The organism is Chromobacterium sp. W521 (genome assembly GCF_052805975.1).
Map to the genome: position 1 here is coordinate 169632 of NZ_JBRBAF010000003.1, position 57671 is coordinate 227302.

At 64.2% G+C, this 57671-nt stretch carries 39 protein-coding genes, 1 pseudogene and 1 riboswitch (2 of these 41 cut by a window edge); of the genes and pseudogenes, 28 read left to right on the forward strand and 12 right to left on the reverse strand.

Annotated features, from left to right (window positions below; translation table 11 throughout):
- The 7 genes from ACUXV1_RS05460 to ACUXV1_RS05490 form a co-directional block, all read left to right on the forward strand.
- Window positions 1-170, forward strand: partial view of an amino acid permease gene (locus ACUXV1_RS05460; protein WP_043641628.1) — the 3' portion only. 1357 nt of this gene lie to the left of the window's left edge; the window shows 170 of its 1527 coding nt (coding positions 1358-1527); the start codon falls outside the window, past its left edge; the stop codon is at window positions 168-170.
- A 258-nt stretch (window positions 171-428) separates the two neighbouring features.
- Complete coding sequence (locus ACUXV1_RS05465) at window positions 429-1130, forward strand: MarC family protein (RefSeq protein WP_043641629.1); 702 nt, start codon at window positions 429-431, stop codon at window positions 1128-1130.
- A 99-nt stretch (window positions 1131-1229) separates the two neighbouring features.
- Window positions 1230-2360, forward strand: a complete 1131-nt coding sequence (yiaY, locus tag ACUXV1_RS05470; RefSeq protein ID WP_446015007.1) for an L-threonine dehydrogenase — start codon at window positions 1230-1232, stop codon at window positions 2358-2360.
- A gap of 303 nt (window positions 2361-2663) precedes the next feature.
- Complete coding sequence (locus ACUXV1_RS05475; protein ID WP_052370924.1) at window positions 2664-3083, forward strand: DUF488 domain-containing protein; 420 nt, start codon at window positions 2664-2666, stop codon at window positions 3081-3083.
- Between the two features lie 19 nt (window positions 3084-3102).
- Window positions 3103-3531: a MarR family transcriptional regulator gene (locus ACUXV1_RS05480; protein WP_446015009.1), complete on the forward strand. Its 429-nt coding sequence runs from the start codon at window positions 3103-3105 to the stop codon at window positions 3529-3531.
- Between the two features lie 72 nt (window positions 3532-3603).
- Window positions 3604-4254, forward strand: a complete 651-nt coding sequence (locus ACUXV1_RS05485; protein ID WP_446015010.1) for a response regulator — start codon at window positions 3604-3606, stop codon at window positions 4252-4254.
- The gene (locus ACUXV1_RS05490; protein WP_446015011.1) at window positions 4251-5672 is read left to right on the forward strand and encodes an ATP-binding protein; all 1422 of its coding nucleotides are present in this window, start codon (window positions 4251-4253) and stop codon (window positions 5670-5672) included. The genes ACUXV1_RS05485 and ACUXV1_RS05490 overlap by 4 nt, the downstream gene beginning before the upstream one ends.
- Before the next feature lies 1 nt (window position 5673).
- Here the strand turns inward: ACUXV1_RS05490 and ACUXV1_RS05495 are convergent, their stop codons facing one another.
- From ACUXV1_RS05495 to ACUXV1_RS05510, 4 genes are read right to left on the reverse strand one after another with little or no spacing between them, the layout of a single operon-like run.
- Window positions 5674-7080: an efflux transporter outer membrane subunit gene (locus tag ACUXV1_RS05495; RefSeq protein WP_446015013.1), complete on the reverse strand. Its 1407-nt coding sequence runs from the start codon at window positions 7078-7080 to the stop codon at window positions 5674-5676.
- Entirely contained in the window at window positions 7077-8087 is a 1011-nt protein-coding gene (locus ACUXV1_RS05500) for an HlyD family secretion protein (protein WP_196783760.1), read from the reverse strand. Before ACUXV1_RS05500 ends, ACUXV1_RS05495 begins: the two co-directional genes overlap by 4 nt.
- Window positions 8084-8803 (reverse strand): ABC transporter ATP-binding protein, encoded by a 720-nt coding sequence (locus ACUXV1_RS05505; RefSeq protein ID WP_081554625.1) that lies wholly within the window; start codon window positions 8801-8803, stop codon window positions 8084-8086. The genes ACUXV1_RS05500 and ACUXV1_RS05505 overlap by 4 nt, the downstream gene beginning before the upstream one ends.
- A gap of 10 nt (window positions 8804-8813) precedes the next feature.
- Window positions 8814-9941, reverse strand: a complete 1128-nt coding sequence (locus tag ACUXV1_RS05510) for an ABC transporter permease (protein ID WP_081554626.1) — start codon at window positions 9939-9941, stop codon at window positions 8814-8816.
- A gap of 752 nt (window positions 9942-10693) precedes the next feature.
- Here ACUXV1_RS05510 and ACUXV1_RS05515 point away from each other — a divergent pair.
- From ACUXV1_RS05515 to ACUXV1_RS05565, 11 genes are all read left to right on the forward strand, one after another.
- Window positions 10694-17365 (forward strand): SDR family NAD(P)-dependent oxidoreductase, encoded by a 6672-nt coding sequence (locus tag ACUXV1_RS05515; RefSeq protein WP_446015015.1) that lies wholly within the window; start codon window positions 10694-10696, stop codon window positions 17363-17365.
- Between the two features lie 484 nt (window positions 17366-17849).
- Complete coding sequence (locus tag ACUXV1_RS05520) at window positions 17850-22175, forward strand: hotdog fold thioesterase (protein ID WP_446015016.1); 4326 nt, start codon at window positions 17850-17852, stop codon at window positions 22173-22175.
- Window positions 22176-25268, forward strand: a complete 3093-nt coding sequence (locus ACUXV1_RS05525) for a PfaD family polyunsaturated fatty acid/polyketide biosynthesis protein (protein WP_446015017.1) — start codon at window positions 22176-22178, stop codon at window positions 25266-25268.
- Window positions 25265-26029 (forward strand): SDR family NAD(P)-dependent oxidoreductase, encoded by a 765-nt coding sequence (locus tag ACUXV1_RS05530; protein WP_043641641.1) that lies wholly within the window; start codon window positions 25265-25267, stop codon window positions 26027-26029. The genes ACUXV1_RS05525 and ACUXV1_RS05530 overlap by 4 nt, the downstream gene beginning before the upstream one ends.
- A gap of 250 nt (window positions 26030-26279) precedes the next feature.
- Entirely contained in the window at window positions 26280-27536 is a 1257-nt protein-coding gene (locus ACUXV1_RS05535; RefSeq protein WP_043641643.1) for a thioester reductase domain-containing protein, read from the forward strand.
- Between the two features lie 241 nt (window positions 27537-27777).
- Complete coding sequence (locus ACUXV1_RS05540) at window positions 27778-28410, forward strand: hypothetical protein (protein WP_156039073.1); 633 nt, start codon at window positions 27778-27780, stop codon at window positions 28408-28410.
- Window positions 28392-29171, forward strand: a complete 780-nt coding sequence (locus tag ACUXV1_RS05545) for an amidohydrolase (protein WP_081554632.1) — start codon at window positions 28392-28394, stop codon at window positions 29169-29171. Before ACUXV1_RS05540 ends, ACUXV1_RS05545 begins: the two co-directional genes overlap by 19 nt.
- 94 nt (window positions 29172-29265) lie before the next feature.
- Window positions 29266-30213, forward strand: coding sequence for an ABC transporter ATP-binding protein (locus ACUXV1_RS05550; RefSeq protein WP_043641647.1), 948 nt, complete (start codon window positions 29266-29268; stop codon window positions 30211-30213).
- On the forward strand, window positions 30206-31315 hold the full coding sequence (locus ACUXV1_RS05555) for an ABC transporter permease (protein ID WP_081554634.1): 1110 nt from the start codon (window positions 30206-30208) through the stop codon (window positions 31313-31315). Before ACUXV1_RS05550 ends, ACUXV1_RS05555 begins: the two co-directional genes overlap by 8 nt.
- 395 nt (window positions 31316-31710) lie before the next feature.
- Window positions 31711-33876 carry a penicillin acylase family protein gene (locus tag ACUXV1_RS05560; RefSeq protein WP_446015019.1) on the forward strand — a complete coding sequence of 722 codons (2166 nt, stop codon included), beginning with the start codon at window positions 31711-31713 and terminating at the stop codon, window positions 33874-33876.
- Window positions 33877-33971: 95 nt separating this feature from the next.
- Window positions 33972-34116, forward strand: a riboswitch (yybP-ykoY riboswitch).
- 56 nt (window positions 34117-34172) lie between these two features.
- Window positions 34173-35153, forward strand: a complete 981-nt coding sequence (locus ACUXV1_RS05565; protein WP_446015021.1) for a sodium:calcium antiporter — start codon at window positions 34173-34175, stop codon at window positions 35151-35153.
- 32 nt (window positions 35154-35185) lie between these two features.
- On the opposite strand, the gene ACUXV1_RS05570 is transcribed toward ACUXV1_RS05565, so the two are convergent.
- Window positions 35186-35404 (reverse strand): DUF3761 domain-containing protein, encoded by a 219-nt coding sequence (locus ACUXV1_RS05570; RefSeq protein ID WP_043641652.1) that lies wholly within the window; start codon window positions 35402-35404, stop codon window positions 35186-35188.
- Between the two features lie 236 nt (window positions 35405-35640).
- Between ACUXV1_RS05570 and bla the strand changes: the two genes are divergently transcribed.
- Window positions 35641-36528, forward strand: coding sequence for a class A beta-lactamase (gene bla, locus ACUXV1_RS05575; protein ID WP_043641653.1), 888 nt, complete (start codon window positions 35641-35643; stop codon window positions 36526-36528).
- 222 nt (window positions 36529-36750) lie between these two features.
- Here bla and astE read toward each other — a convergent pair whose 3' ends face one another.
- Window positions 36751-37749 (reverse strand): succinylglutamate desuccinylase, encoded by a 999-nt coding sequence (gene astE / locus ACUXV1_RS05580; RefSeq protein WP_143330167.1) that lies wholly within the window; start codon window positions 37747-37749, stop codon window positions 36751-36753.
- 651 nt (window positions 37750-38400) lie between these two features.
- Between astE and speA the strand changes: the two genes are divergently transcribed.
- Window positions 38401-40281 carry an arginine decarboxylase gene (gene speA / locus ACUXV1_RS05585; RefSeq protein WP_081554640.1) on the forward strand — a complete coding sequence of 627 codons (1881 nt, stop codon included), beginning with the start codon at window positions 38401-38403 and terminating at the stop codon, window positions 40279-40281.
- A gap of 127 nt (window positions 40282-40408) precedes the next feature.
- On the opposite strand, the pseudogene ACUXV1_RS05590 reads toward speA, so the two are convergent.
- A pseudogene (locus ACUXV1_RS05590) lies at window positions 40409-40693 on the reverse strand (DDE-type integrase/transposase/recombinase); the annotation flags it as partial.
- Window positions 40694-41519: 826 nt separating this feature from the next.
- Between ACUXV1_RS05590 and ACUXV1_RS05595 the strand changes: the two are divergent.
- The 4 genes from ACUXV1_RS05595 (at window position 41520) to ACUXV1_RS05610 (ending at window position 46479) form a co-directional block, all read left to right on the forward strand.
- Complete coding sequence (locus ACUXV1_RS05595) at window positions 41520-42038, forward strand: fimbrial protein (protein ID WP_446015022.1); 519 nt, start codon at window positions 41520-41522, stop codon at window positions 42036-42038.
- A 71-nt stretch (window positions 42039-42109) separates the two neighbouring features.
- Complete coding sequence (locus ACUXV1_RS05600) at window positions 42110-42859, forward strand: fimbrial biogenesis chaperone (protein ID WP_043641657.1); 750 nt, start codon at window positions 42110-42112, stop codon at window positions 42857-42859.
- Window positions 42860-42914: 55 nt separating this feature from the next.
- Complete coding sequence (locus ACUXV1_RS05605) at window positions 42915-45482, forward strand: fimbria/pilus outer membrane usher protein (protein WP_446015024.1); 2568 nt, start codon at window positions 42915-42917, stop codon at window positions 45480-45482.
- A 28-nt stretch (window positions 45483-45510) separates the two neighbouring features.
- A complete protein-coding gene (locus ACUXV1_RS05610) occupies window positions 45511-46479 on the forward strand; it encodes a fimbrial protein (RefSeq protein WP_337882831.1) in 969 nt (322 codons plus the stop codon).
- A gap of 221 nt (window positions 46480-46700) precedes the next feature.
- Here ACUXV1_RS05610 and ACUXV1_RS05615 read toward each other — a convergent pair whose 3' ends face one another.
- Together ACUXV1_RS05615 and ACUXV1_RS05620 are read right to left on the reverse strand one after the other, a co-directional pair.
- Window positions 46701-46994 (reverse strand): hypothetical protein, encoded by a 294-nt coding sequence (locus ACUXV1_RS05615; RefSeq protein ID WP_446015025.1) that lies wholly within the window; start codon window positions 46992-46994, stop codon window positions 46701-46703.
- A gap of 659 nt (window positions 46995-47653) precedes the next feature.
- On the reverse strand, window positions 47654-48514 hold the full coding sequence (locus ACUXV1_RS05620) for a LysR family transcriptional regulator (RefSeq protein ID WP_194426204.1): 861 nt from the start codon (window positions 48512-48514) through the stop codon (window positions 47654-47656).
- Window positions 48515-48650: 136 nt separating this feature from the next.
- Between ACUXV1_RS05620 and ACUXV1_RS05625 the strand changes: the two genes are divergently transcribed.
- The 3 genes from ACUXV1_RS05625 to ACUXV1_RS05635 all read left to right on the forward strand — a co-directional run bounded on the left by ACUXV1_RS05625 (window position 48651) and on the right by ACUXV1_RS05635 (window position 49980).
- On the forward strand, window positions 48651-49100 hold the full coding sequence (locus tag ACUXV1_RS05625) for a multidrug/biocide efflux PACE transporter (protein WP_446015026.1): 450 nt from the start codon (window positions 48651-48653) through the stop codon (window positions 49098-49100).
- 94 nt (window positions 49101-49194) lie between these two features.
- Entirely contained in the window at window positions 49195-49647 is a 453-nt protein-coding gene (locus tag ACUXV1_RS05630; protein WP_081554649.1) for a multidrug/biocide efflux PACE transporter, read from the forward strand.
- Window positions 49648-49980 (forward strand): DMT family transporter, encoded by a 333-nt coding sequence (locus ACUXV1_RS05635; protein ID WP_043641665.1) that lies wholly within the window; start codon window positions 49648-49650, stop codon window positions 49978-49980. It abuts the gene before it with no gap.
- 151 nt (window positions 49981-50131) lie between these two features.
- On the opposite strand, the gene ACUXV1_RS05640 is transcribed toward ACUXV1_RS05635, so the two are convergent.
- From ACUXV1_RS05640 to ACUXV1_RS05650, 3 genes are all read right to left on the reverse strand, one after another.
- The gene (locus tag ACUXV1_RS05640; protein ID WP_203391585.1) at window positions 50132-51967 is read right to left on the reverse strand and encodes an amidohydrolase; all 1836 of its coding nucleotides are present in this window, start codon (window positions 51965-51967) and stop codon (window positions 50132-50134) included.
- 285 nt (window positions 51968-52252) lie between these two features.
- The gene (locus ACUXV1_RS05645; RefSeq protein ID WP_446015028.1) at window positions 52253-54139 is read right to left on the reverse strand and encodes an amidohydrolase; all 1887 of its coding nucleotides are present in this window, start codon (window positions 54137-54139) and stop codon (window positions 52253-52255) included.
- 168 nt (window positions 54140-54307) lie between these two features.
- Window positions 54308-55534, reverse strand: a complete 1227-nt coding sequence (locus ACUXV1_RS05650) for a diguanylate cyclase (protein ID WP_043641668.1) — start codon at window positions 55532-55534, stop codon at window positions 54308-54310.
- 117 nt (window positions 55535-55651) lie between these two features.
- Between ACUXV1_RS05650 and ACUXV1_RS05655 the strand changes: the two genes are divergently transcribed.
- Window positions 55652-57671 carry the 5' portion of a valine--tRNA ligase gene (locus ACUXV1_RS05655; protein WP_446015029.1) on the forward strand. It continues 812 nt past the right edge of the window, so only the first 2020 of its 2832 coding nucleotides appear in the window; its start codon is at window positions 55652-55654; its stop codon lies beyond the right edge, outside the window.

A 57671-nucleotide genomic window follows, 5' to 3' on the forward strand; every position in this document is an offset into this window, starting at 1 on the left:
CCACCTACCTGGGCATTCCGCTGTTCCTGGCGCTGTGGCTGGGCTACAAGTTCAAGCACAAAACACGGATGGTGGCGCTGGAAGAGATTGATTTCAGCGAGGCGCTGGTCAAGGCTCGTTCCTTGCGCCAAGAGAACGAGAACGGCAAGCTGGCCGCCGCCACGCGCTGATCCGTTGTGAATTCTGCCAGCCTAGGGGCGGCAGTGAGTCAAACAGCCCGGCATTGCCGGGCTGTTTTTCGTAAGAGACTGATTGTTATGGATTCCGCGCGGGAAAGAGGCGCGCGCTCGATGCGCCGGAACCGGGGAGGGGCGCCGGAGTCCGAGCGAGAGCCGGTTGCAATATTGATGAATTGTGTAATATGGCGGCTGGCGCCGCGCCCGCGGCCGTTCTCGATCTGAATTTGATGGTTTCGGAGTCATTCCACCATGCAGTTGCTGACAATATTCATAACAAAGTTTCTGTTTGTGATGGCGGCCTTGCTGCCGATCATGAATCCTCCGGGGCTGGTGCCCATCTTCATCTCGATGACGGCGCGCAATACGCCGCAGCAGCGCCGTTACCTGGCGCGCCGCATCGCCATGTATTGCGCCTTGCTGCTGCTGGGCAGCATGTTCACTGGCGGCTATGTGCTGTCTTTCTTCGGCGTATCGCTGCCGGTGGTGCAATTGTCCGGCGGCCTGCTGATTACTTTCGCCGCCTGGCGCATGCTCAACGACGCGCCGCCGGAGAGCAGCCCCACCTCCACCGATCAGCCCATACAGGCGGAAAACCACGACGCGCTGAAGCAACGCGCCTTCTACCCGCTGACCTTTCCGCTAACGGTGGGGCCGGGCTCCATCTCGGTGGCCATCACCATGGGCGCTTCGCTGACCGATACCGGCAAGGGCATCGTCAAATACGCGATCTCGCCGCTGGCCGGCGGCTGCGCGGTGCTGGTGTGCAGCGTGCTGGTCTATCTGTGCTACCGCCACGCCGACAAGCTGCTGCGTTATCTGGGGCAGACCGGCTCGGTGGTGTTTCTGCGGCTGTCCGCCTTCATCCTGCTGTGCCTGGGGGTGCAGATCATGTGGGACGGCTTCGGCGCCTTGATTGTCCAATTGGCGCAGGACGTGCTGCCGCACAAGTGAGCGGGATGATTGGACATCTTTTGATGTGAGGCAAATGCCGCATCGGCCAAAATAAGCATACTGCGCTTATGACAAATGTCTTAAGAACAGGAGCTTGCCATGGCGACCAGCGCTTTCTTCATCCCCTGCGTCAATCTGATGGGGGCGGGCTGTCTGCAACAAGCCGTTGAGACCATGCGCGGTTACGGCTACCGCAAAGTATTGATGGTGACGGACACCGGCCTGGTGAAAACCGGCCTGGCCGGCCGCGTTACGGAATTGCTGGGCGACGTCGGCATCGCCACCGTGCTGTTTGACGGCGTGCACCCCAATCCCACCACCGCCAATGTGGGCGCCGGCCTCGCGCTGCTGCGCGAGCACGATTGCGACGCCGTGGTGTCGCTGGGCGGCGGCTCGCCGCACGACTGTGCCAAGGGCATCGCGCTGGTGGCCGCCAACGGCGGCAAGATCCAGGATTACGAGGGCGTGGACAAGTCCGCCAAGCCGCAACTGCCGCTGGTGGCGATCAACACCACGGCCGGCACCGCCTCGGAAATGACCCGCTTCTGCATCATCACCGACGAGTCCCGCCACATCAAAATGGCCATCGTGGACAAGCACACCACGCCGGTGCTGTCGGTCAACGATCCGGAAACCATGGCCGGCATGCCGGCGTCGCTGACCGCGGCCACCGGCATGGACGCGCTGACCCACGCGGTGGAGGCTTACGTTTCCACCATCGCCACGCCCATCACGGACGCCTGCGCCTTGAGGGCGGTAACGCTGATCGCCGGCCACCTGCGCCGCGCGGTGCGCCACGGCCTGGACATGGAAGCGCGGGAGCAAATGGCTTACGCGCAGTTCCTGGCCGGCATGGCCTTCAACAACGCCTCTCTGGGCTATGTGCACGCGATGGCGCACCAGTTGGGCGGCTTCTACGATCTGCCGCACGGAGTATGCAACGCGGTGCTGCTGCCGCATGTGCAGGCTTTCAACGCCAAGGCGGCCGGCCAGCGTCTGGCCGACGTCGGCGCGGCGCTGGGCGTGGCCGCCAACGCGGAAGCGGCGATCGCCGCCATACGCCAATTGGCCGCCGATGTAGGCATTCCGGCAGGATTGACGCAGTTGGGGGTCAAGGAAGAGGATATTCCGGAGCTGGCCGCCAACGCCTTGAAGGACGCTTGCGGTCTGACCAATCCGATCCAGGCCAGCCATGAAGAAATCTGCGCGATCTTCAAGGCCGCGCTGTAATAGCATGGCCGCGGTGCAAAAACACCGCGGCTTAAGACCCGCTAACAAAACCCCTGATCCTGCGTTGCGCCTCCTTGCCGTACTCAAGTACTGCCAGCGTCGGCAGGCCTTGGCTCAGGTTCTCTGCGAGGTTTTGTTAGCGGCTCTAAGAGCCTGTTCAAAGTCTCGCTCTAGCTCGCAAGACTTTAGAACAGCTTCTAATGGCGGCCCAGCCGCCTTTTTTTGACCATTAAATATCGTAATACGATATTTCTGACGACGCCGCACCGCCTCCGCCGCCAGATGAAATTAAGGAGTGACGCAATGGACGCAACAATCCGCCTGTTGCCGGTGAGCGAATACCGGCCGGGCCTTGAAAACGCTTTTCTGATTGAGGAAACCTGGCCAAAGGGCCTGCCGCGGCAGGCGCTGGACGCCGGCCACTGGCTGAAAAGCGTGGCGCCGGCGCCCGGCCTGCTTAACTGGCTGCGTCAGGATGAACGCCATTGGCCCACATTCTGTGAAGTGTATTGGGCCGATTTGGCGGCAAACCCGCAGCGCTGGTGGCCGCTGTGGAAGGCCAGCCGCAGCGGCGGCCTGGTGCTGCTGCACGCCGGCGGCGGCGAGAGGCAGCCGGCGCAGGCCTTGGCGCAGTTTCTGGGCGACAAGTTGGATGAGATAAAACGCATCGAGGCGGGGGAGCTGGCTTCACCGGTGTGCTACCGCGCTTTGCTGGATGGCTGAGCCGGAGGAGGTGCCCCGCGTGTCTGGCTCCCAGAGCTTTTCCAAGCAGGATTTCGAACGTCTGGCGGATTTCCGCTACCGCTTGCGCCGTTTCCAGCGTTTTAGCGAAGAGGCGGCCCAGCGCCATGGCATCACCATGCTGCAATACCTGCTGTTGTTGCAGATCAAGGGCTTTCCAGGGCGGGACTGGGCCACGGTGGCCGAGCTGGCCGAGCGGCTGCAGTCGCACCACCACAGCGTGGTGGGTCTGATCAGCCGCTGCGAGCAGCAGCAACTGGTGGCGCGCAGCCCGGGGCGGGACGACCGCCGCTGCGTGGAAGTGCGGCTGACGCCCAAGGGCGAGGCGCTGGCGGAACGCCTGGCGCGCGAGCACCGCGAGGAGTTGCAGGCCCTGCGGCGGCTGGGCGACGTGCTGTCCTTGGACCACCTGCTGCAAGCTCAGGATTGACGCCGGCGCGGTAGATTTTGCCATGGCGCTCTGGCATGATTTTGACATTGCTTTGGCGTGCGGAGACATCCCGTGAACATATTGTTGGTGGAGGACGACCTGGCATTGGGCGAGGCGCTGGGGCAGGCCTTGCGCCAGGCCGGTTTTCGCACCGTCTGGGTGCGGAGGCTGAAAGAAGCGCGCACCTTTCTAGCCGATGAGCCGCAGGACGCCTTACTGCTGGATCTGGGGCTGCCGGACGGCGAGGGCCTGCATTTGCTGCAGGAGTTGCGCGGCAACGGATCGACGCTGCCGGTGATCATCCTGACCGCGCGAGACGCGCTGGAGAGCCGGCTGACCGGCTTGCACAACGGCGCCGACGACTATCTGGTCAAGCCTTTCGCCATTCCGGAACTGCTGGCCCGGCTGCAGGCGGTGACCCGGCGCAGCAGCGGCTTCGTGTCGGCCAATTGGCAGATCGGCGATTTATGCATCAACGCCGACACCCGCGAGCTGTCGATGAACGGCGGGGCGGTGGCCTTGTCGCCGTCGGAATTCGCGCTGATGTTCGAACTGGTGCGCAAGGCCGGCAAGGTGGTTAGCCGCGAGCACCTGGTGGAGCATCTGTGCTGCGAGTCCGACAACGCGCTGGAGGTGCATGTCCACAATTTGCGGCGCAAGCTGGGTTCGGACTGGATCCGCACCATTCGCGGCGTCGGCTATCTGTTGCCCAAGCCGGCATGATCATTCCCTCGCTGGCGCGGCGTTCGCTCTACCGGCGGCTGTTATGGACCAGCCTGAGTTCCCTGCTGGCGGTATGGCTGGTCCTGTTCGCCTGGTTTTACTGGGAAGTGACCCGAGTGGGGTCCGGCTACCTGGACGGGGATCTGCGCGGACTGGCGCGCACGCTGGCCACTGTGTACAGCGCCGACGTCAAGCCCGGGGAGCGCGTGCGCATCGTCGATCAACTGATAGGCCAGTTTGGCCATGGTTATAGCGAAAAGCCGCCGCTGCGCAGCGAGCTGGCCTACCGCATCGTCGACAAGCGCCAGCATTTGCTGGCGGTGTCCAATACCTGGCCGGAACTGGCGCAGCCTGTCAGCGCCGACGCGCCGGCCAACCAGGGGCGCTGGCGCATCCTGGTGGTCGACGCCGCCGATGCGCCGGTGCAGGTGCAGCTGGCGGTGGCGCGCAGCTTCGTGCAGCGGGTGCAGGCCGAGATCTTGGTCTTCTTTCTGATGCCGCTGATCGCGGCGGTGCCCATCATCATGTTGCTGCTGCGCGTCGGCTACGGCCGCGCCTTGCAGCCCTTGGCGACGCTGGCCACCACCATTACCTCGCGCGATGTGCAATCGACGGCGCCGCTGGCCTGCGCCGATCCCGAATACCAGGAACTGCGGCCGGTGTTCAATTCCGTCAACGAGCTGTTGTCGCGGCTGGCCACCTTTCGCGAAGGAGAACAGCGCTTCTTCGCCGACGCCGCGCACGAACTGCGCACGCCGCTGGCGGCGATTGGCGCGCAAGTGCATTTGCTGGCGCGGGCGGAGTCCGAGCAGGAGAGGGCGTCGCTGGCGGCCTTGCTGGACGCCAGCATAGGCCGCAGCGGCGAACTGGTGGGCAAGCTGCTGACGCTGTCGCGGCTGGACGCGGAGTCGGCGCGGGTGCGGCCGGTGTCCTTCGACCTGGCGGCGTTAGCGCGCGCGGCCTTGGCGCGGCATGTGCCGCGGGCGATGGAGCGCAACATCACCCTGGCTTACGACGGCGCGCAGACGGCGGCTTGCTGCGGCGACGCCAGCGCGATGGACAGCTTGCTGGATAATTTGCTGGACAACGCCATCCGTTACTGCCCGGACGGCGCGTCCATCAATGTGGAAGTCAGCGAGGGGTTCTCCAATCTGCGGCTGGCGGTGCTGGACGACGGTCCGGGCATCGAGCCGCAGTGGCGCGAGCAGGTGTTGAAGCGTTTTGTGCGCCTGCCCGACAACACCGTCACCGGCAGCGGCCTGGGGCTGGCCATTGTCAAGCGGGTGGTGGAGCTGCACGGCGGCAGCCTGCTGTTGACCGATGGCCTGCACGGCAACGGCCTGGGGGTGGAAATCCGCCTGCCGCGCTGCGCCGAGCCGGAGGCCCCGGCCGCGGAGCACGGGGCGCAGCCGGCATAGCTCAAGGCGTGGTCTTGTCCGCGCCCTCCCAGCCGCCGCCCAAGGCGGCGATCAGATTGGCCGCCGCCAGCAGCTGCTGGCGGCGCGCGCCTTGCACGCCCTGTTCCGCCTGAAGCTGCGCCAGCTGTGCGCGCCATTCCGCCTGGCCGTCGCTGAGGCCCACGCCGCGAGCGTCGCGCTCGGCGCGCAAGCGGCGGCTGGCGTCCACGTATTGCCGCTGCTTGGCTTCCTGGTCCGTGCCGGCGAAATGGGCGGCGGCGGCCGCGTCTTCCACCTCGTACACCGCGCGGGTGACCGCGCCGCGCCAGGCCGCGTATTGTTCTGCGGCGGCAAAGTGCGCGCGCTGGGCTTCGGCTTTGCGCTTGCCTGCGTCGAACAGCGGAATGTCCAGCTGGGGCAACAGCGACCAGTTCAGCACCTTGCTGCCGCGCAATGCGGACCAGCTGCCGGCGCTGATGCCCAGGCCGCCGTTCAGCGTCAGCGACGGCCAGCGAGCCGCCTCCGCCTCGTCGATGCGCGCGCGCGCGGCGTCGTAGCGGGCCTGGGCCGCGCTGAGGTCCGGCCTGCGTTGCAGCAGCCGGGCCGGCACTTCGCCGCCCACTTCCGGCAGCCTGAGTTCGCGCAGCGGCCGCGCCGGCGGCAAGCCGCAGGCGTTCGGCATCTGGGCAGCCAGCTGGCACAGGCTGCGTTCTATCCGCTTCAGCGCGTCGCCTTGCTGGGCAAGCAGGCGGGCGGCTTCGCTGGCCTCGCTGTCCGGTTCCAGCAACTGTCTGCCGCTGGCCAGGCCGACGCGGCGTTTGGCGGCAACCCCGGCCAGCAGGCGCTGGCGCAGCCGCGCGGCCTCCCGGAGCAGTTCGATGTCGGCGGCCAGCTCCGCCCGCGTCAGCCACAGTTCCGTGGTCTGCCGCGCCAGGCTCAGGCCCAGCGCGTCGAGGTCGCCGCCGCTGGCCTTGAGATCGGCGCGGCCGGCGCGGACCGCGGCGCTGACCCGGCCGCGCAAGTCCACCTCATAGCCCAGCGCCAGCCGCGTGCTGTAGCGGGTGCTGGGGTTGGCGGTGTCTTCGCCCACTTCGCCCAAATCGAACTTGGACAGCTTGCGCCGCTCCACCGATTGTTCGAAGTCCAGCTTGGGGTAGCGGTCTGCGTTGAGCACGCCCAGTTCGGCGCGCGCGGCGTCCAGCCGCGCCAGGCTGGCGGCGAGGTCGATGTTGCCCTCGCGCACCGTCGCGATCCACCGGCTGAGGCCGGGATCGCCGAAACCGTCCCAGGCTTGGGCGTCCGGCGCATGGCCGGGCAGAGCCTGGCTGTAGCGCTCCGGCAGCGCCGGCGCGGGGCGCGAAGGTTCCATCCCGGCGCAGCCGCCAAGCGCCAGGAGCAGGAGCAGGAGCAGAGCGATGAGCCGCATCATGGTTTGCCCGCCTTGTCTTGTCGGGAGATGCGCACCAGCACCCGCTGGCCAATGCGGATTTCCGGCGCGTCCACCAGCGCCAGCACACATTCAATCACCCGCACATCTTGTTTCTCGTTGGGGTCGTCGTTGTCCGGGCGGTTGCCGAACACCTGGCCCAGCCGCAGAACCTTGGCTTTGTAGACCTTGGTTTCGTCCGCCTCCAGCGTCACTTCCGCCGCCTGTCCGGGCGTTACCACGCTGACGTAACGTTCTTCCAGGTCGGCGCGGACGATGCGCGGCCCGTTGGGGGCGAACATGAACAGCGGCGTCACGTTCAGCGTGGAGGTGCCGTCGCCGGGGCGGGCCTGACGGCGGATGATGCGCCCGGCCAGCGGCGCGCGCACCACGTGCTGGTCCACTTCCAGTTTGCTGGCGGCCACTTGCGCGTCGGCGGTGGCTACCGCCGCCTGCTGACGGGCCAGTTCGGAGGCGCTGAGCCTGACCTGATCGCGGGCGTTGTCTTTTTCCTGTTTGGATACGACCTCGTCGCCGCTTAGCGCGGACACACGTTGCAGCTCGCGCTGAGCGATGGCGTGCTTGACCTGCAGCAGGGCCAGCGCTTGCCGCGCCTCGTCGCGCTCCTGCTCGCGTACCTTCATCGCCAGATTGGCTTCGCGGTCGTCGATCCGGGCCAGCACCGCGCCGGGTTTGACCTCGGCGCCTTCCTCCACGGACACCTCTCGGATAATGCCCGCGCGCGGCGCGGCGATATTGATCACTCCGCCTTCTATGCTGACGCGGCCCTTGGCGATGGCGGCCCAAGGGGATTGCTGAACCGGCGCGGGAGGCGGCGGTTCGGAGCAGCCGGCCAGCAGCAGGCCCAGCGCCGGCAGCAGGGCTAGCCGGCAAGAATTTTTGGAGGGGGCTCGGAAAACCGCCGCGAGCGGTTCGAGAGCGCGGAGCAACGCAGCCATCGGGCCGCGTAGCGGGTTTTGCGAGGTCCCCTTGGACGCGTGGCTGCTCATGCTACCTCCATCGGCGTGTTATGGACGCGCAGATCCTTGACCACCTGGCCGTCTTCCAGGGTGATGACGCGGTCGGCGTGCTTGATCAGGCGGTTGTCGTGGGACACGCCCAGCACCGTGGTGCCTTGTTCCTGGGCGATCTGGTGTAAGAGGTCGATCACCACTTGGCCGTTGTGGCTGTCCAGAGCGCTGGTGGGCTCGTCGGCGAACATCAGCTTGGGCCGCTTGACCAGCGCGCGGGCGATGGCGACTCGTTGTTTTTCGCCGCCGGACAGCTCCATCGGCCGCAGCTTGGCGCGCGGGCCCAGGCCCACCAGCTCCAGGGCTTCTTGCGCGCGTTTCTCGGCTTCGGCCTTGGTGATCTTGGGGCCGTAGTTCAGGGGCAGCAGCACGTTTTCCAGCGCGGTCAGCGAGGCGAACAGGTTGAAGCCCTGAAATACGAAACCGCAATGTTCCAGGCGGAAGCGGCTCAATTCTTCTATGGACCGCTTGGTCAGCTCCAGCCCCAGCGCGGTGACGCGGCCGGAGCTGGGCGGCAGCAGGCCGGAAAGCACGGACAACAAGGTGCTTTTTCCGGATCCGGACGGGCCGATGATCAGGGTCAGTTCGCCGGGCAAGATGGACAGCGAGATATTGGTGAGCACGGTTTGCTCGGTCTTGCCGTTGCTGAACGAACGGTTCAGGTTTTCGCCGACGATGGCGGGAGAGGCGGACATGAGAGTCTCCTTATCGCAATAGGGTAGAAGGCTCGGCCTGGTTCAGCGCGCGCAGCGCGGACAGGCCGGAGAGCAGAGCGATGCCCAGCACCAGGGTGCCGGTGGCCACGCATCCCCACAGCGGCACCTCCAGCGCGATGTGTGCGTGACGAGCGGCGGCCACCAGCAGCGCGCCGACCACGGCGGTGATCACCAGGCCGGCCAGGCCGACCCAGAACGATTGCTCCAGAATCACGGCGCGCAAGGCGGAGGAGGACACCCCCAAAGCCCGCAAGGTGGCGTATTCGCGCAGCGCGGCGACGATGGCGGCCATCAGCGTTTGGCTGGTGATGACGATGCCGACCAGCAGGCCCAGCGCGGAGGAAAACAGGAAACCGGAGCCGGCGCCGGACTCGAACAGCCAGTAGGTTTGCGACTGAGCGGAGAATTCCTCCGCGGTCCAGACCTGGAACGGCTTGAAGCTGCCGCTGGGTTGCAGTTGGTCGCGCACCTGCTCGGCGCGGTTGGGGTCGCGCAGCCGCGCCAGGAAGTAGTCGGTGGCATCGTTGCGCAGATTGGGATCGATGCGGCGGGCGGTGTTCAGCGAGGTCAGGATGTTGGCGCCGCCCATTGCGCGCATGCCGTTGACGGTGCCGCCGATACGCACCCGCTTGCCGCTGAGCTCGGCGTAATCGCCTATCTTGACCCCCAGTTTTTCCAGGTCGCTTTCATCCACCAGCACGGTGCTGGGCACCGTCAGTTCCTGGCGCAGGGCCGGGGTCAGCAGGGTGGCGAAAGTCATCGCCTGCGGCCGCGGGTCAATGCCGATCAATACCGCGCTGAGTTTGCCGCCGCCGGGCCGCTGCCAGTCCGCCATGGTCCAGGTGAAGCGTTCCACCGCGGTGACTTCCGGGTGCGCCCACAGGTTGTTCTCGGTTTTGCCGGGAATGGGGCGGGCCAGGTCCACGCTCTGGGTGGCGGGGTAGCCCACCCAAAGGTCGGCGCTGGAGCGGTCGATGTAGACGCCTATCGAACTGAACATGCCGAGGAGCAGGCTGAGTTGCACCTGAACCAGCAGGCCGGCGAATGCCACCGCCAGCACCGCGGGCAGAAAGCGGCGCCACTCGTAAATCAGCGAGGCGCGAGCGAGGGAGACCATGGTCAGGTCTCCACGCTGAGGCCGGACAGGCGGAGGGGATGAGTAGGCTGGGGCATGACTGTCTCCGGAATGAAATGGAGGCAGTATGCCCATTCCTGCTTAGGGTTTTCTGAGCGTTGCCAATGGTAATTAAGGGAACGGCGGCGAATAGGATTTTGGCCGATTAATACCACTGGTATTGGTTCGGATATTGAATTTAAATGTCGCGCCAATAAGCCCCTGTTCTTATTGCTTGCTCAGACTCTCCTCAGTTTTCTTTTTTATGACCGCAAATTTTATTTTTCATTAAAGGATTTTACAAAAAATAATGACTTTGGCATTGGTGTGTCAATAAAGATACATTATAAAAATCAATAACTTATATCGTTGTTTATATTTTTTCTCCAGATCTGTGGAGGTAAATCAACCAACTGCAAGAAAGCGCTAAGGAAACGCTAAGATTTCAACGTCATAATTTTCCAAAACCGGATTTGGCAGCTTGGTTGGTAAAGATTTTGTCAAGTTTTTATCGCGGTTTTTAATGTGGTTTGGGTAATGGGCAGCAGGCGCGTGCGACGTTTGGTCGGGCGCGAATTCGATCCAGGCTTTGCGTGCGGGACCGGATTTAAAGAAAGGCAGTCGACCCTGGCCGTGCGGCCGGCGATTGCGCTTCCCGGTTGGTGCGCGGCGGCAAGCGAATGATGCGAAACAGCAGGTTCACCGCGGGAGGAGCAATGAGCAAGACCTTATCGAGCAGGATTGGACCAGGGACGTTGGATATCGCGATTGTGGGCATGGCCAGCCACTTTCCCGATGCGGCCACCTTATATGATTTCTGGACCAATATCGTCGACAAGAAGGATTCCCTGACCGACATCGACCAGAAAGACGGCGATGAATACTGGCGCAAGGAAGACTATTACAGTGCGGACCCGAGCGCCGCGGACAAAACTTACGGCCACCGCGCCGGCTTCGTGCCGGCCATCGATTTCGATCCGGTGGAATTCAAACTGCCGCCGCTGATGCTGGAGTCCATCAGCACCGCGCAAATCTTCGCGCTGCACGTGGCCAAGCAGGCAATGCTGGACGCCAGGCTGGTGGGCGAGGACGCGCTGCCGGTGGACAAAGACCGGGTGGGGGTGATTCTGGGCGGCGCCGGCAACGGCAACACCTCGTTCTCGCTGGCTTTCCGGCAGCAGGAGCCGTACCTGCGCAAGGTGCTGAACCACGCGGGCCTGCCGGGCGCGGTGGCCGACGAGGTCATCGATCGCGTCAATCACCTTTACCTGGAGTGGAATGAGGACAGCTTCCCCGGCTTCCTCGGCAATGTCGCCTGCGGCCGCATCGCCAGCTATTTCGATCTGGGCGGCACTTCGTACATGGTGGACGCCGCTTGCGCCAGCAGCCTGGCCGCGATCAAGGCGGCGGTGGGCGAACTGGTGGACGGCAGCTGCGACGTGGTGCTGACCGGCGGCGTCAACCTGGAAAACTCCATCTTCTCCTTCCTGTGCTTCAGCAAGACTCCGGCCTTGTCCAAGAGCAACCTGTCGCGTCCCTTCGACGAATCTTCCGACGGCATGATGCTGGGCGACGGCGTCGGCTTCCTGGTGCTCAAGCGCCTGGAAGACGCCGAGCGCGACGGCGACCGCATCTACGCGGTGATCAAATCGCTGCAGGCTTCCAGCGACGGCCGCGCCAAGAGCATTTTCGCGCCGCGTCACGAAGGTCAGGTCAAGGCGATGCGCCGAGCCTATGAGCGCGCCGGGATCTCGCCGGCGGAAATTCAGTTGGTGGAGGCGCACGGCACCGGCACCCAGTCCGGCGACGAGACCGAGATCAGGAGCCTGCGCGCGGTGTTCGAAGCCGGCGGCGCCCAGCCCGGCTCGGTGGCCATTGGCAGCGTCAAATCGCAGATCGGCCACACCCGTTGCGCCGCCGGCGCGGCGGCGATGATGAAGGCGGCGCTCAGCCTGTACCACAAGGTGCTGCCGCCCACCATCAACGTCAGCCAACCCAGCCGCGAACTGGCGGACAGCGCCAGCCCCTTCTACGTCAACATCGACAGCCGGCCGTGGTTGAGCCCGGTGAGCGGCGCGCCGCGCCGCGCGGCCTTGAGCGCTTACGGCTTCGGCGGCACCAACTACCACGCTATCATGGAGGAGCACCAGGCGCGGCCGCAGGGCGATTTCCGTCTGAACCTGCGCCCGGAAGTGGTGTTGTTGCACGCGGACGGCCCGGAACAACTGCTGGCGCTGGCCGAGCACAAGCTGGAGTCCTTCCGCGCCGCAGACGCCGGCTATCAGTTCCGCCTGCATCAAGGCGCAGCGGCGCGGGCGCCGGCCAATTCCGCGCGCCTGGCCTTCGTCGCAAGCTCGGCCGAACAGGCCGCCGGTTTGCTGGACGAGGCGATCAAGCTGCTGCGGGCGCGTCCGGATCAGGACTGGGAGCATCCGCTGGGCATTTATTACAAGCGCGAGGCGGCTCCGTTGGCCGGCCGCGTGGTGGCCTTGTTCCCCGGCCAGGGCGCGCAGTACGTGAATATGGGCCGCGATATCGCCAACGATTACCCGGCGATGCGCGAAACGCTGGAAGGCCTGGACGCCGCGGCGCACGCCGACGGGCTGCCGTTGCCGTCCGCGTCCATCTTTCCGCCGCCGGCCTTCGACGCGGAAACGGCGGATCGCCAGATGGCGGAACTGACCCAGACCCGCACCGCGCAGCCGGCGATCGGCGCGATCAGCGCCGGCTACTACAAACTGTTGAGCGGCCTGGGCCTGCGTCCGGACTTCATGGCCGGCCACAGTTACGGAGAAGTGACCGCCTTGTGGGCCGCCGGCGTGCTGAGCGACGAGGACTTCTACCGGACGTCGCTGGCGCGCGGTGCGGCGGTGGCCAGCCCGGTGCCGGGCGGCGAGCCGGGCGCGATGCTGGCGGCTTCGCTGCCGGAGAGCGAGGCCAGCGCGGTGCTGGAACGCTTCCCGGAGCTGGTGGTGGCCAATTACAACTCGCAGCAGCAACTGGTGTTCGGCGGTGCCAGCGACATCATCCGCCAGGCCCATGAGCTTCTGAACGAGCGCAAGGTGCGCAGCCAAGTGCTGGCGGTGTCCGCGGCCTTCCACACCGACTTCGTGCGCCACGCTTGCGCGCCGTTTGAAGCCAGCCTGGCCGGGATTCCGTTCCAGAAGCCGCGGGCCGCGGTGTACTCCACCGCCAGCGGCGAGCGCCACGCCGACGACCCGGCCAAGATCAAGCAGTCCTTGATCGGCCAACTGGTCAGCCCGGTGCGCTTCCAGCAAACCATAGAACGCATTCATCAGCAGGGCGGTTACTTGTTCGTCGAGATCGGTCCCAAGGGCATCTTGGGCAAGCTGGTGGCGGACATTCTCAAGGACAAGCCGCACGCGGTGGTGTCGCTGAACCCCAGCGCCAACGGCGAGGAAGCCCTGCAATTCAAACGCGCGCTGGCGCGGCTGGCGGTGGAGGGCGTGGAGCTGAGCTCCACCGATCCGCAGGCGGCCTTGCCCTTGGCCGCGGCGCCGAAGAAAAAGTCGCTGACTTACAAGATGAGCGGCGGTTTCTTCTACTCGGAGAAAGCCAAGCAGCGCCGCGCGCACGCCATGCGCAAGGATACGCGCGTCATCGACGCCTTCATCGACGAGCGGCTTGCCGCCAGCTCGCCGCCGCTGGCGCCGGAGACGGAGCGGGATAGTAGGGTAGTGGTGGAAACTTTGGTCGACAACAGGGACGACATGATGTGGCTGGAGCCCATCCATGTCATAAGCGGAGAGGGAATCATGCAACGCAGTAGCTCGGACAACGAAGTATTGAGCGTATTGGATGCGCAGATCCAGGCGCAGAACATGCTCAGCCAGGTGCATCAGCAGTTCCAGCTGAATCAGAAGGATTACATCCAGTTGCTGGATTCGCTGATGACCAAGCAATACACCTTGCTGGAGAAATTCCAGGGCAGCCAGCAATTGACGGAGGTGGTGGCCAGCCTGGGCCAGAGCCTGCAGCTGCTGGACAAGAATCAGGAGCTCTACCACGTTAATCACGAGCACTATTTCGACAACCAGCAAGCCCTGCTGGGCGCCGATGTCGCCGCGCGCGGCGGCCAGGTGGCCGCGCGTCTGCAACAGCGCGCGCCGCTGGAAGTGAGCTTGCCGACGCCGCGCGCCGCGGTGGAATTGCCGGCGGCCGCTCCCCTTGCGCAGCCTGCCGTCGCCCCTTCCGCGCCGGTGGCCGCCGTGACCGAGGTTCAGGCGCCCAAGCCGAAGCTGCAGGACATCCCGCAAGCCGCCGCCCCGGCCGCGCCGGCTCCGGTGGCCGCGCCCGCTCCCGTAGCCGCCGCGCCGGCCGCCGTCGCGATCAGCGCCGAAGACCAGGCCCTGATTCAGCGCTTCGAGGCCTTGACCGAGGCCGACCTGATCAAGCAACTGATCGACATCGTCAGCGACCGCACCGGCTACCCGGCGGACATGATCAATGAAGAAATGGACCTGGAAGCGGACCTGGGCATCGATTCGATCAAGCGCCTGGAAATCTTCGGCGCCATGTTCGACCAACTGTCCGCCGAAGTGCCGCACTTCCAGGACATGGAAAAACAGAAGGACATGGAAACCTTCGACATCGACGCCTTCAGCAACATTCGCAAGATGGGCGGCTTCTTCAAGCAAACCATTTCCGAACTGCTGACCGAACTGAAGCAGGGTTCCGCCGCCGCGCCGGCCGCGGAAGCCGCTCCGGCTCCGGTGGAAGCGCCGGCCCCGGTTTCCAGCGAACCCGCCTTGCACGAAACCCCGGCGGCGGAAGCCAAGCCCTTGCGTCAGCTGGGCGTGGTGTCGTCCACCAAGAAACTGGTGGCCGACGTTGCCGTGGAGGACTCCGCAGCAAAAAAATCCCTAGCTGAGCCCCGGGAGACGGCATCTGCCCTCGCTCAGCAATCTCCTGTAAGTGATGCCCATACGGTAACCGCGTCCATCCATCGTTTTCAGGCGCGGAAACAGGCTTTGCCCAAGCCGGACCTGCTGGAGCTGGCCGCCGGCCGGCTCTGGCTGCTGACCGACGACGGCAAGGGTTTAAGCGAAGAAGTGGCCAAACAGCTGCTGGCCCACGGCCAACAGGTGGCGCGGCTGGTATTCAAGTGGCAGCAGGCCAAGGGCCAGCGCAAGGCGATCAAGCACGTGAACGACTACGTGTTGGAACGCGCCGACGAGCTGGCGCTGGAGGACGTGCTGTCGCGCATCGCGGTGGCCGAAGGGCAGGTGGGCGGCTTCATCCATCTGCAGGCGCCGGCCGGCAACGTCAAATCGCTGGCCAACGCCTTCCCCGCGGCCGAGTACGACACCGCGCAAGCGCTGTTCCTGCTGGCCAAGCTGCTGCAGCCGGCGTTGGCGCAACCCGGACCGGGACGCGCGTGCTTCTTCGTGGCCAGCCAGCTGGACGGTGAGTTGGGCACTGCCCGGCGCGCCGCCTTCCCGGTGGCCGCGGCCGGCGTCAGCGGCCTGAGCAAGGCGCTGAACATCGAGTGGGAGGACGTGTTCTGCCGCACGGTGGACTTCGATCCCAAGTGCGGCAAGAGTGCCATCGCCGCGATGTTGCTGGAAGAGCTGCGCGACGTGCAGTCCGACGTGGCCGAAGTGGGCCGCGGCGTCAAGGGCGAGCGGATGACGCTGGGCTTCGAGGCGGCGCCTACCGATCCTCAGGCCGTAGCCAATATCGACGCCAAGACCGTGTTCCTGGTCACTGGCGGCGCGCGCGGCATCACCGCCGAGTGCGTGATCGCGCTGGCTAAGCGTTATCCGGCTCGCTTCGCGCTGCTGGGCCGCACCCGCATCGACGCGCCGCTGCCGGAGTGGGCGGAAGGCGGCGGCGAATTGGCCGAGCTCAAGGCGCGCGCCATCCGCCACCTGCAGCAGCAGGGCGAGACGGTGACGCCGGTCAAGGTGGACGCCTTGCTCAAGGACGTACTCCAGCTGGCCGAGGTGCGCGCCACCATCGCCAGTATCGAGCAGGCCGGCGGCCAGGCCATCTATCTGGCTTGCGACATCAGCGACGCCAAGGATGTGGCGCGGGCGGCGGCGGAGGCGCAGCGGCAGCTGGGGCCCATCCGCGGCATCATCCACGGCGCCGGCAACCTGGCGGACAAGCGCATCGAGAAAAAGACCCCGGCGGATTTCCGTTCGGTGTTCCACACCAAGGTGAAAGGGCTGGAGAACCTGTTGGCGGCGGTCAAGCCGGACGGCTTGCGCCACCTGGTACTGTTCTCTTCGGTGTCGGGCTTCTTCGGCAACGCCGGCCAGACCGATTACGCGATGGCCAACGACGCGCTGAACAAGTTCGCCTACCTGTACCAGACCCTATACCCGAAACAGCAGGTGCGCAGCATCAACTGGGGTCCGTGGGACAGCGGCATGGTCAACGACGTGCTGAAGAAGGCCTACGCCGACCGCGGCCTGGCCATCATCCCCACCTCCGTCGGCGCGCAGTTTTTCGTCGACGAGTTCGCCGCCGGCCTGGTGCCGCAGGTGATCGTGGGCGGCGGCAGCTACAAGGTGGGGCGCAAGCAGAAGACCCTGCCGGCGCTGACCCGAGTGGAGCGCGAGCTGGACCCGGCCGTCAACGGCTTCCTGGCCGATCACGTGGTGGGCGGGCAGCCTGTGCTGCCGGCCACCGCCGCGGCCGGCTGGATGGTGCAGCTGTGCGAAGACCTGCTGCCGGGCTACCGGCTGGAGACGCTGACGGACTTCCGCGTGCTCAAGGGCGTGGTGTTCGACGCCGGAGAGCAGCGGCGCTTCATCGCCGAACTGAGGCCGGCGGACGAAGCCGGCGGTAACGGCGACCGCCACACGCTGGACGTGAGCATCTTCAACCAGGTGGACGGCGCCGCGCTGAACCGCTACCAGGCGCGGGTGACCATGACCCGGCTGGCGGCGGAACAGCCGGCAGACGGGCCGAAGGCGCCGACCGGCGCGCCGCTGGAGCATCCGCCGCTATACGGCGACATGCGCGACGGCGCCTGGCTGTTCCACGGCCCGGCCTTCCGCGGCGTGCAGACCTTGTTCCGTCTCGACGGCCAGGGCCTGCAAGCGGGCGGCCGGCTGGCCGCCGCGGCCGGACAGGGGCAGTTCCCGGTGAACTCCTTCAATCCCTACCTGGCGGACGTGGCGTTGCAAACGCCGCTGGTCTGGCTGATGTCGCAGTCGGACAAGGCGGGGCTGCCGCTGCAGATCGCCGAGTGGCGGCAGTACGCGCCGCTGGCTTTCGACCAGGCCTTCTATCTGAGCATGGCGGTCACGGCGCAAACCGCGACCACTCTGCTGGCCGACGTCATCGTCCACAGCGCCGACGGCAAGGTGTACAGCAAGCTTTCCGGCTTGCAGTTCACCGTGTCGAAGAAGCTGCGGCAGTTGATGTGTGACCCGGAGGCCAGCGTGGCGGTGTGACGCGAGCAAGGCCGCGCCCGCGGGCGCGGCCGGTCCTACAGCCGAGGCGCGGCGGCGGAGCGTTCGCCTGACCGCCGCCGCACTCGAAATCGGCCCGCGCCGGTTCAATCCTGATCCCGCGCCGCCGCCCGCCGCTTCAACAGCGGCCGGCGGCGGAGGGGGACGGTTGCGCCCAAGGTTTGGGAATGTTGGCTCTACTTTCAGGATCTGTTGACGTTTGTTTTTCTGTTGCGTTCGCTCCCAGGCGGATGCAGTGCGCGAAGCCCGCCTCGCCGCAGTGTCATTCACTGCCAGAGGCGGGCGACAAAGCGAGGCGCCGGCTGGGAGCGAACCCAGGGGCTGACCGGGAAAAGACCCCTCTACGGCGTTGTCAGGCTTGGCCTTGGTTCACCAAGGCCTGCGCCCTCCGCCTTGTAGAACGCACTTTTCTCGGTCAGCGCAGCGAGAAAAACAAACGTCAACAGATCCAAGACACGGAAGCATTATGGAAGAAATTGCCATTATCGGATTAGGCTGCCTGTTTCCAGGCGCCGAAACGCCAGAACAGTACTGGCGCAACCTGCTGGAGCGGCGGGATTGCACCTCGGAATTGAGCCGGGAAGAGCTGGGCGTGGACCCGGCGCTGTATCGCCATCCGGTGCCGGGCACCGCGGACAAGATCGCCTACAACAAGAACGGCCACGTGCGCGGCTTCAAGCTGGACGCCGGCCGCTACCGTCTGCCCGCCGCGCAGCTGGAGGCGCTGGACCCCTTGTTCCAATGGACGCTCTACGCGGCGGAACAGGCGCTGATCGACGCCGGACAGGGCGCCGCCCACAGCGCCGAGGCGCTGGAGCGCTGCGGCCTGATCATCGGCAATATCGGCATGCCCACGCACGCCGGCAAGAAACTGCTCAACGGCTTCTATCAAGGCATCCTGGAGCCCTACGTCCAGGAGCTGCTGCAACGCGACGATTTCCATTTCCGCCAGCCCTGGCAGGCGGAAGGCTTGTCCGATCTCAATTTGATGACCGGCAGCCACAACGCCACGCTGGCGGCCCAGGCGCTGGGCCTGGCCGGCCCCAGCTTCGCGCTGGACGCGGCCTGCGCCTCGGCGCTGTACGCCATCCGCGTGGCCAGCTATTACCTGCAAAGCGGCAAGGCCGATCTGATGCTGGCCGGCGCGGTTTGCCACGCCGACCACATCTACATCGATCATGGCTTCAATGTGCTGCAGGCCTTCCCGGCGGACGGCCAATCGGTGCCGTTCGACCGCAACTCCCAGGGCCTGAAGGCGGGCGAGGGCGCCAGCGTGATCGCGCTCAAGCGCTACGCCGACGCGGTGCGCGACAAGGACCGCATCTACGGCGTGATCGAATCCATAGGCCTGTCCAACGACGGCGGGGCCAAGCACATTCTGGTGCCGGACCTCAACGGCCAGTTGCTGTCGCTGAAACGCGCCTACGACGGCGTGGACAAGAACATCGATTATCTGGAATGCCACGCCACCGGCACCCCGGTGGGCGACCAGGTGGAGCTGGGCTCGGTGGAGACCTTCTTCGCCGATCAGGCGCAGCGGCCGTTGATCGGCGCCAACAAGGGCAATATCGGGCATATGCTGACCGCCTCCGGCATGGCCAGCATTCTCAAGGTGCTGCTGGCGATGCGCAGCGGCGTGATTCCGCCGACGCTGAACGTGGAAGACATGGTCAGCACCCCGGGCGGCCAGCTGGACATCCGCCACGTGGTGCGCGATACCACGCCGTGGCCGCAACGCGGCCAGGCCAAGCGCGCCGGCATCAACGCCTTCGGCTTCGGCGGCGTCAACGGCCACATGGTGCTGCGCGAACACCGCGCCGACGCGCCGGCGGCCGCCTGGCCGCAGCTGCCGGCGGAGCAACAAAGCCTGGCCATCGTCGGCGTGGGCGTGGCCCTGGCCGACACCGAAACCCCGGACGCCTTGCTGCGGACGGTGGCCGAGGGCCGCAGCCACTTCCGTCCGCTGCCGCGCACCCGCTGGCTGGGTCTGGAGGGGCGCGCCGACGTGCTGGGCGCGCGCGGCTACCGTCAGGCCCCGGCGGGCGCCTATATCGAGCAGTTCGATTTCGACTGCAAACGCTTCAAGCTGCCACCCAAGGTGGTGGGCAGCCATCTGCTGTCGCATTTGTTCCTGATGCCCATCGCCGAGCGCGCCTTCTACGACGCCGGCTATCAGCTGGACGGCCGGAAGCGCAATATCGCCGTCATCGTCGCCGGCGACGTGGACTACAGCTGCTCGCGCTACCAGGCGCGCAACGAAATGGCCTGGCAGGTGCGAGACAGCCTGGCGCACAGCGGCATCTCGCTGAGCGAGGCGCAGACCGCGGCGCTGGAAACCATCGTCAAAGACAGCTTGTTTCCGGAGCCGTATCCGGAGGGCATCACCGGCGGCATCGGCAATGTGGTGGCCAGCCGCATCGCCGCCCACCTGAAGCTGGACGGCCCGGCCTTCTCCTTGTGCGCGCATGAAAACGCCGCCTTCAAGGCGATAGAGCTGGCGCAATTCATGTTGTCCGAGCAATTGGTGGACGCGGTGATCGTCGCCGGCGGCAGCTTCGCCGGCGGCCTGGAAAACGTGTTGTGGGCGCCGCGTCGCGGCGCCGGCCATGTCGACGCGCCGGTGGGCGAGGGCGGCGGCGTGGTGGTGCTCAAGCGCGAGCAGGCGGCGCTGGACGCCAAGGACCGCGTCTACGCTGTGATGCGCGGCCTGGCCATCGGCCACGCCTGCGGCGACAGTACCGAATTCCAACCCGTGGCGGACGCGGTGGCGCGCTCGGCGGCGGCGGCCTTGCGCCAAGCCGGCGCGGATCCGGCGTCGGTGGGTTATCTGGAACTGAGCGGCGGCGCGCTGGCCAGCGACAACCAGGTGGAGATCGACGGACTGTCCCGGGTTTACCGCGACAGCGGCGCCGCCGCCGGTTCGGTGGCCGCCAACTACGGCCAGCTGGCCTCGGCCCAAGGCATCGTGAGCGTGATCAAGGCCGCGCTCTGCCTGTATCGCCGGCAACTGCCCGGCGCGGCGACGTTGGCCGCCTATCCGGAGGACGCGCTGCGCGCCGTGTTCCGCGCCGGAGAAACCGGCGCGGCCTGGCCGGCGCCGGCCGGCGGCCTGAGGCTGGCGGCGGTCAACAGCCTGGGTCTGGACCGAGGCTACGCCCACATGATTCTGCAGGAGCCCGGCGAGGCCAATCGCCGGGAAGCCCGGACGCCGACGCCGCCGCAGACGGGCGGTCCGGCCCTGGTCGCCACCGTGCACACCGGCCGCGAACACACCATCGCCGAGATGATAGTCAACGACGCCAACCGCGCGCTGTTCGGCAACGTCACGCCCTGGCGGCGTCCGCAGCCGGCGGCGCAACAGGCGCAGCCGCTGCCCGCCGCAGCCGTGTCGGCGGACAGCGAGGCGCCGGCCTTGCAACGTCAACAGAGCCGGCAGGCGCAAACCCAGCTCAGCTATCTGCAGGCGGAACAGCGCTTCTACCAGCGCATCGCGCAACTGCTGGGCGCCGGCGCGCCGGCCGGCCGGCCCCGCGCGGCCAAGCCCAAGGCGGCGGCGCCGCGTCCACGCCCCTTGTTCGACGAAGCCCAGTTGGTGGAATTGACCGACGGCTCCATCGCCAAGGTGCTGGGCCCGGATTACGCCGAGGCCGACAGTTATCCGATCCGCACCCGCATGCCGTCGCCGCCGTATATGTTCGCCTCGCGCATCACCGCGCTGTCGGCGCAGCCGGGCAAGCTGGAGCCGTGCTTCATTGAGTGGGAGTACGACCTGCATCCCGACGCCTGGTACGTGTCCGACGGACTGGTGCCGGCCTTCGTGTCGCTGGAAGCCTCGCACGCGATGATTGTGGCCTTCACCTATATCGGCTGCGACCAGCTGTTCAAGGGCCAGCTGCGCTACCGGGCGGTGGATAGTCAGACCACGGTCTACGGTCCCTTGCCCAAGGCCGGCGAAGTGCTGCGCGGCCGCGTCAACATCAAGTCCTTCCTCAAGGTGGGCAAGAACGTGCTGATCGCCTACGAGTACCTGTGCTACGTCGGCGATAGGCTGAGCTTCAAGCTGGAGGCTAATTCCGGTTTCTTCCTGCCCAAGGACATCGAAAAGTCCAAGGGGGTCAACACCGCGCCCTATCTGACGGCCAAACAGCCGGCGGAGCCGTTCCAGCCGCCGCTGCGCTGCGGGCGCGATGCCTTCGACAACAGCCATATCGAAGCCCTGCAGCGCGGCGATTTCGTCGCCTGCTTCGGAGACGCCGCCTATGCCGCGCCGCGCGCGCCGCGTTTGTACGCGCCGGCGGCCAAGATGCTGGACCGAGTGGTGTCGATCTCCGCTTCCGGCGGCGCTTTCGGCCTGGGCGAAGCGGTGGCCGAGCGCGACATCGACCCCAGCCATTGGGTGTTCCGCGCCCACTTCAAGAACGACCCGGTGATGCCCGGCACCTTCCTGGTGGAAGGCTGCGAACAGCTGGTCAAGTTCTACCTGTGCTACCTGGGGCTGTACTCCTTGCCGGGACTGGCGCCGCACGCGCTCAGCCCGCACAGCTACAGCGCCAAGTTCCGCGGCGAAGTGAAGTGCGAGGCGGACACCCTGCGTTACCGGCTCACCTGCAAATCCATCCACTGCGACTACCAGGCCGACGGCCAACTGGAGCGGATGGCGCTGGTCTTCGTCGCCGAGATCATTTACCGCGGCAACGTCATCGGCATTTGCGACAACCTAGGCGCCGGCTTTAGCCGCGCGCCGGCAGCGGCGGGCGCATCCGCGCCGGCCCTGACAGCGATAGAGGCATGAATGAACCAAGACAAGCTTTGCGTGGCGCCGCGCTTTGCGGCCCCGGTGTACAAATGGCAGGGCCATGCCGGCAAATTCCAGCAGACGCCGGAACAGGCCCAGGCCCAGCTGCTGGACCTGGCGCGGCCGCTGCACGTGCTGCGCCAGCAGGACGCGGTGTTGCTGGAACCCGCCGGCGGTCTGGCCGGCAACGGCCAGGTGGATTGCCTGGGCATGGTGCCGGCGATGTTGCCGGAGTACTTCGGCGATCCGTCCTTCCTGCATGACTACGGCGTGCGCTTCGCCTACTACGCCGGCGCCATGGCCGGGGGCATCAACTCCGAGGACATGGTGATCGCGCTGGGTTCGCGCCGCATTCTCAGCGCCTTCGGCGCCGGCGGCCTGACGCTGGATCGCATCGGCAGCGCCATCCGCCGCATCAAGCAGGCGCTGCCCAACGGCCCGTACGCCATCAATCTGCTGCACAACCCCAGCCAGCCGGACTGGGAGATGAACTGCGTCAAGCTCTTCATCGAGCAGGACGTCAAAGTGGTGGAGGCTTCGGCCTACGTCAACCTGTCCGCCGCCATCGTCTACTACCGGGTCAAGGGTCTGGAAGCCGGCGACAAGGGCGCGGTGATCCGCCGCAACCGCGTGATCGCCAAGGTGTCGCGCCGCGAAGTGGCGCAGCACTTCCTCAGCCCGGCGCCGGAAAAAATCGTGCGCAAGCTGCTGGCCGACGGCCTGATCAGCGAGCGCCAGGCGGAGCTGGCCAAGAAAGTGCCGATGGCCGACGACATCACCGTGGAGGCGGATTCCGGCGGCCACACCGACAACGGCCTGCTCAGCTGCATCTTCCGCTCCATCGCGGAACTGCGCGACGAAATCTGCGCCGGCCAAGGCTACCCGTTCACGGTGCGCGTCGGCGCCGCCGGCGGCATCGGCAGCCCGCACGCCACGCTGGCGGCGTTCTCGCTGGGCGCGGCCTACGTGGTCACCGGCTCCATCAACCAGGCTTGCGTTGAAGCCGGCACCTCGGACCCGGTCAAGCAATTGCTGGGCAAGGCCAAGATCGCGGACATGGCGATGGCGCCGTCGGCCGACATGTTCGAACTGGGCGCCAAGGTGCAGGTGCTCAAGGGCGGCAGCATGTACGCGGTGCGCGCGCAGAAGCTGCACGGCTTGTACAAGCAGTACCCCGGCCTGGAGCACATCCCGGCTGCCGAAGTGGCCAGCCTGGAACAACAAGTGTTCCGCCAGCCGCTGGCCCAGGTGTGGGCCGACACCGAGGCTTTCTTCGCCGGCCGCGGCAATCAGGCGCTGATAGACGCCGCCAACGCCAATCCCAAGAAAAAGATGGCGCTGCTGTTCCAGTGGTATCTGGGCCAATCCTCGCGCTGGGCGATCTCCGGCGTGGCCGAGCGCGCGGTCGATTACCAGATCTGGTGCGGCGCGGCGATGGGCGCGGCCAACGAGTGGCTGCAGGGCAGCGAACTGGCGCCGGTGGCCAAGCGCAAGGTGGCCGACATCGCGGTGGAGCTGATGGCCGGCGCGGCGTATCTGAGCCGCGTGGCGGCCTTGCGTCAGCTAGGCGTTTTGACGCCGCCGCGGCTGGACCGTTACCGCCCGCTCAGCGCCCGCATGGCGGCGCTGGACGAAGACGACATCGGACCCGAACCCGAATTGAACGACATTCCTTCATCAACCGTAGCACCAACCGCAGCATCACAGGGCAAGCAAGAGGAGAGCAGGAATATGGAAGGCAATACCAAGCTGTCGCTGATCAAGTCCAAGGATTTTTACAAGCAATGCTGGGAGCTGCTGCCGGGCGGCACCCATTACAACTTCGGCGACCCGGAACGGCCGCTGGTGGTGCCGTTCAACCGCGGCCGCAATTCCCGGGTATGGGACCTGGACGGCAACGAGCACCTGGACCTGTTCTGCAAATTCGGCGCGCTTTTCGTCGGCCACCACAACGAGGCCTATAACGAAGCGCTGATCCGCTACATGCAGAAAGTGACCTCGGTGGACACTTGCGACCTGGAGGTCGAAGTCTGCGAACTGATGGTCAAGCACATCCCTTGCGCCGAGATGATCCGCTTCTGCCTGAGCGGCACCGAGGCGGTGCAGAACGCGCTGCGTCTGGCGCGCGGCTTTACCGGCAAGCAGCGTTTCATCCGCTTCCACGGCCACTACCACGGCAACGCCGACAACATCATGGGCGGCCGCAAGCGCCAGGACCTGAGCTTCCCGGTGCCGGAAACCTTCAAGGGCGACCTGCTGGACACCCTGGGCCGCGCCGACGGCGCGCTGGAAGACCAGTCCTTCATGCTGCCGTGGAACGATATTCAGGTGCTGGAAGCCACCATCGAGCGTTACCACAATGAAATCGCCGCAGTGTTGATGGAGCCGATCTGCGTCAACGGCGGCGGCATCTTCCCGCGCGAAGGCTATCTGGAGCGCGCCAAGGAAATCTGCGAGAAGTACAACATCGTGCTGATCTTCGACGAGATCATCACCGGCGTGCGTCTGGGCCTGTCGGGCGCCCAGGGCATCCTCGGCGTCACCCCGCACTTGTCCACCTTCGGCAAGGCGCTGGGCGGCGGTTCGATGCCGATCTCCGCCATCGCCGGCCGTCGCGACATCATGGATCTTTACACCCGCGGCAAAGTGATTCACGCCGGCACCTTCAACGGCTACCCGTTGGGCCTGGCCGCGATCAAGAGCACTTTCGAACTGATCGAACAAGACCCGGGCTGCTACGAGCGGATGGGCCGCTTCACCGAGCAGATCTCCGACACCTTCATCAAGGCCGCCCACGCCAACGATCTGCCGCTGGTGGTGCAGGGCATGCCCACCGCGCTGGTTTACCACTCGCAGGACACCATGGTGGACCGCTCCGAGGGCTATAGCGACAAGGTCAAGTTCTGCGACATCATCATCCGCGAAATCTCCAAGCGCTACGGCATCCAGTTCTCGCCGCTGTCGCGGATCTACTCCAACTTGCTGATGAATCAGGACGACGTGCGCTTCTTCGAGGAACGCATCTTCGACGCCATGGCCAACGCCCGCAAAGTGATCGACATCGCCTTCAAGGAAGGAGAGGTGGCGTGACCCGGCAAGTCGCCGTCGTCACCGGCGCGGCAGGCGGCTTCGGCAGCGCCATCGTCAAGTCGCTGCTGGAAGTGGGCTACGCGGTAGCCGCCACGGATGTGGACGCGGCGGGGCTGGAGCAGCTGGGCCGGGAGCTGGGCTGCCCGGACAGCCTGCGCGGCTTCGTCATGGATGTGACGGATTCCGCCAGCGTGGACGCGGCCAGCGCCGCCATCGTCGAACGCATGGGGGCCAACATCACGGTGCTGGTCAACAACGCCGGCGTCATCGGCCGCGGCTACTGCACGGCGGAGAAGAGCGGCGAGCTGGCGCGACGGGTGTTCGACGTCAACCTCAACGGCGCTTTCAACGCCACCGCGGTGTTTTCCCGCCACATGGCGCGGCTGAAATACGGCCGCATCATCAACATCGCCTCGGTGGCCGGCATCTGGGGCGCGGCCGGCGGGTCGGCGTACGCGGCGTCCAAGGCCGGCCTGATCAAGGCGTCGGAGTCTTGGGCGCGGGAGCTGGGGCCGCTGAACATCTGCGTCACCGCGATCGCGCCGGGCATCTGCAAGACCAAGATGCTGGGTCAGTTCGTCGACCGTCAGATGGTGGAGCACTCCGACGAGACCATCGTCAAGTCCATCGTGCCGGTGGGGCGCTGGGGGCTGCCGGAGGACATCGCCGAAGTGGTCACCTTCCTGGCCACCTGCAAGACCAACTATCTGAACGCCACCGTTATTCCCCTGGATGGAGGCATGAGGGTAGGCACCCTGTAAGAACCTGTCCAAGGCTTGCCCCGCTTCGCCGATACGGCGTTGAAACCGGTTTCGCCTTGTATCGCTCTAGCTCGCGAGACTTGGATCAGGTTCTACAACATCGCGAGACGCAGAACCGGGGGCCGGCTATGCCGGGCCCCGGCTGGAATCAACCAAAGGGGACCTCGAAAAGCCGTAGCGAGCACGGAGCAACGCAGCTTTCGGGCCACGCGGTAGGTTTTTCGAGGTCCCCCAAATCAGAGGTGAAGTCATGGATTACCGAGCCAAGACCAGCGTCAAGAACATCGTGCTGACCGGCCCCACCGGCGTGCTGGGGGGCCGTTTGCTGCAGGAAATACTGGCCACCACCGACGCCAACGTCTATTGCGTGGTGCGGGCCGAGAACAAGGACGCCGCGCGCGCCCGCATCGAAGACGTGCTGTATTGCTACGATGAAGGCCGCAAGCTGTCCACCGAGGCCTGGCGCATCATTCCGGTGCTGGGCGACATCAGCCAGCCCATGCTGGGCCTGGACGCCAGCGCCTACCGCGACCTGGCCCACCTGGCGGACCTGGTGCTGCATTGCGCCGCCAACGTCAGCCTGGTGGCCTCCTACAACAAGATCGCCCCGGTCAACGTGGGCGGCACCGCCAACCTGATCGAACTGTGCCTGGCCGGCAAGGCTCCGCTGGTGTTCACCTCCAGCTTCAGCATGGTGGGCGACAAGCTGTATCAGCCGGACTTCGTGCTGCGCGAAACCGATCTGGACGTGGGCCAGGGCTTCGTCAACATGGATTACGAGCGCTCCAAGTTCACCGCCGAGCGCATGGTGCACGAAGCCGGCGAGCGGGGCCTGAACTGGGTCATCGTGCGTCCGGGCAATATCTGGGGCGACAGCCGGACCGGCTGCTACCCGCTGAAGCAGACCAAGGTCAAGGGCATTTACTACGAGATGCTCAAATCGCTGGTGGAAACCGGGCTCACCTTCGCCTCCGACGAAGCCTTCGATATCTCGCCGGTGGACTACGTGGCCCAGGCCACGCTGTTCGCGGCGATGAATCTGCAATCCAGCAATCGCCGCACCTACAACCTGACCAATCCGCGCCCGATCAGCTACGACGGTATCGTCGCCCGCCTGCGCGGCTACGGCTACATCCTGCGCGACGTGCCGTCCAAGGAGTACTTCGAAGCGCTGCAGGAAGGCCGCATACACCGCGGCGGCGCCGGCTACCGTTCCACCTTCACCGATCTGATGGCCATCTTCTACGACGGCAGCGATTGCAAGGAACACGCCAAGTACGACACCAGCGAGATCCAGGAACTGCTGGCCAATACCGACATCCGCTGCCCGGACTCGGACCAGGCACTGTTTGGGCGCTATCTGGACTACGCGTGCAAGGTGGGCTTCCTCAACGCCCCGTCGGCGCAAACCCCGCTGGCGGAAATCAAGCGTCACACCAGCATGGCCGGCGGCTATATGGAGAGCCTGTACGATGCCGACCTGAGCGACGCGGCGGCGGTGCGCTGAGATGCTGGCCGACGAGGAAGCGCTGATTGAAGCGCCGGGGGAGCTCGAAAAACCGTCGCGAGCGGTTCGAGAGCAAGACGCACCGCGCGCAGCGACCGAGATAGTACAAGGAGTACAGCGAGGGAGCCTGTGGCTGAACGAGGCTGTCGCCTCGCACGCCAACGGAGCAACGCAGCTATCGGACCGCGCAGCAGGTTTTTCGAGGTCCCCACCGGCCGCGGAACTGCTGCTGGACTACCAGGTGCTAAGCAACGGCGAGCCGATAGGCCGGCTGCGCACCGAGCGCCGCCGCGGCTGGCTGGACGATCTGCCGGTGCTGCAGGTCAGCAACCGCATGGACCTGCGCTGCAGCGGCCTGTGGTTCGACTACTCGCTGCAATCGGACGAGAGCATGGACTTCGGCGCCGACGGCCTGTGCCGTTACGCCGGCGTCTCCGACGAGGACGGCGACAAGACCGTGATCAAGGGCCGGCTGCGTCAGGGCGTGCTGACCCTGCGCCTGCACGACGGTCAGCTGGAAGTGCGCCGCTTCAAGCTGGGCGATTTCGACGCCAGCAGCGAAGACGCCGCCGAGCGCTTTCTCGTCGGCGGTGGGTCCGAGGCCACGCTGCGGGTGCTGGATCTGGAGCACTTCGACATCGACGAAGTCCGCTATCAGCGGCTGCCGGACGAAACGCTGGACCTGCTGGGCCAGCCGCGGCGGACGAGGGTGGTGGCCTATCAATCCAAACGGCGCAAGATCAGCGGCACCGGCTGGTATCTGTCCGACGACGGCGGCGAAGTGCTGGTGCGCCAAAGCAGCCGCGAACGCGGCGACCACAACGAAGTGATATTGACCCATTGGGAAAGCAAACCATGCCAAATCAAGACTTAGCCGTCACCCTGGTGCAAAGCGACATCGCTTGGGAGTCGGTGGATCAGAACCTGCAGCGGATGGAGCGCCACCTGAGCGCGGTGAACGACAGCCAGTTGATCGTGCTGCCGGAAATGTTCACCACCGGCTTTAGCATGCGGCCGGAAAAGATAGCCGAAACCATGGACGGCAAGGCGGTGCAATGGCTGCGCGACACCGCGCGCGCCAAACGCGCCGACCTGGTGGGCAGCGTGGCGATACAAGACCAGGGCCGCTACTACAACCGCCTGTTGTGGGCCAAGGCAGACGGCAGCCTGTTCAGCTACGACAAGAAGCATCTGTTCAGCTTCGCCGGCGAGCACGAGCACTACACCCCCGGCGACGCGCCGCTGATCGTCAAGGTGGACGGCTGGTCCGTGGCCGCCTTCGTCTGCTACGACCTGCGTTTCCCGGTCTGGTCGCGCAACAACAAGAGCCAATACGACCTGGCGCTCTACATCGCCAGCTGGCCGGAACGCCGGGCCAAGCACTGGCAAACGCTGCTGCCGGCGCGGGCGATAGAAAACCAGGCCTTCGTCATTGGCGTCAACCGCGTGGGCGTGGACGGCAACGACATCCGCTACAGCGGCGACTCCATGCTGATAGACCCGCTGGGCGACACCCTCTACCACGGCCGCCAGCTGGAAAGCGTGTATCAGGCCAAGCTGTCGCGCGCGCAGTTGGACGATGTGCGCGCTCAGTTTCCTTTCCTGAAGGATGCGGACCGTTATCAACTCGTTTGACAGGGCTGCGGCAGTGAAAAGAGGCGGATAAGCCCTGCGGCTGCGCGGGGTTTTCCGCTGCTTAGGTTCTCCTTCGGCTCCTACGGAAAGTGAAATGCACCAAGCCACAACAAGAGAAAAAGTCATCGAATTCCAATCGGTGACCAAGCGCTTCAACGACTACACCGCGGTCAACGACGTGTCGCTGGACATCTACCGCGGCGAATTCGTCGCCCTGCTGGGCCCCAACGGCGCCGGCAAGACCACGTTGGTGGAAATGCTGGAGGGGCTGAAGCAACCGGAGGCCGGCTCCATCCGCATCCTGGGCCGCAGCTGGCAGCAGGACGAAAGCTATCTGCGCCACCGGCTGGCCGGGGTGCTGCAGGAATCCTTGTTCATCAACAAGCTGCGGGTGGACGAAACCGTCAACCTGTTCGCCAGCTTCTACGGCCGGCCGCGCAGCCGCGCCTACGAGGTGCTGGAGCTGGTGGAGCTGATCCCCAAGCGCAAGGTCATGGTGGAAGGGCTGTCCGGCGGCCAGCGTCAGCGGCTGGCCCTGGCCATCTCCATTCTCAATCAGCCGGAAATTCTGATTCTGGACGAACCCACCACCGGCCTGGACCCGCAAGTGCGGCGCGGCACCTGGGATATCCTGCGCAAGCTCAACAAGGAGCTGGGCTCCACCATGTTGCTGACCACCCACTACATGGAAGAAGCCGAATACCTGTGCGATCGCATCTGCATCATGCATCAGGGCCGCATCCTGACTCAGGGCACGCTGGATGAACTGCTGGCGGCGCACGAGCCGGGCGAAGTGGTGGAATACCGGGTGAAGAGCGGCGCCGGCGGCGCCGAACCCAAGCACAAGGACAACATCATCAGCTACAGCTACGACCAGGCATCCGCCAAGGCGCGGCTGCTGGTGCGCAACGGCTCCGCCTTCCTGTTCCGCCTGTCCGAGTTCATCCGCGAACAACAAATCGACATCGACGAAATCATCGTGCGCAAAAAAACGCTGGATGATTTATTCCTGTCACTGGCCGGCCGAGGTTTCCATGAATAACGCCTTGCTCAATCTGATCATCACCCAATTCCGCCAATACCTGCGCGAGCCGCAAATCCTGTTCTGGTCCTTTGGCTTCCCGCTGCTGCTGGTGTGGTTGCTGGGCGTGTCCTTCTCCGGCGGCGAAATCAAGGAACGGACCATAGGCGTGGTGCTGCCGGCCAATGTGCAAGAACAGGCCGCGGTGCGCGCCTGGATCAGCAAGGTGGAAGCCCGCAACCAGCCGCTGTCCAGCGTCATCAACGCCGACGAGATCAAGCGCGGTCACCTGATCCGCATGAAATACCGCTTCCAGTACTACCCGGACCGGGAATCGGTGCTGCGCGGCCTCAAGCGCGGCGACGTGCAAGTGTTCATGGAGCCCAGCGCCGACAGCGGCAAACGCATCTACTACCTGGACCCGCAGAACAACGAGGCGCTGCTGACTTACTTCTTCCTCGGCGACGACCCGGACGCGCTAAGCCAGGCGGTGGACAAGAATATGTCGGTGCTGGACAGCCCCGGCCTGCGCTATATCGACTTCCTGGTGCCCGGCCTGGTGGCGATGGCGGTGATGGAAACCTGCCTGATCGCCGTCGGCTGGTCGCTGATCGAAAAGCGCGCCACCCGCGTCACCCGGCAGATGCGCATCACCCCGATGCGCAAGACCGATTTCCTGCTGGCCCATGTGCTGGCCTGCCTGGTGTTCAGCCTGCTGGAGACCCTGGTGCTGTATCTGTTCGCCAGCAGTTATTTCGACGTGCACGCCCAGGGCGGGGCGCTGCCCTTCATCGTGCTGCTGCTGGCCGGCAATGTCTGCTTCGCCGGCATCGCCATCCTGGCCGCCTCGCGCGCCACCAAGGCGCAAACCGCCAACGGCCTGCTGGAGATGACCATTCTGTTCCTGGTGATCTTTTCCGGCATCTTCTTCAGCTACAAGCATTTTCCGGACTGGATGGTGTCGGTGATCGAGGTGCTGCCGCTGACGATACTGGCCGACGGCATGCGCATGATTTTCGTCGAGGGCGCCGGGGTGCTGGAAATCGCCCGTTCCGCGGTGGTGCTTACGCTGATCGGCATTGCCGGCTTCGTCAGCGGCGCGCGGGTGTTTCGCTGGTACTAGGGGCATGAGGCATCCGCTGCGCGGATGATGGTTTTGATTGCCGGGGCTGCCCGGCGAGCAGGGAGAGGATATTTGCTTGGCCAAATATCCTCTCCACTCCTAAAGGCCACCCTGCAAGCCTGGCCTGCGGCTTCCCGCCGGGGCCCGTCAGACCCGAGGCGCGGCTGAACTCGCGATTTGCTAACGTCAAATCGCTCAGACAAAGCAGCCGCTTAAGACCTCGGGCCTGGCACCCGTCGGCAGTCTTGAAGGGACCTGGGGCGCGTCGGATTCGTGTTTGTCTTCGCACCCAACAAGCGACTAAGGGCGCATCACTTGAGTCACTCGCCAGGCTGCAGGAGCAGGGGAGCCGCTGTGGCTGCAGCGCCATGAACGCATTGAAAGGAGGAAGGGTAGTGAAACGCTTGATCCTCGCCCTATTGGGCATCGCCATGCTGTCCTTGCTGACGGCCTGCGAACTGGACGACGACGGCAAGCCGCGCGGCAGCCAGGTGCTGTGGGACCGCAGCGGCGTGCCGCACATCTACGCCGCTCGCGCCGACAGCCTAGCCTACGCCTTCGGCCGCGCCCAGATGCAGGCGCATCCGGAGTTGCTGCTGAGGCTGTACGCCCAGGGCCGCGGCCGCGGCGCTGAGTACTACGGCGCGGTGTTCGAGGCCGGCGAACCCTTTCCCAGCAATATGGCGGAAGTAGACCGCCTAGTGCGCGCCATGGGTTTCCCCGAGCGCTCCAAACAATGGCTGCAACAGCAAAGCCCGCGCATGCGCGCCTACCTGGACGCCTTCGTCGCCGGCGTCAACGACCAGGCCGCGGCTAGCGGCGGCCTGAGCCCGGCGGCGCGCGCGGTGTTGCCGGTGCGCAGCGAGGACGTGCTGGCCCACACCCTGCGCATCTTCTTCAGCTATCTGAGCGGCGCCACCGCCACCGGCGCGGCCAATTGCTCGCTGATCTACCCGGACGCGGTGGCCACGCCCATCAATCTGATCGGCGGCTCCAACGGCTGGGCGCTGGGGCCGGCCAAGAGCCGTTCCGGCAACGCCATGCTGCTGGCCAACCCGCATTTGCTGTGGGGCGGCAGCCACACCTGGTTCGAAGCCCAGTTCAAGAGCCCGGAATACGATATCTACGGCGCCACCCTGGTGGGCCTGCCGGTGATGCGCATCGGCTTCAACCAGCGGCTGGGCTGGGTGCATACCGTCAACACCCAGGACGGCTGCGACCTCTATCAACTCAAGCTCAGCGGCCGGCAATACCTGCTGGACGGCGTGGCGCGCGATTTCGAAACCAAGCGCGAAACCCTGTATATCCGCCAACCGGACGGTAGCCTGCAAGCCGAGCAACTGACCTTGCGCCGCGCCGAGCAGGGCCCGGTGTTCGAAAAGGACGGCCAGAGCTACGCGCTACGCATCGTCGGCGTCGACCAGCTGCAGACCCCCGGCGTGCTGGAACAATGGTGGGACATGGCGCAGGCGCCTGACTTCCTGGCCTTCCGCAAGGTGGTGGCGCGGCTGCAAAATCCTTACCACAACATTATCTACGCCGACGCCCAGCGCAATATCTGGGCGGCCTTCGGCGGCCTGACCCCGCGTCGAGCCGGCGGCGACGCCGCCTTCTGGGCGCAGCCGGTGGACGGCAGCCGCAGCGATCTGATCTGGCGCCAGGCGCTGCGCCTGGACGAATTGCCGCAGGCGACGAATCCGGCCAGCGGCTGGGTGCAAAACTCCAACAGCGCGCCCTGGTATATGAGCAAGCCGGCGCTGGACCCGGCCGCCTACGCTGCTTATCTGTCGCCGCGGATCTCGCCCTTGCTGCGCGAACAGCGCGGCATCGAGCTGATCGAGCAGACTCCAAGCTTCACGCTGGATACGCTGCTGAGCGCCAAGCACGACACCCGGCTGCTGCTGGCGGACCGGGTGCTGGACGATTTGATCGGCTATGCGCGCGCTTCCGGCGACGCCGGCCTGATTGCCGCGGCGCAGGTGCTGGCCCAATGGGACCGGCGCAGCGACGCCGCCAGCAAGGGCGCGGTGCTGTTCGCCGCCTGGGTGGCGGCCTCCGGCGGCGAAGACGCCTTGCCTTACCGGCAGAAGGCGGACCCTGCGCAGCCTTACAGCACGCCGGCCGGCCTGCGCGACGCCGGTTTCGCGCTGAGCAAGCTGGGCGCGGCGGCCCAGGGGTTGCAACAAGCCGGCGTGCCGCTGGACGTCGCCTTTGGCGAGGTGTACCGGCTGCGGCGCGGCCCCGCCGGCGGCGCGGCGCGGCTGGACCAGCCGGCCAGCGGCGGTGCCGAGGGCCTGGGGGCTTTCCGCACCTTCAGCTATATCGGCGATAGCGACGGCCGCCAGCGCGCCATCTTCGGCGACACGTTTACCGCGCTGGTGGAGTTTGGCCGGCCGCTGCGCGCCAAGGTGATCAATACCTACGGCAACAGCAGCCAGCCGCAATCGCCTTACTACGGCGACCAGTTGCCGCTGGCGGCGCAAAACGGCATGCGCAACGCCTTGCTCAAGCGCGAACAGGTGGAGGCGGCGCTGGCCAAGCGCGAGTGGTTCCGCCGCTAGCCGGCCGGCAAACAGGCCGGAGGCGGGCAAGCGCCTCCGGCTCCGCATGACGAGAGACTAGGTTTGCGCCATTGAGTCCGGGCTGGCACAATGGCGCCGTTGTCATTGGGGAGTAGCCATCTTCGGCCCCGCCGAAGAGGCCGCGTCAACAAACTTGAGGAGCTTTCCTCATGGCGCGGTCAGCGGCCGGCATTGCCGGCGCCGCCAAGCGAGACCTTTGGCCACGATGCGTTTGCCGCCGGGCAAGCCGCATCGTTGCGCCATTGTCCATTCGCTTGCCCGGCCCAAGACCATCCATGCTGTTGACCCTGTTGTTTCTGCTCGGCCTAGCCGTCCTGATCTATCTATCCTGTCAATACTTCGTCAACGCCATCGAATGGTGTGGACGCCACCTGAACCTGGGCGCCAGCGCCGTAGGCACCGTGCTCGCCGCTTTCGGCACCGCCTTGCCGGAGAGCGCGGTGACTTTGACCGCAATGGCCTTTGGCGACACGCCGCAACATAAGGACATCGGCGTCGGCGCGGCCTTGGGCGGGCCGCTGGTGCTGGCCACGCTGGCTTACGCGGTGGTGGGCTTTGCCCTGTGGCGCAACCGCAGCCGGCTGGGACGCGGCGATTATTTGCTGCGCGTCGATCATCGTCGGCTGGCCGGCGACCAGTTGGCCTTCATGTTCGTCTTCGCCTTGAAGGTGGCGCTGGGCCTGGTGGCCTTCGCCGTCAAGCCCTGGCTGGGCGTGCTGTTTCTGGCCGCTTACGCCGCCTATGTCTGGCGCGAGATCCGCAGCGCGGACACCGCGCCGGAAGAGGAGGAGTTGGAAGCCTTGAAGCTGCGCGCCGGAGGCGGCCTGGGCTGGGCGGCGACGCAGGCCTTGTTGGCCCTGACGGTGATCGCGGTAGCGGCGCACGGCTTTGTCGCGCAGCTGGAAGCGCTGGCCGGTCATTGGGGCGTGGCGCCGCATTTGGTGGCCTTGCTGCTGAGCCCGGTGGCCACCGAGCTGCCGGAAATCATGAATGCCTTGATCTGGCTGCGTCAGGGCAAGGAGCGTTTGGCCTTGGCCAATATTTCCGGCGCCATGATGATTCAGGCGACGATTCCCAGCGCTTTCGGCCTGTTCTTCACCCCATGGATGTTCGATAGCGTCTTGCTGTGGTCCGGCCTGGCCACGATGGCCGCGATTGCAGGGCTGTGGCTGTTGTTCCGCCGCGGCAGCGTGGACGGCCGCTGGCTGCTGGGCGCGGGCGCGGTGTATCTGGTGTTTGCCGGCTGTCTGGTGTGAGCCGGGTTGAGCGCTTGCTCAACGCCGTATCGTCAAAGCGCGCAGGCGCCGGCCGGCGCTTTGGCGGAACGGGGACGGGCTGGGCTGTGAACCTCTACGCTGTCGGAGTTGGTGTGGCAGTGTTCCAGCCACCGCTCCTGTGCCGGCGCGCTGGCATGGCGATAGCGGTGCGGGGCTTTGGCTTGAACCGGGGAGGCAGACAGGGTCAGGCTGAGGCCCAGAAAGCCGGCGATGCGCCGCCGGATCGGCATGCGGAACTGAGCTGGATTTTTTCTGTCATTCGATTGTTTAATGATTCATTAAAGCTGCTTGAATCTGTCCATGATGCTTTGGCGTGTCGATGCAATGAATTCAAGCCAAAAAAATAGGTACTACATTTTAGTTCATTGTCATTTTGCGGGTAAGGACAATGCGCATCGGGGGAACTAAACCGTGATGGCCGGCCGTGTCATCGGCCGCGTCGTCATACCGATCTGGGGATGGAACTATGGATTATTTCGCGCAGCGGCGCGCCTTGCTGGCGGCCTTGGCCGCCTCGCCTTTGATTTTGGGTTGTGCGCGTCCGCCCTTGCGAGTGCCGGGTGATGCGCCGACGGCGCGGCAGCTGGCGGAGCTGGAACGCAATGCGGGCGGCCGCATCGGCGTGTTCGCGCAAGAGGTGGACAGCGGGCGGAGCCTGGCCTATCGCGCCAATGAGCGCTTTCCGATGTGCAGCACTTTCAAATTGCTGCTGGTGGGGGCCCTGTTGCAACGCAGCGCGACGCAGCCGGACTTGTTGTATCGCCATGTCAGTTACCGGCGGGAGCAGTTGATCGATTATTCGCCTATCGCCGAACAGTATGTGGAGCAGGGCATGTCGGTGAAAGACCTGTGCGACGCGGCGATGCGCTTCAGCGATAACACCGCCGCCAATTTGTTGCTGGAGGAGTTGGGCGGGCCGCAGGAAGTGAACCGTTTCGCCCGCTCGCTGGGCGATGGCCTGACTCGTCTGGATCGGATCGAGCCGGAACTGAACCGCGCCGAGCCGGGCGATCCGCGCGACACCACCACGCCGGCGGCGATGACGGCCAATCTGCATGCCTTGCTGTTTTCCCCGTTATTGCCGGAGCGGCAGCGCGGGCTGTTGAACGACTGGCTGCTGGGCAACACCACCGGCAACCTGCGCATCCGGGCCGGTTTGCCGGCGGAGTGGCGGGTGGGGGACAAGACCGGCAGCGGCGGCCACGGCGCCGCCAACGATGTGGCCGTGGCCTGGCGGCCGGGCAAGTCGCCGTTGTTGCTGTCGGTGTTTTACTGGGGATCGCCGGCGATGATGGATGAGCGCAACGCGGTGATTGCCGCGGTGGCGAGGGTGGCCGCCGCCGAGTTTGCTTGAGCTGCCGCGCGTGGCGGGCAATCCTGCCGGAATGAAAAACGCCGCAACCGAGGTTGCGGCGTTTTTGCGCGCGGATCTACGAGCCTGTTCAAAGTCTCGCGAGCAAGAGCGAGACAAGGCGAAAACGAGCGAAAAAGCGGAATGGTCGAGTGGTACATGAGCATTTTGAGCTGGTACTCACCGTGCAAGGCTTCACGAAGCGCGGCAGACTTTGAACAAGCTCTAAGGCAAGCGCGCCGGCTCCACCACGATACCGGCGCGCAGGCCGGGCTTGACCGTGGGATTGGGAAACAGAATGCGCTCCTCGCCGCCGACGGCCACGTAGCGGTGCTCGCCGTCCTCGGCAATCAGGAAACCATCCGGCAGCGCGGTGAAGTTCTCCACGTCGTCGGCCAGGTGCAGGCGGAAAGCCTCGCTGTGTTTGACGATGTCGTACTTGGCCTGGAACAACGGCAGGTCGCCGTCGCGGTAGCCGGGCAGTTCTTGTTCCGGCTCGGACAGCAGCCGGCGCAGCGCCTGGTCGATGCCGGCGAAGCGGGACAGGTCGTTCTGGCCAAACGGCCGCGCCTTGCCCAGCTCCAGCGTGAAGGCGTCCGCCTGGCAGTGGCGGCTGGTGAAGTAACTGAAGGTGTTGGCCGGCTGGCTGTGCAGCAGCACGGTTTCCACCTGGCAGCTTTTCAGCCAGGCCAGTTGCTCGCGGCTGTGCGGGCGTTCGTGGATATACGGATAGATGGCGAACTTCTCAAACACGGAGCCGCGGATGGCGGTGTGCAGATCGTAATGCCAGCGGCGGCCGCGGGCGGAGGCGAAGAAGCCCGCCGCGGCCTGTTCCAGCCGCGCCGCGCGCGCCGCTTCGCGCGCGTCCGGCTGGCGCGCGTGAGCGCCGTTGAACAGCCGGTTCATGTCGTAATCCAGATAACGCTTGCCCAGCCGCATTGCGTCCAGATTGCCGAAGATCACCAACAGCCGGCAGCGCAGCGTCAGCTTGCCGCCGGCGATATCGGCCAGGATGGCGTTGAGCACCTCTATCGGCGCGGTTTCATTGCCGTGCACGCCGCTGGACAGCAGTAGGGAGTCGTCGGCGGCGTCGACGGGCTCCAGTTCTACGACACCGTAGTCCAGCCAGCGCGCCCGCACGCCGGAGTGGAGCAGCCATTCGGCGGAGGCCGAGGAGGCGGGGTTCATGGTCCAGGACAGAAAATCGTGGTGATGCTCGCGCATGGGCTGGCTCGTGCTTGCGGCTAGTGATGACCGGGGCATTGTAACCAGAGCCGACGCGGCTGGTGGCGGCGCGTGGCGCAGATTTGAAAAAACATGCCGTGTTTGGCTTAAAAGCCTTGTCTGGCGAGGCTTGGCGAGCCAGATCGCGCTGTGGTTTTTTTAGAGGGCGGCTTAGGGGGCTGGGCCACGTTGTTGTTGAATATTTTGGACAAGCCCATTGTCCGAACAACAAGGCCTTCGCCCGGAGAAACGGCCGCTGGCCGGCATGAGGAAAATATAGGGGGCTGTTTTTGCTCAAGCCTTGCCGGACAAGGCTTGCCGGGCTACCCGGCGCGGGCTTGTCGATTAAATTGGACATGCGGATTTTTATACATTTTTTTACTTGTCAAGCAGCGTGATGTTGTTACAATCCGCGCTCGTTTGCAGCTTTGCAAACCTACAATTCAATTGTTTCGCTCCGACATCCCAGGCCCACATAAAAGCTGTTCAGCCCGAAAGCCGCGCACTAAGGAGCGGGGTTATCCATCATAAGGATGCTCCTGCGGCTGGCTCATCGCTTTTCGGCGGCGGCCTGGGCGCGTCCTTTGGAAATCCCTGTCCACCCACCGCGCGGGGTTCAGGGCTTTCCGTCAGTTCTTGAGGGGAAAACTCATGGCTTGGTCTGTGGCTGATAGCCGGGCGTTGTATGGCATCCGGCATTGGGGAGCGGGGTACTTCGACATGGGCGCCAACGGCAATATCGTTGTGCGTCCGAATGTGCGCCAAAACAAGGAAATCGACCTGCATCGCCTGGTGGGCGAGCTGTCCGGCAAGGGCCTGGACCTGCCGCTCTTGGTGCGGTTTCCCGATATTCTGCAAGACCGCGTCACCCGTTTGTGCGCGGCTTTCGACAAGGCCATCGCCGAACAAGGCTACGGCAATCGTTACACCGCCATCTATCCGATCAAGGTCAACCAGCAAGAAGCGGTGGTGAAGAGCATCATCGCCACGCCGGACGTGTCCATCGGCCTGGAGGCCGGCTCCAAGCCGGAACTGATGGCGGTACTGGCGCTGTCGCCCAAGGGCTGCACCATCGTCTGCAACGGCTACAAGGATCGCGACTACATTCGCCTGGCTCTGATGGGCGAGCGCCTGGGCCATCAAGTATTCATCGTTATCGAGAAAGAGTCGGAAGTCGAACTGGTGATCGATGAGTCCCGCAAGCTGGGCATCCGTCCCAATATCGGCATGCGCGTGCGCCTGTCCTCGCTGGCTTCCAGCAAATGGGCGGACACCGGCGGCGAGAAGGGCAAGTTCGGCCTGTCCGCCGGCCAGCTGATTTCCGCCGCGGACAAGCTGACCGCCGCCGGCCTGGCCGATTGCGTGCGCCTGATGCACTTCCACATGGGGTCGCAGATCGCCCATATCGGCGATTACCGCAGCGGCTTCGGCGAGGCCATCCGCTACTTCGCGGAACTGCGCGCGCTGGGCCTGCCCATTGATCACGTGGACGTGGGCGGCGGCCTGGGCGTGGATTACGACGGCACCCATTCCCGCAACGACAGCTCGATCAACTACGACATGGACGAGTACGCGCATGTGATCGTGTCCATGTTGTCCGAGTTCTGCGGCGAGAACGGCATTCCGCATCCGCGCATCCTGTCCGAATCCGGCCGCGCGATGACCGCTCACCACGCGGTGCTGATCATGAACGTGACCGATGTGGAGCGCCTGCCGGACGAAGTGCCGCAGGTGGCCGACCTGGCCGCCTTGTCGCAGCCGGTGCGCAAGCTGTTTGAGCTGGTTCAGCTCAACGACGACGATCTGGTCACTGAAATTTACTACCGCGCCAGCCACTATGCGTCGGAAGTGACCGACCTTTACGCCTCCGGCCGCCTGTCGTTGAAGGAAAAAGCGCTGGCGGAAGACGTGCACGCCGCCCTGTGCCGCCGCTTGCACCGCCAGCTGCAAGCCAGCCAGCGTTCGCAGCGTCAGGTGTACGACGAACTGACCGACCGCCTTGCCGACAAGTACTTCTGCAACTTCTCGGTGTTCCAGAGCCTGCCGGACACCTGGGCCATCGATCAGATTCTGCCGATCACCCCGCTGCACCGTCTGAACGAGCAGCCCACCCGCCGCGCGGTGCTGCAGGACCTGACCTGCGACTCCGACGGCAAGCTCAAGCAGTACGTGGACCAGCAGAGCATTGAATCCAGCCTGTCCGTGCACGAGGTGAAGCAGGGCGACGAGTATCTGATCGCCGTGTTCTTGGTGGGCGCTTATCAGGAAATCCTGGGCGATATGCACAATCTGTTCGGCGACACCGACTCGGTCAACGTCTATGTGCGCGACGGCGGCGAGCTGGAGTTCTCCGGCGTGGAAGAGCATGACACCATCGAAGACATGCTGCGTTACGTGCACCTGTCGCCGGAAGACATCCTCAACCGTTACGAAGCCAAATCGCGCGCGGCGGACCTCAGCAGCGAAGAGCGCAGTCTGTTCTTCGCGGAGTTCTGCCGGGGTCTGAAGCAGTCGTCCTACTTGTCGGTCTGATTTGACGCTCAAGAGCTCGCGCCTGTAAGACTTCATGATTTGGTAATAGTCATGCCTCGGCTTCGGTCGGGGCATTTTTATTTGAGCTGACGCGACAGGCGCTGGGCCTGGGGACTTAATACGCCTAATTGTCGCGGCAGTTCGCGAGCTGGCTCATGCCAGGCGCCAAATGGTGCGCTTTCAGGAAGTCCTGTCAGTCATCACCACTGAACAGACTCTCCTGGTCGGAATGCACCAGCGCCTTCTGCTTTGGCTGGCGTGGCCATACCGCCATCAACAAGGCATTCAGCACCAACTCTCCATCGATGCGTGATGGCATCAACCAGCCAATGGCCTGCCGCCAGAGCCGGTCCAGCACCACGGCCAGGTCTAGCCAGCCCTCATGCGTCCGGGGGTATGTGATGTCAGTCACCCGGGCTTTATCGGCGCACCCTGCGTCTCCAGTTGCTTATCCCACTACCAAAACCGAATTCCTGCTGGAGGCGTTCCCAAGGCACGCTTGTGGTGAGAACAAGCAGGATGTCGTTGAGCGTTCAACATCATCCTGTCGGGGCGCCCGCCTCGGCGGCGGAGGCGGCTGTAATCACTTCCGGAATTTCTGACTGACAATTTTCCGTTTTATCTCCGCTAGATGCGGGCATGTGCACCCAGTGCCAACAGGCTTTGTTCGCGGGTTTCAAGGTTTGAGGCGAGGGAGCAGGGGGCGGCGTGCGGGGAGGATGACGCCGGTTATCCGGTGGAGGAAGCCGTTCATTGCCAGGGCGCGGGATTCATCACAGGAACTTAATAGCGTGGGCGCTCGGCCGTGTTTTTATCGCGATTTGGCCTGTTTTGGGACGGTTTATCGTTCCAGTGAGCACGATGTGACGAATATGCCACAGTAAGCGGGGCTGTGATTACAGTGACGCGCGTCTTGTCTGGTGAGGCCGGGCGTTGGCGCGGTTTTCATTTGTAATAATTTTAAATTAATTGTGATTTGTGTTGTTTTTAATGTTTATTTATATTGCTCGTCATGCATTTGGATGTATTTGTGAAATCTGATTAAAGCATTTGTTTTCAATGTGAGAAAACGGGAGCAGAAGATCAGATGGAGCCGATGCTTTCCCGTCTTGGGCGGGAAAGCTGGATAGCGGGTTTTCGCCGCGCTGGCGCGACGAAGCTATGGGAGCGTCTTTCCACTTGGAAGGACGCGCATTCGGACGCGATAAGCGCCCGGCAATCGCAATGGAGCATGAGCAATGAAGAAGCTTGTTACCGTACTGGCCGCCGGCCTGAGTTTTTACGCCACGGGCGCGTTGGCTGCCGACGGCACCATCACCATCAATGGCAACATTGTCGCCAATACCTGCACGATCAACAGTACCGGGGGGGCCAGCTTTACCGTCACCCTGCCCACCGTCGGCGTATCTTCGCTGGCGACTGCTGGTCAAACCGCGGGCTCTACCCCGTTCAGCATCAATCTGAGCAATTGCCCCGCCACACTGAAAAACGCAGTGACCCACTTCGAAATCGGGCCGACGGTGGATGCCGCTACCGGCAACCTGAAGAACGCCGGCGCGGCCACCAATGTGGAAGTGCAGCTGCTCAACAACACCCTGCAGGCGATCAACCTGGCCAACAACACCAACTCGCAGATAGTGCCGATCAGTTCCGGCACAGCGACGCTGAACTACTACGCGCAGTACATCGCCACCGGCGGCGCCGCCGGCGCAGGCGCGGTGAATACCAGCGTGCAGTACTCGATGACTTATCAGTAAGCGACGTGGGCAGTCGTTGCCAGCCGCGCTGCGCGCGGCTGGCGTTTCAAGTCAGAAAATAGGCAGAAGTCATGACAGCATTCGTAGTCCGCGGCGTTGCGATCTGGGCCGCCCTTACTTTCTTCACCAGCGCGGTCGCCAACGCTGGCGTGGTGATTTCCGGTACCCGGGTGGTGTACAACGCCGCTGACCGCGAAGTGACCGTCAAAATCAACAACCCCGGCAAAGCGCCTTCGCTGGTGGAGGTGTGGGCCGATGCGGGCAACGAGAAGTCGACGCCGGATACCGCGGATGCGCCGTTTCTGATCATGCCGCCGATTTTCCGGGTTGATCCTGCCAAGGGGCAGACCCTGCGAATCACCTTCACAGGCGCCGATCTGCCTCAAGACCGCGAATCGGTGTTCTGGCTGAACGTGCTGGATATTCCGCCTTTGCCCAAGAGCGCCGAGGAGCAGCGCAACTTCATGCAGGTTGCCTTCCGCTCGCGGATCAAGTTGTTTTACCGCCCCAAGGGCCTGCCCGGCAGCGCCGACGACGCGGCCGACAAGCTGAGCTGGTCGCTGCAGGCCGAGCCCAACGGCAAGGGCTATCTGTTGCGCGCCACCAATGCGGAGGCCTACAACGTGTCGCTGAATCGCGCGGTGCTGACGGCAAACGCCCGTTCCTACGAGACCGACAGCGGCATGGTGCCGCCCGGCGGCAGCAAGGATTTCCCCCTGAAGGACTTGAAGTCCAAGCTTGGGGGCAAGTTGCAGTTCAGTTACGAGAGCATCAACGATTTTGGCGCGGCAGTGATGCACGACGCCGCTCTGGCCCCCTGACCATTCGGGCGGCCGCCTGTTGTCCGGTCGCCTGCGCAGCAAAACGGATTGCGCGATGAAACCTTCCTCGACTCGATTACAGGCTGAATGCTGGAGCCTGTCGCTTCTTGCCTCGCTTATTTGCGGGTTGTTCGGCGGCCCTTTGGCCTGGGCCGATGCGCCGGCGGCGCCGACATCACCGCCGGACGATGTACAGTTCAATCCGGCGTTCTTGACCCGGCCGTCAGGCATGCCGCCGTTGGGACTAAGCCGTTTCAACCAGGCAGGAGGGGCGCTGCCCGGCAATTATCGCGCCGACGTGTACGTCAACGATGCCTGGATCGGCCGTCGCGACGTGCTGATGAAGGAGCGTGATGATCACAAGGTGTTTGCCTGTTTCAGCCGAAAGGCGCTGGAAGAGATGGGCGTGGATTTCAAGCGCCTGGAGCAGAAGCCGGAGAGCGCGCCGATGCAGGACGAGCCCTGTCGGGATATTGCCCAACTCGTGCCCGGCGCCTTCTCCGGCTTCAATAGCGGCGATTTGCACCTGGACGTCAGCGTGCCGCAGAAATACCTGCGCGCGCATGCTCGCGGCTATGTCGATCCCCAATACTGGGACGCCGGTGCGCCCTTTGCCGGCTTCCTCAACTACAACGCCAACGTCTACCGTTACGACACCGGGTCCAACGGCGCGTCCACCCAATATTATCTGGGCGCCAACGCCGGCCTGAACCTCGGCATGTGGAGGCTGCGCTATAACGGCACCGTTACTCAGCAGGATGGCGGCAACGGCAGCCAGCGTCATTACCAGGGGACGTCGGCCTACGCCCAGCGCGACATCACCGACTGGCGCTCGGTTCTGACCGTCGGCGACAACTTCACGCCGTCGGACTTGTTCAACAGCGTGCCCTACCGCGGGGTGCAGCTCAATTCCGACGACCGCATGCAGCCGGAATCGATGCAAGGCTATGCGCCGGTGGTGCGCGGCGTGGCGGAGACCAACGCCAAGGTATCGATCCGCCAGAACGGCAACCTGATATATGAAAACACCGTGCCGCCGGGCGAGTTCAGCATCGACGATTTGTACAACACCGGCTTCGCCGGCGACCTGAACGTGACAGTGACCGAGGCCGATGGCCGGGTGCGCACCTTCGTCGTGCCCTACGCCTCGGTGCGGCAGCTATTGCGTCAGGGTCAATCGCGCTATTCGGTGACGGCTGGGCAGTGGCGGGACAGCACGCTGAGCCAGCATCCGGACTTCATGCAAGCCACCTACCAGCGCGGCGTGAATGGCAGCTTGACGCTGTACGGCGGCGGCATCGCCGCCGAACATTACCAGGCCGGCATCTTCGGCGCTGGGCTCAATACCGCCATCGGCGCTCTGGCGCTGGATGTCACCCAGTCCTGGGCCAACCGCCTTCCCAATGTCGCGGGCAGCGAAAACATGAGCGGACAGAGCTATCGCCTGGCTTATAGCAAATTGCTGGAAAGCACCAACACTAACTTCACGGTAGCGGCGTACCGCTACTCCACCACCGGTTATCTGCAGTTCCGGGACTATGTCAATCTGCTGAATCAGAACGGCATGGTGTACCGCACTCGCAACCAGTTTCAATTGAACGCCGACCAGCCGCTGCCGGCGGGCTGGGGCCATGTGTACATCAGCGGCTCGACGCAGGACTACTGGAATCAGCGCGGCCACGACGTGACCTATCAGGTTGGTTACAACAACCGCTTCAAGGGGGTCAACTTTAGCCTGTCCGCTGGCCGGCTGCACGATGCTCTGGGCAACAACGTCAACCAGTACACGCTGAGCGTGTCGATGCCGCTTGGCCGCGCAGCGCACGCCCCGCTGCTGACCGCCAGCGTCAACAGCAATAGCGATCACAGCGGCAGCACTCAGTTAGCAGTCAGCGGCACCAGCGGCGAACTGAGCAACCTGAGCTACAACGTCTACGCCAGCGATACCCGCGCGCCCTCAGGCAGCAGCAGCGGCGGCGGCGGAGCCAGCGTGCAGTACGCCAGCTCGGTGGCCACGGTCAGCGTCGGCGGCAGCAGTGTGGGCCATTCCTCGCAAGTTAATGCCGGGGTCATGGGGGCCCTGGTGTTCCATCCGGGCGGCGTCACTGCGGCGCAATCGGTGGGCGAATCGTTCGCCGTCATCAACGCGCCGGGCGCGGCGGGCGCGGCGGTCAACAATACCAATGGTGTGCGCGTCAATCAGGACGGTTACGCGGTGGTGTCGTCGTTGATGCCGTACCGGCAGAACGAAGTCTCGCTGGACCCGAAAGGGATGAGCGAGAACGTCGAGCTGCAGGAGACCGCGCAACAGGACGCGCCACGCGCCGGAGCCATCGTGATGCTCAAATTCGCCACCGAACAGGGCAAACCCGTCATCGTGACTTTGAGGCGGGCCGACGGCAGCGCCGTGCCGGTGGGGGCGTCGGTGCTGGCCGACAACGGCGACGTGCTGGCGATGGTGGGGCAGGGAAGCCGCGCCTTCCTCCGAGGCATGGAAGGGAAAACCTTGCGGGCCAACTGGGGTAGCGCGCGGGATCAACAGTGCCGCTTCCATTATCCGTCCTCGGCGCGACTGAATGGCGCGGGTTATTCGATAACCGAAGCAGTATGCGATGCCGAGTGAAGGCTAGCGATCAGAAAGCGAAAGAATGATGAGCCAATCGATTATCCGCGTGCTGCGCGCCTGGCTGTGCGCGATCTTGCTGTGCCTGCCGGTGACCAGCCATGCCCTGGCTTGCTGGAATGGCGCCAGTTCCTCAGGCAGCGTGACGTCCACCTTGAGCCTGCCCGGCAATCTGTACGTTTCCGCGGCCGTGCCAACCGGCACGGTCATCTGGCAGTCGCCCTTGCAGACCATCAGCGTCTATTGCCAGCAGAGTCTGGGAGAGAATGTGTATTTTTGGGTCAATCCCAAGAAGGTGGCGCTGGCGGCAGGCCTGCAGGTCGGCATCATCTTCAACGGGCAGACTTACACGCAGTCGAACGGAGCGATCAATACCGGCATCTTTGTGCCGGTTGCGGGCACCATCTCCACGACGCTGCAATACTCCATCGTGCTGCTCAAAACCTCGGGCGCGCCGTCCAGCGGTACCGTGGCGGTTAGCCAGTACTCGGTGTTTCAACTGGACGGGGTTGGGGGCTTGAATGGTTATCCCGGGGTCAACTACAACCAGTTGATCAACGGCTCGGTGACGTTCACGCCTGGCGGCACTTGTAATTTGAGCACGGCGGATGTCAACCGGGTGGTGACCCTGCCAACGATAGGCGTCAGCGCCCTGCCTGCGGTGGGCAGCGCGGCGGGTAGCGTCAGCTTCACGATTACCGCGAACAACTGCTCGACAGCGCTGCATACCGCCACCTTCAGTTTTTCCGGCACGCCGGATGCGAATAACCCCATCCTGTTCGCGAATACAAGCGGCACGGCCAAAGGCGTGGGGGTTTTCATGGGAACGCTGGCGGACGGGCGGAATATAGGAGCGAACAGCACCAACAACACCCGAGTTGTGAATATCCAGTCGCAGACGGCGCAATTGCCTGTGTTCGTCGAATACATGCGGACAACGACGGTGGTGCCTGGCACGCTGCAATCGGTGGTGACGCTCAATATGCTGTATCAGTAATCTGATTTTACGGGCAAAGCAAACGCCGCCGCCGCGGAGTGTCCGCGGCGGCGGCGTTTTTGAGTTCTCACGGCGCTGAGAACGTGTCTACGGTCTAGCGAGCATGAGCGAGACAAGGGGAAAACCGCTGAGAAAGCGGAATGTACAAGTAGTGCATGAGCATTTCGAAGCGGTTTTTTTAACACCGTATCGCCGCAGCGCGGCAGATTGTAAACAGGTTCTTAGTTGTATACGACGGTAACGATCTGGCCTTCGGTGAACTGGCTGGTCTTCACATTGCTGATCGTCACGGACTGGGTGCTGTCCATGCCGGAGCAAGTAGGGCCGGACGAAATCTTGCGAGCGGCCTGATACAGTTGCGGATGCGAAGAGTAGCGGACCAGTGTGCTGGCTTCCTGCGCGCACGGCTCTTTAACGATGGCGCCGGAGAAGCCGATGACACCGCCTTGGGCAGCCAAGGTCAAGCCGGATTGCATGGCCGCCAGCGCAGCCAAGGTGGTGATGAATTTGTTCATATTGAGCCTCTACTGGATTCGTTTTGCTTGTTTCAAGCAGATTGCCGGCCCGCTTGTCGCTGTTTTGATTGCTATCTTGTTTAAACTGAAGGTAATGATCTGTAAAGTTTTATGAATACCGAGTGTAGTTGTCGGGCTTGTTAAATTCAATATTGAAAATTGTTTAATTATTGGTAATCAATTGTTTAATATGAGAATTTGGCGGAGACGGTGGTTGACTGCAGAAGGTTTTGGCCGGATTGGTCTGATGGCTAAGGCGGAGATGCATGCGTATTTTGCATGATTGTTTGGGTGAGAACTGTTGCGCGCAGGATGCAGTCAGTCGTTGAGCGCCGGCTGGGGCGTATCAGTGATGTTCGAGGTGGAAAACCCGGTTCAGTTCGTTAGAGCCTGTTCACGATCTCGCGAGCAAGAGCGAGACAAGGCGAAAACGAGCGGAAAAGCGGAATGGTCGAGGGGTACATGAGCATTTTGAGCTTGTTTTTAACGCCGTATCGCCGTAGCGCAGCGGATCGTGAACAGGTTCTTAGGAGGACGCCGCGTCGAAGACGTAGCCTTCGCTATCGAAATCGGGCAGCGTGGCCGGATTGGTGACGCCGCGTTCGGCGGCCCTGCGCGCCATCCCCCGCGCGGGGCTTGGCCGCGGCGCGGCGGCGTAGTCATGAGCGCAGCAGCTGCTCGCGCACCCAGACGGCGGCCATGCCCAGCGGCCGTCGCCGCGACCACACCAGATCAATGTGGCGCGCCTTGGGCCAGCCCGGCGCGCGCAGCTCGCGCAGCCGCTCCGCGCCGAAGGAATCCGCCAGCCAGCGCGGCAGCTCGGCCCAGCCCGCGCCCAGAATCGCCATCTCCAGCAGCATCAGATAGCTGGGCGCGAACCAGCAGCGCCGGCTCATGGTTTCCGGTTTGCTTTCGGTATAGGTGTTGAGCCGCAGTTCGCGGTGGCGGCTCAGCGCCTGCCGGTCCACCTGTTCCAGCGCCGCCAGCGGATGGCTGCGCGCCACATACAGGGCCACTTCGCTAACCTCGCCCAGCGTGGCGTGGCCGATATCGGCCGGGTACTGCTTCTGCGCCGCCATGCAGCCCAGGTGCGCGCGTCCGGTCTGGATCAAATCCAGCACATCGTCCTGTTCGCCCACCAGGCATTCCAGTTCCAGCGCCTCGAAGTTCTGTTCCAGTTGGCGCGTCACTTCCTGAAAACGCGAAGACTGATACGTGTCCGACAGCACCAGGGTCAGCCGGGGCTCCAGCCCGGCGGTCAGCAACTGCGCCTGCTGATTCAATTCGTCACCAATCGCCAGCATCTGCCGCGCATAGCCCAGCAGGTGGCGGCCGGCCTGGGTCAGCGTGGGCTGGCGGCTGCCGCGGTCGAACAACTGCACCGCCAGGTCTATCTCCAGGTTGGCGATGGCCTCGCTGATGGTGGACTGGCTTTTGCCCAGCCGCCGCGCCGCGGCGGAAAAAGAGCCCAGTTCGGCGGCGTTGGCAAACGCCGCCAGCGCGTCTAGCGACATACTCATATCGGTTTCTCCGATTAAACCTATCTTTATCCTATCCGAAAAACCAATAAAAATCGCGTCATTGTCTTGCTAATCAAGCCGCGGCGCAGCAGATCGCAAACTGCTTCCAAGCGCCGCGGCGGATCAAGGAGAATCGATGCATGTAAAGAAATCCTGGCTGGAACGCGCCTTCTACGCCGTGACTTACGAACTGTGCGCCATCAGCCTGCTGATGTTGTTGGCTACGCTGCTGCTAAAGCAGGACTCCGCGCAGATTGGCGTGCTGGCGCTGATGATGACCAGCGTGGCGATGTCGTGGAACATTGTGTTCAACAGCCTGTTCGAACGCTGGGAGCGCCGCCGCGGCTGGGCGCGCACGCCGGCGCTGCGCGTGGTGCACGCGCTGCTGTTCGAGGGCGGGCTGGTGATCCTGCTGGTGCCGCTGGCGGCGTGGTGGCTGCAGATCAGCTACTGGCAAGCCTTCTTGCTGGACATCGGCTTCTTCCTGTTCTTCCTGCCTTATACCTTTGTCTTCAACTGGCTGTACGACGGGCTGCGCGCCAGCCTGCTGCGTCGCCTGAGCCGCGCGCGCGCCGGTCTGGCTTGATATATCGGTTTTGCCGATGGTTATTATTTTTCAACCATCCGAAAAACCAATCAGAATAGCGGCTGTCTTTATACGGTCATGATTGGGAAATAACATGAACAAACAAAAATCTTGGCTGGAGCGCGGCTTCCACGCCGTGATGTACGAGCTGTGCGCGATGGCCCTGCTGGTGCCGCTGGCCTCCTTGGTGATGGAGCAAAGCCTGCTGCATATGGGCGCGCTGGCCTTCATGATGTCCACCGCCGCCATGATGTGGAACGTGGTGTTCAATATGTTGTTCGACCGCATGGAAGCGGCGATGGGCTGGAGCCGCACCGTGGGCGTGCGCACCTTGCATGCGCTGATGTTCGAAGGCGGGCTGGTGATCATGCTGGTGCCCTTGGCGGCTTGGTGGCTGAACGTCAGTTACTGGCAGGCCTTCCTGCTGGATTTGGGCTTCTTCGCCTTCTTCCTGCCTTACACTTATATATTCAACTGGCTGTACGACTCGCTACGCGCCAAACTGCGCATGCGCGGCGGCAAGCCGTGCGCTGAACTGGAGTCTTGAATGAAAACCTGGTTGTTCCTGGCCGTCGCCATCGTCAGCGAGGTGATCGCCACCTCCTCGCTGAAAGCGTCGGAAGGCTTTACCCGCCTGGGCCCGTCCTTGCTGACCGGCGCCGGCTATCTGCTGGCCTTCTACATGTTGTCGCTGACCCTGCGCCAGATCCCGGTGGGCGTGGCGTACGCGCTGTGGTCCGGCGTCGGCATTGTGCTGGTATCCATCGTGGGCTGGGTTTTATATGGGCAGAAGCTGGATGCGCCGGCGATGATAGGCATGGGCTTGATCGTGGCGGGGGTGTTGGTGATGAATTTGATGTCCAAGTCCGTGGCGCACTGAAAACCTGTTTACGATCGTCAGCCCGTTCTTGGCTTGTGAGACCGTGAACAGGTTCTGTGAAGGCCGTTCGGGATGGGCTCCAATCCAAGTCCGCAACGCAAAAACCGGCCGGGAATCCCGGCCGGTTTTGTTTTTGCGCGGCGGGCGCCGCTCAGTGGGTGTCGGGGTTTTGATAGACCGGCTTGCCGGCCAGCCAGGTTTGATGGATAGGAATGTCGCGCAGCGAGCCGGCCGGCACCGACGGGTCCAGCGGATCCTTTTGCAGAATGACCATGTCCGCCAGCTTGCCTGGTTCCAGCGAGCCGACGATGTGGTCCATATGGCATTGCCATGCGGCGTCCAGCGTCACCGCGCGCAGCGCGGAGATGCGGTCCAGGCATTCCGCCGGATTCAGCGGCTGCCGTTCCGGGTCCGCCTCCATCACCCGCGTCACCGCCTGCTCCATCATCCGCAGCGTGCCCAGCGGCGACACGAAGTGGTCCGAATGCAGGCTGATGCGCAGGCCGGCCTTGAGGGCGGACTGGCAGCGGTCCAGCATCTGGGCGCGCTCGCGGCCCAGAATGGTAGTCTTGAACACCTGGCCCCAGTAGCCTACGTGGCCGATCAGGAAGCTGGGCGACAGCTTCAGCCGCGCCATGGTGGCGATGCTGGCGTCGCTCAGCAGCGAGCAGTGCTCAATGCGCGAGCGCAGCGCCAGTTTGGGATTGGGGGTGCCGTCCTTGGCGTTTTCGTCGAACAGCGCCAGCTCGAAGCTAGCCAGCACATAGTCCACCGCCTGATCGCCGTTGGCGTGCACCAGCACCGGCCAGCCGGCGTTCAGCGCGGTTTGCAGCTGGGTGGCGAATGTGGTCGGCGGCGTGAAGTTGAGCAGGCCGCGCGGTGAAACGCCGGGCACGTGGTGTTGCTTGGCGCAGCAATAATCCTGCGATTGGTAGCCGGTCAGGCCCTGATTGGAACCGTCGGCTATCAGCTTGAGCGCGCGGACGCTGAAGCGGTCGTCGTCGTGCTTGTTATGGTTGAGCTGATAAGTTTGCAGCCACTGCTCTTGCAGCCAGTCCGGGTTGCCGTACAGCGCGGCGCCAATCCGCACCGGTGCCAGCGGGCTTTGCGCGAAGGCCCGCACCAGGGAGATTTCCAGCGGCCCCAGGCCGGCGCCCAGGCCGGCGTCGAATAGCGTGGTGATGCCGTTGGCGGCGGCGTCGTGCAGAATTTCCTGCACCTTGGACAGCACATGCGGCGCGGCCAGGCCGGGGATCACCGCCAGCACCTTGGCGACGTCGGACTCTGTGGTCACGCCCTTGCCCTTGGGGTCCAGCCCGGCCAGTTTCACCGCCGCGGAGTTGGCATAGCCCAGATGGCCGGAGGCGTTGATCAGGAAGATAGGCACTTCCGCGCTGATGCTGTCGAGGAAGTCCAGATCCGGTTCTTCCCAGGTGCTCATCAGCGACGGGTCCACGCCAAAGCCGGTTAGCCAGCGCGGCTCGCCGTTGAGGGTGTGGCCGCTATGGCTGGGCAGTTGGCCGCGCAGTTGTTCGCCGACCCAGGCCAGATTGTAGCCCGGCCGCAGGATCTGGCCCTCGAAGGGGCTCAGGTTGATCCAGTTGCGGTACAGCGCGCTGGGCAAGATGTGCATGTGCGGATCTATCATGCCGGGCAGCAAGGTTTTGCCGCGCAGATTGATAAGCTCGGCGCGCGGCTGCGCGCGCATATCGGCTTCCACCTGCTGCAGGCTGCCTACGGAGATCACCTTGCCGTGGGCGATGCCCAAGGCGTCCACGCGGCTGGGCTGGCCGCCTTGCAGTGTATAGATGGGCCCGCCGTGAAAGATGGCCGCGTCCTGATGCAGCGCCAGCTTGGCGCGTTCTACGGCAGTGCGGACCAAGCTGGCCAGGCTCTCGGTCCAGTTATGGTGTTGCAGTTCATCCAGTTGCGAGGACAAGCTGGGCAGAGTGCAACACGCGCAGCCGGGTTGATGGGGTAGGGACATGGGGCGCTCCTGTGCATGGCGTCGGGACGGCGCGGCGACGCCGCGCACAGGGCGAATTATATGCCAATGGCAAGCTTGCGAGGCTGACAAAAGCTGAGCAAGGCCTCGCCTGCGCTGGGCCCATGCGGCGCCGCGCGCCTCAGAACCTGTTCAAAGTCTGCTGCGCTTCGTGAAGCGTTGCACGGTGAGTACACGCTCAAAATGCTCATGCACCCCTCGATCATTCCGCTTTTTAGCTCGTTTTCGCCTTGTCTCGCCCTTGCTCGCGAGACCATGAACAGGCTCTCAGGCCGGCGGCGCGGATTCCGTCGCGCATCCCAGCTTGGCATGCAGATACACCGGCGCGCCGGAGCGCCAGGTTTGCAGCACCGCGATATCGCGCAGATTGCACACCGCCGGGTCCAGCGGGTCCTGCTCAAGCACTACCAAGTCCGCCAGCTTGCCCGGTTCCAGCGAACCGACGATATGGTCCATATGGCACTGCCAGGCGGCGTCCAGCGTTACCGCGCGCAGCGCGCTGAGCCGGTCCAGCCGCTCCGCCGGGTTCAGCGCCGGCTTGCCGCCTGCCTGTTCCGGCGCGGCCTCCATCACGCGGAATATCGCCTGCTCCATCATGCGCAGGCCGCCCAGCGGGGTGACGAAGTGGTCGGAGTGCAGACTGATGCGCAGGCCGGCGCGCTTGGCGGACAGGCAGCGGTCCAGCAGCTTGGCGCGCGCCTCGCCCAGAATGGTTTGCTGGAAGGCGCGGCCCCAATAGCCGACATGGCCTATCAAAAAACTGGGCGACAGCTGAAGCTGCGCCATCTGGGAGATGTGCTCGTCGGTCAAGAGCGAAGCGTGCTCGATGCGATGACGCAGCCGCGTGCCGGCGCAATCCGGCCGCAGCGGCGCTAAGGGGTGGTTGAGCGCGTGTTCGTAAGCTTGCAGCACCTCGTCGATGGCGCGGTCGCCGTTGGCGTGCACCATGGCCGGCCAGCCGTGCTCCACCGCCTGCCGCAAATGCGGGGCGAAGGCGCTGGGCGGGCGGAAATTGAACAGCCCGGTGGCCGGCACATTGGGCACCTGGTGTTCCGGATAGCATTTGTAGGCCTCGGTCTGAAAACCGGTCAGCCCTTGGTTGGAGCCGTCCGACACCAGTTTCAGCGCCTTGATGCTGAAGCGCTTGTCCTCCATGCCGTCCAGGTCCGGGCGGAACAAGCGGGTCCACTCGTCCATCTGCCGGGTTTCGTTGGAAAACAGCGCGGCGGCGATGCGCACCGGGTTCAACGCGGTCTGGGCCACCAAGTCCAGCAGCAAGACCTCGAACAGCCCTTTGCCGGATCCCAGGCCGGCGTCGAACAGCGTGGTATTGCCCATCTTGGCCGCGCCGTGCAGCACCTGGCTGATGCTAGAAAGCAAGGCGGCCGGGGACGGGGAGGGCAGCGCGGGCATCATCTGCAGCACCTGCTCCTCCACCAGCACCCCCTTGCATTCCGGGCTGATGCCGGCCTTGGCCAGCGCCGGCGCGTTGGCGTAGCCGATGTGGCCGGAAGCGTTCATCAGGAAGATCGGGAGTGAGTCGCCAAACTGGGCAAACCAGTCCAGGTCCGGTTCGGTCCAGACCCGCATCAGCGAAGGATCCAGGCCGAAGCCCAGCACCCAGGCCGTGCCGTCCTTGGCCTTTTGCTGTTTTTTGGGATCGGCCAGCGCCGCGCGCACCGTGTTTTCCACGCCCGCAATGCCGTAATCCGGCGTCAGCGTCTGGCCGGAGAACGCGCCCACGTACTGCCAGGACGAAAACAGCGCGCTGGGGAGGATGTGCATATGGGGATCGACGAAACCGGGTAGCAAGGTAGCGCCTTCCAGCGACATCTCCTCCGGTTTTTTATGCCCGGCGGCGGCCATGGCCTGCCGCACCTCCTCGCATGAACCGGTGGCCGCAATTCGGCCCTTGGCGATGCCGATGGCGTCCACCGTTTGCCGTCCGCTGCTGGCCAGGGTATGGATGGGCCCGCCGTAAATGATCAGCGTCTGAGGCGGCGAGGGCGGCAGCAAATGTTTTTCCTGCTGGCGGATCAGCCGCTTGGCCTCGTCCTGCCAGTCGGGCCGCTCGGACAGCTCATCGTGCAACTGAGCCAACAAAGGAAGAGTGCAGCAGGCGCAGCCTGGACCGTGCGGGTGATGATGGCTCATGGCGGATATCCGGTTGAAACGCCGGCTCCGGGGGAAGCGCGGGGCCGCGCGGAAGGAACGGAAAAAGCGATGTCATTATAGGCGGCGTCCCGGCGCAAACAAACGGCGAACTGGCCATTTGGGCGGGGGGCGGCCAAGAGCGGGGCAAAGCGCCGGCTATGACGCTCTTCAGCCGCCGCACACCTGATTGCGGCCATGCTGTTTAGCGTGATACAGCCGTTCGTCCGCCAGCTTCAGCAGCCGGCTGACCTCCGGCATGTCCGACGCGGCCACGCCAATGCTCACTGTATAGCGCAGCCCGCCCTTGGCGGTGGTCAGGATGCAGCTCTCTATCGCCAGGCGCAGGCTCTCCAGCCGGCACACCATGTCCAGCTCGATGGGGCTGGGGCTGAGAATCACAAACTCCTCGCCGCCAAAGCGCGCCACAATGCCGTCCGGAAAAAACTGCTCCATCAGCCGCGCGGTGTTGCAGATCACCTGATCGCCCACATCGTGGCCGTACTGATCGTTCACCCGCTTGAAGTGGTCGATATCCAGCACCGCCACCCCGTAGCCGTTCTTCAACTGCATCACCTGCTCAAAAAAGTGCCGGCGGTTGGACAAATTGGTCAGCGGGTCGCGGTCCGCGGTTTCCTTCAGGGATTCCAGGTTCTCCACAAACTCCACATTGCGGGTGACGCGGCAGAAAAACTCCTCAAAATTAAACGGCTTTTGCAGAAAGTCGTCCGCCCCCGCCTTGATGAAGCGCGTGGTCATGGTGGGGTCCTGATTGCCGGAAATGCCGATGATGGCCAGGCGGTCGTGATCCAGAAAGCGGCGTATCGTGCTGGTCATCCGCACCCCGTCCATGCCCGGCATGTCGTTGTCGCTCAGCACCAGCTTGATGTGCTTGTCGCGGTGCAAAATCTCCAGCGCCTGCTTGGCGTCCTCCGCTTCCAGCACCTGATAGCGGTGGCGCTCCAGATTCTCGCGCAGAAACTGGCGGTAAGAGGCGGAGTCGTCCACCACCAGCACCTTGATGCCCGGGTTCTTGCGAATGCGGGTCAGCATCCGCATCACGTAATCGAAGGCGGCCGGGCTTTCCTTGCTCACGTAATCCACCACCGGCAGCTGCAAGATGCGGTCGCGCACCTCGCCGTCGGTGCGCGAAGTCAGCACGATGGTGGGAATCGCCTGCTGGAACAACAGCGGCAAATGCTCGCCGGCGGGAGAGTCCGGCAGGTTGTAATCCGCCACCGCGGCCAGGAAGTGCTGACCGGAGGCCAGCGCCTCGCGCACCTCCAGCTGCGAGCACACCGGCAGCGGCGATAGGCCGATTTCCTCCACCATGCGGCACAAGGGGCGGATCAACACCATGCTGTCTTCAATCACCAAAACGCGCGTTTCTTCGCTCATCGTCCGCTTATCCCTTGGCTACCGCCTGATTCGCCCGCGCCGGCTCTCGGAGAACACTCCAAAACCGGGTATAATCGACCCATTTTTTCCATTCTAGAAGAACTACGATTCATCACCATGGAACTTGCCAAAAGCTTTGAACCCGGCGACATCGAACGTCGCTGGTACGCGCAGTGGGAACAGGCCGGCTACTTCAAGCCCAGCATGGACACCGCCAAACCGTCCTTCGCCATCCAGCTGCCGCCGCCCAACGTCACCGGCACCCTGCACATGGGCCACGCCTTTAATCAGACTATTATGGACGGTCTGACCCGGTATTACCGGATGAAGGGCGACAACACCGTGTGGATTCCCGGCACGGACCACGCCGGCATCGCCACCCAAATCGTGGTGGAGCGCCAACTGGCCGAGCAAGGCATTAACCGCCACGACCTGGGCCGCGACGCCTTCACCGCCAAAGTGTGGGAATGGAAAGAACAATCCGGCGGCACCATCACCAGCCAGATGCGCCGCGTGGGCTGCTCCGTGGATTGGGGCCGCGAATACTTCACCATGGACGACACCCGCGCCGAAGTGGTGACCGAAGTCTTCGTCCGCCTGTTTGAACAAGGCCTGATTTACCGCGGCAAGCGCCTGTCCAACTGGGACTCCAAGCTGGGCACCGCCATCTCCGACCTCGAAGTGATCTCCGAGGAAGAAGACGGCCACATGTGGCACATCAAATACCCGGTGGTGGGAAGCGACGAATTCGTCACCGTCGCCACCACCCGTCCGGAAACCCTGCTGGGCGACGTGGCCGTGGCTATCGCCCCGGACGACGAGCGCTATCAGCACCTGCTGGGCAAGCAGCTGGAACTGCCGCTCACCGGCCGCCAGATCCCGGTGATCGCGGACGAATACGTGGACAAAGAGTTTGGCACCGGCTTCGTCAAAATCACCCCGGCGCACGATTTCAACGACTACCAAGTGGGCAAGCGCCACAGCACCCAGCTCATCAATGTGATGAGCCTGGAAGCCAAAATCCTGGCCAAGGCGCAAATCTTCGGCTTCGACGGCAGCGCCCAAGGCGTGATCGAACTGCCGGCCGCCTATGCCGGCCTCAGCACCCAGGACGCGCGCAAAGCCATGCTGGCGGACCTGCAAGCCCAGGGCTACCTGCTGGACACCAAACCGCACAAACTGATGGTGCCGCGCGGCGACCGCACCGGCACCGTGATCGAACCGCTGCTGACCGACCAATGGTTCGTCGCCATGGACAAAGTGGCGGTGGACAAAGACGGCAATCCGGACCCCACCGGCCAATCCATCGCCGCCAAAGCCATTGAAGCCGTGGAAAGCGGCGAAGTGCGCTTCATCCCGGAAAACTGGGTCAACACCTACAACCAATGGATGAAAAACATCCAGGACTGGTGTATCAGCCGCCAGCTGTGGTGGGGCCACCAAATCCCGGCCTGGTACGACGAAGACGGCAACATCTACGTGGCCCGCAGCGAGGCCGACGCCCAGGCGCAAGCGCCTGGCAAGACCCTGCGTCGCGAACAAGACGTGCTGGATACCTGGTTCAGCGCCGCCCTGGTGCCGTTCTCCACCCTGGGCTGGCCCAACGACACCCCGGACCTGCGCGCCTTCCTCACCTCCAATGTGCTGGTGACCGGCTACGAAATCATCTTCTTCTGGGTTGCCCGGATGATCATGATGACCAAGCACTTCACCGGCAAGGTCCCTTTCCGCGACGTGTACATCCACGGCATGGTGCGAGACCACGAAGGCAAGAAGATGTCCAAGTCCGAGGGCAACGTCATCGACCCGGTGGACCTGATCGACGGCATCGCGCTGGAACCGCTGGTGACTAAGCGCACCACCGGCCTGCGCCGCCCGGAAAAAGCCCCGGCCATCGCCAAGGCCACGGAAAAGCTGTTCCCGGAAGGCATCCCGGCTTACGGCACGGACGCGCTGCGCTTCACCATGGCCAGCTACGCCACCCTGGGCCGCAGCGTCAACTTCGACTTCAAACGCGCCGAAGGCTACCGCAACTTCTGCAACAAGCTGTGGAACGCCACCCGCTTTGTGATGATGAACGTGGAAGGCAAGGACTGCGGCCAGGACGAAAGCCTGCCGTTGGAATTCAGCTTCGTTG

Bases quoted from the DNA above. Each gene is read 5' to 3' on its own strand.
- ACUXV1_RS05570 (WP_043641652.1), bottom strand. From the start codon at position 35,404: ATGCCGATCCGGCGGCGCATCGCCGGCTTTCTGGGCCTCAGCCTGACC.
- ACUXV1_RS05475 (WP_052370924.1), top strand. From the start codon at position 2,664: ATGGACGCAACAATCCGCCTGTTGCCGGTGAGCGAATACCGGCCGGGC.
- ACUXV1_RS05620 (WP_194426204.1), bottom strand. From the start codon at position 48,514: ATGAGTATGTCGCTAGACGCGCTGGCGGCGTTTGCCAACGCCGCCGAA.
- ACUXV1_RS05645 (WP_446015028.1), bottom strand. From the start codon at position 54,139: ATGAGCCATCATCACCCGCACGGTCCAGGCTGCGCCTGCTGCACTCTT.
- ACUXV1_RS05600 (WP_043641657.1), top strand. From the start codon at position 42,110: ATGACAGCATTCGTAGTCCGCGGCGTTGCGATCTGGGCCGCCCTTACT.
- ACUXV1_RS05495 (WP_446015013.1), bottom strand. From the start codon at position 7,080: ATGATGCGGCTCATCGCTCTGCTCCTGCTCCTGCTCCTGGCGCTTGGC.
- speA (WP_081554640.1), top strand. From the start codon at position 38,401: ATGGCTTGGTCTGTGGCTGATAGCCGGGCGTTGTATGGCATCCGGCAT.
- ACUXV1_RS05465 (WP_043641629.1), top strand. From the start codon at position 429: ATGCAGTTGCTGACAATATTCATAACAAAGTTTCTGTTTGTGATGGCG.
- ACUXV1_RS05640 (WP_203391585.1), bottom strand. From the start codon at position 51,967: ATGTCCCTACCCCATCAACCCGGCTGCGCGTGTTGCACTCTGCCCAGC.
- ACUXV1_RS05595 (WP_446015022.1), top strand. From the start codon at position 41,520: ATGAAGAAGCTTGTTACCGTACTGGCCGCCGGCCTGAGTTTTTACGCC.
- ACUXV1_RS05650 (WP_043641668.1), bottom strand. From the start codon at position 55,534: ATGAGCGAAGAAACGCGCGTTTTGGTGATTGAAGACAGCATGGTGTTG.
- astE (WP_143330167.1), bottom strand. From the start codon at position 37,749: ATGCGCGAGCATCACCACGATTTTCTGTCCTGGACCATGAACCCCGCC.
- ACUXV1_RS05605 (WP_446015024.1), top strand. From the start codon at position 42,915: ATGAAACCTTCCTCGACTCGATTACAGGCTGAATGCTGGAGCCTGTCG.
- ACUXV1_RS05535 (WP_043641643.1), top strand. From the start codon at position 26,280: ATGGATTACCGAGCCAAGACCAGCGTCAAGAACATCGTGCTGACCGGC.
- ACUXV1_RS05525 (WP_446015017.1), top strand. From the start codon at position 22,176: ATGAACCAAGACAAGCTTTGCGTGGCGCCGCGCTTTGCGGCCCCGGTG.
- ACUXV1_RS05615 (WP_446015025.1), bottom strand. From the start codon at position 46,994: ATGAACAAATTCATCACCACCTTGGCTGCGCTGGCGGCCATGCAATCC.
- ACUXV1_RS05555 (WP_081554634.1), top strand. From the start codon at position 30,206: ATGAATAACGCCTTGCTCAATCTGATCATCACCCAATTCCGCCAATAC.
- yiaY (WP_446015007.1), top strand. From the start codon at position 1,230: ATGGCGACCAGCGCTTTCTTCATCCCCTGCGTCAATCTGATGGGGGCG.
- ACUXV1_RS05630 (WP_081554649.1), top strand. From the start codon at position 49,195: ATGAACAAACAAAAATCTTGGCTGGAGCGCGGCTTCCACGCCGTGATG.
- ACUXV1_RS05505 (WP_081554625.1), bottom strand. From the start codon at position 8,803: ATGTCCGCCTCTCCCGCCATCGTCGGCGAAAACCTGAACCGTTCGTTC.
- ACUXV1_RS05490 (WP_446015011.1), top strand. From the start codon at position 4,251: ATGATCATTCCCTCGCTGGCGCGGCGTTCGCTCTACCGGCGGCTGTTA.
- ACUXV1_RS05520 (WP_446015016.1), top strand. From the start codon at position 17,850: ATGGAAGAAATTGCCATTATCGGATTAGGCTGCCTGTTTCCAGGCGCC.
- ACUXV1_RS05565 (WP_446015021.1), top strand. From the start codon at position 34,173: ATGCTGTTGACCCTGTTGTTTCTGCTCGGCCTAGCCGTCCTGATCTAT.
- ACUXV1_RS05610 (WP_337882831.1), top strand. From the start codon at position 45,511: ATGAGCCAATCGATTATCCGCGTGCTGCGCGCCTGGCTGTGCGCGATC.
- bla (WP_043641653.1), top strand. From the start codon at position 35,641: ATGGATTATTTCGCGCAGCGGCGCGCCTTGCTGGCGGCCTTGGCCGCC.
- ACUXV1_RS05550 (WP_043641647.1), top strand. From the start codon at position 29,266: ATGCACCAAGCCACAACAAGAGAAAAAGTCATCGAATTCCAATCGGTG.
- ACUXV1_RS05510 (WP_081554626.1), bottom strand. From the start codon at position 9,941: ATGGTCTCCCTCGCTCGCGCCTCGCTGATTTACGAGTGGCGCCGCTTT.
- ACUXV1_RS05500 (WP_196783760.1), bottom strand. From the start codon at position 8,087: ATGAGCAGCCACGCGTCCAAGGGGACCTCGCAAAACCCGCTACGCGGC.
- ACUXV1_RS05635 (WP_043641665.1), top strand. From the start codon at position 49,648: ATGAAAACCTGGTTGTTCCTGGCCGTCGCCATCGTCAGCGAGGTGATC.
- ACUXV1_RS05545 (WP_081554632.1), top strand. From the start codon at position 28,392: ATGCCAAATCAAGACTTAGCCGTCACCCTGGTGCAAAGCGACATCGCT.
- ACUXV1_RS05625 (WP_446015026.1), top strand. From the start codon at position 48,651: ATGCATGTAAAGAAATCCTGGCTGGAACGCGCCTTCTACGCCGTGACT.